The sequence below is a fragment of the uncultured Turicibacter sp. genome (assembly GCF_938044715.1).
In the GTDB taxonomy this organism is placed as follows: domain Bacteria; phylum Bacillota_I; class Bacilli_A; order MOL361; family Turicibacteraceae; genus Turicibacter; species Turicibacter sanguinis.
The window spans coordinates 1-55,696 of sequence record NZ_CALIOS010000016.1 but is presented as its reverse complement, the minus strand read 5'-3'; the positions used below and the strand labels follow the sequence as shown (position 1 = coordinate 55,696).

The window sequence follows — 55,696 nt, the reverse complement described above, 5'->3', positions numbered from 1 at the left end:
ACGTGAATTCAAAATTATGGGTTGATGAGGAGTGGGTAGATTATTTAATCCCACAAAACTATTGGTCGTTTCACGATCCCTTATCTCCTTTTGGTGAAGTGGCGAATTGGTGGAATGAGGTGGTTAAATCCTCAAGAACACAACTATACATGGGAATTGGTCTTTATTTATACCTAGAAGATAACCAAAATCCTTCTTGGCAAGAGGCTCGAGAAGTAAGCAATCAAATCAAATATACAAGAGTATTATCAAATGTAGAAGGATTTGCTCTTTTTACCTATCGTAATTTGGTTATGAGACCTCAGTCTAATGTAGCCGGTCAACAAGTTTTAAATGTAGCACTTGAGTACCTGAGTTTGGATGTATTGAAATATAAAAGTTTAATCCCACCTAGAACCTGGTTACAAACTAAAGCAATTCATCCTGTTAGTGGATTGCAAGTTCGACGTTGTGAAGACGATAACTGTTTAGTATTTTATGATCAGCTAGATAATGACAGTCAGTATTATGTTATTTATCGTTGTGAAGGGGCAGTGGAAAATTTTGATTTTAATGAGGCTGCCAATATCTTAGACGTTATCGGACGGAATTATGGAGAGGCGATGCAACACTATACGGATATTGAGATTGATGAAAATCAAACTTATACTTATGCCGTCACGGCTCTTTCTCAAGCCCAAGTCCAATCGCTAGCAGTAGCTTATGTATTCATGCCCTAAATAAAAAAATCATTTACTCCTTAGTAAATGATTTTTTTGTTTTTTATTAGAATAAAGTATTATTCAGACGCGCAATAACGTAAGCAACCATTGAGATTAATGGAGCCACAACAAACGATAAAGCTAAAATTAATAATAAGATTTTTGTCCCCATTTTGTTTAAATTATGCTTTGCTTTTTTCGCCATATAAAATTCACCTCTAAGACAAAGTTTGCTATAATGTTTAATGTAACTTAATCTATTATAATATAAATAAGTAGAAAAAGAAAGAGGATTTACCGTGGGAGAACCGATATTTAGAATTATATTCCATATTGACTTAAACGCTTTCTTTGCCTCGTGTGAAGCCATCCTACATCCAGAGTTGAATCAACAACCACTAGTGATTACAGGTGAGAAACAGTCAAAGCGAGGGATTGTCGTGACAGCAAATTATGAAGCGAGAAAATATGGGATTCATAGCGCGATGCCCTTGATGCAGGCCAAGAAAAAATGTCCTCATTTAGTGGTGGCACCTGTTCGCTTTGATCTATATCGTAAAATTTCGAAGCAATTTATTCAAATTTTACAGGAATACTCTCCGTTAGTTGAAAAAGCCTCGATTGATGAGGCTTATGTTGATGTGACGCATCACTATCAAAATATGCATCCGTTAGTGCTGGCTCAGCACATTCAAGCACGAATAGCAAAAGATTTACAAATTGGATGTAGTATCGGAGTGGCGCCCAATAAATTTTTAGCCAAAATGGCATCAGATATGAAAAAGCCAAATGGGATTACCGTCCTACGAAAACGCGATTTACAGACGATGCTTTGGCCCATGTCCATTGAAGAAATGTTTGGGATTGGCAAAGCATCGGCACCCAAATTAAGACAATTTGGTATTCATAAAATTGGTGATTTAACGACCATTGAAGATGTCGAAAAATTTCAACAACTTTTTGGAAAGCATGCTCTTAAGTGGATTGAAGATGCGAAAGGTGAAGATAAAACACCCATTAATCCAAATAAATATGAGGAATTATCAAGCATTGGTCATTCAACAACTTTTCCAAAAGATTATAGTTTTGAAATCGAATTAAAACAGCAAGCGAAGTTAATGTGCCAAAAAACGGCGAATCGATTAAAACAACATGGTGTTTATGCCAAGACGGTTAGTTTGCAGATAAAAGAAGCGAATTTCAGACAGAGTAGTCGAAGTAAAACGCTCACGATTCCAGTGCAAACCGTCGATGAGCTTTACGCTGTGATTGAGGAGCTATTTGATGAGCATTGGGAGGGTGAGCCTCTGCGGTTGATTGGCGTCAGTACCTCTAATTTAGTGAAGACGAAGAAAGTGACAGAACAGCTTAATTTATTTAATTATCAAAATTTTGCTGAAGAAGAAAAACTAAACCAACTATTGCAAAAAATTAAAACAAAACACGGAGAATCCAGTATTTTTAAAGGGATTAAGAAAGGTGAGAATAAAAAATGATGAACTTAGAAGAAAAACAAGTTAGCACTAAAACTTATTATACAAACCCATTTCTAAAAGTGACTGAAGATGAGGTGATTTTACCAGATCAAAAAGAGGCTAAACGCGTCGTAGTCCATCATCCGGGTGGTGTGAATCTAATTGCGTTAGATGAGGAGAACCGTTTGTTATTAGTCGAACAATATCGCTATCCGGTTGGAAAAACAACACTTGAAACACCAGCGGGAAAAATTGAGCCAGGAGAAGAAACAATCATTACAGCAAGACGTGAACTTGAGGAAGAAACAGGCTATACCTGTGATTGTTTAGAACGTGTCGGACGTTTTGCAACATCACCCGGTTTTTGTAATGAATACATTGAAAATTTCTTTGCTAAAAATATTCAAAAATTAGATCATAAGGTCGCAGGGGATGACGATGAGTTTTTAAACTTATACCGTGTGACAAAAGAAGAAGCCATTCAGTATATTGAATCAGGATTTATTTGTGATTTTAAAACGATTTACGCGATTCAGTATTTAATGATGCATCATATTTGGTAAAAATATCGATTTTTAAAAAATTAGGATAAAAAGGAAAAAAGACGATGAGTTAATTTTATAAAAAAATTAAATAATTTTATGAATTATATCATAAACTTCCCACCCTATTACATAAGTTTGAGTATAAAGGGGGGAAGTGCTCATGGTCGCACACAAAAAACGTCGCAAAAAAACATTTAACTATGTCTTATATGTCATGTATGTCCTACTATTACTCGTCTTAATTGGAGATATCATTGGCTCTTCGCTTTACGTTAAGCTTGAACAAGCTTCACAAACATCTTTAATGTCTTATGTTGGAGACAATATTAGTTCATTCGATCCAAATCAATGGTCATTTAATCAATTGTTTTATAAACAATTTATGTATCAAGGAAGTATGTGGGTACTTGGGTTATCTATTATTGGAATTGTGGTCAATTTGTTTTTAGTCTTTTTAAAAGGCGTGATTGCTGGATTTAATGTGTTTTTTATCTTTCAAACCTTATCTCCACTTTCAGCACTAATCACAAGCTTTTTATGGCTATTGCAATATTTATTGATTTTAGGTGTCACCATTTTAAGTGGGTATTTTAGTATTCGTTTTGTCATCTTACTGTTAAAAATTATTTTTGTGAAAAAAAATAATGCGTTACTTCAAAAGCATTTTCTATATTATTTCTATCAATTAGTCATTGTCATGGTTTTAACCTTGGTAACCTCAGGTTTAACTTATTTCATTCAACCGGTTGTGTACCATCAGTTTGAAAAAGCAGGACAAACAGATGCTTTAGAGGCTAAAGAATCGGCAGATGACTTTTTATCGACTCATGAGGGAGCAACATCTGACGTTTGGTTGCAAATTGATGTAAATTTCGATTCAGAAGTGATATAATAAAGATAGAAATTTAAAAACGTAATACAAGATGGTGAAAAGATGAAGCAACTTTCGCAATATGAAACTTTGATTGTTAAATCAGGATCGAAATTAACAAAGCAACGTAAACAAATACTAAAGACGATTGTGACCCATTCTGATGAGCACTTCTCCGCTGAGTCACTTTATGATTTAGTTAAACACTTAGATGATACGATTGGGATTGCGACTGTGTATCGCACATTAGAATTATTCGAAAAATTAAAAATTGTTCGTAATGTTAAAATTAAAAATGATGGGATTAATTATTATGATTTAATGGAGCTAGGGGAAGAAACTCATTTACATCATCATTTAATTTGTACAAAATGTCAAAAAATTATTGAGATGGCAGATGAACTTGAAAGTTATGAGTCATTTATTAAAGAAAAATATGGATTTGATGTGATTGACCATGACTTAACTTTCTATGGGATTTGTAAAGAGTGCCAATCATCAATTCAATAAAAGACTTCTACCCTCGTGTAGAAGTCTTTTTTAAATAAAGGATAGGGAAATTATGAATAAAAATTATCAGTATTATTTAAATGACTTTTTAGCACATCTATTAATCGATCGTGGGTTGAGTTTAAATACCAAGATTAGTTATGAACGCGACTTAACAGAATACCTTCTTTATTTACAAAATCAATCGGTTCATCAGTTGGACGAGATTAGGCGAGAACATGTGCAACAATATTTGATAACGTTATATGAACGGAACCTAAATACAAAATCAGTTGCAAGACATCTTTCTGCCATTCGTTCATTTCATCAATATTTAATGATTGAGAAAATTTCAAATACGAACCCATGTGAACTCATTGAATCACCCAAATTAAAACGTCACTTACCTGAAATCTTAAGCATTGACGAAGTAGAGCACCTGTTGAGTAGCTTTAATACGAAGACAGTGAATGATATTCGGAATAAGGCAATGGTTGAACTGATGTATGCTTCAGGACTTCGCGTCAGTGAATTACTTCAATTAAAGCTTGATGATGTTCACTTATCGATGATGTTTGTACGATGTGTTGGAAAGGGAGATAAAGAACGTATAGTTCCGATTGGTGAAGTAGCGACTGAATTACTTCAGCTTTATTTAGATACCGCGCGTCCAAAGCTTTTAAAAAAATCGAATGATTGGTTATTTTTGAATCGGTTTGGAGAAGTAATGACGCGACAAGGGTTTTGGAAAATCTTAAAAAAACAAGCGAAAGAAGCGGGAATTGAGAAGGAAATATCACCTCATAAATTACGTCATTCCTTTGCAACTCATTTAATTGAAAATGGAGTTGATTTGAGACTTGTCCAAGAAATGCTGGGTCATTCTGATATTTCAACGACTCAAATTTATACACACATAAGTAAAGAACATCTAAAAGATGTCTATGATTTATACCATCCGAGAAGTCAAAAAGACGATGTTGAAATTTAATCCTTTTTCTCGCCAATTTAAGGAATTTGAACTATAATAAATATAGATGCAAAAAATTAGAATAATAATAAATGACTAGTTTTAGGCAGAAGAAAGGACGTTGTATATGAAATATAATCGTGTATTTTTAGTTATAATGGATTCTGTTGGAGCAGGGGAATTACCTGATGCCAAAGACTATAATGATACAGGAGCTAATACGCTTAAACATATTGCACAAACAGCAAAAGGATTAAACTTACCTCATTTACAATCATTAGGACTTGGAAGTATTACGGAGATTGAGGGCGTGGCTCCGACAACTCCTGCCAAAGGATACTATACAAAATGTGAAGAATTATCAGTTGGAAAAGATACGATGACAGGTCATTGGGAAATAATGGGTCTTAAAGTGACAGAACCATTTCAAACGTTTACAGATACTGGATTTCCAAAAGAGTTAATTGATGAATTAGAAGAGAAAACAGGACGTAAAGTGGTTGGGAATAAATCGGCTTCTGGAACTGAAATTTTAGATGAATTAGGAGAACATCATCTAAAAACAGGCGATCTTATCGTTTATACATCAGCGGATTCTGTTTTACAAATTGCGGCTCATGAAGACGTGATTTCACCAGAAGAGTTATGGAAAATTTGTAAACAAGCACGTGAAATGACGATGAAAGAAGAATGGAAAGTTGGACGTATTATTGCTCGTCCATTTGTTGGAACTAAAAAAGGTGAGTTTAAACGTACACCAAATCGTCATGATTATGCGTTAAAGCCGTTTGGACGTACTGTTTTAAATGAATTAAAAGATGCTAATAAAGAAGTCATTGCAATCGGAAAAATTAATGATATTTACGTCGGAGAAGGAATCACTGAATCCATTTTAACGAAGTCAAATGAAGATGGAATGAATCAATTATTAAACGTGATGAAACGTGATTTTAATGGATTAGCATTCTTGAATTTAGTTGATTTTGATGCCATGTATGGACATCGTCGTGATCCACTTGGATATGCGAAATGTTTAGAAGAATTCGATGTTCAACTAGGTGATGTATTATCACAAATGAAGGAAGATGATTTATTAATCATTTCAGCCGATCATGGGAATGACCCAATTGCAAGCGGAAGTGATCATACACGTGAATATATTCCGGTATTAATGTATTCTCCATCCATGCAAGCGGGTGGGGAGTTACCGATTGGAAAAACGTTTGCAAATATTGGAGCAACAGTTGCTGAAAACTTTGAAGTGGAGTTACCAGCAATCGGAGAAAGTTATTTAGCATCGTTAAACTAAGGAAATTAAAGCTCAAGGACAAGTCCTTGAGTTTTTTATAGGAAGTCGGGGTGAAACCAATTTGGAATCCAAAGATAGACGAGATGAAATTTTAGAGCATTTAAAGCAAGCAGGTCATCCAGTTAAAGGAAGTGAATTGGCTAAAATGTTTGCTGTTAGTCGTCAAGTTATCGTTCAAGATATTGCTTTGATTCGTGCGAAGGGGATTTCAGTCGTGGCAACACCTTCTGGGTATATGATCCAAACTCCTATTACAACAGGTGTATTGAAGACTATCTGTTGTAAACATGGTCAACGTATCGAAGAATTAGAAACTGAGTTAGAATTAATTATTTCGTTTGGTGGAAAAGTATTAGATGTCGTCGTAGAACATCCCATTTATGGAGAAATTCGTGCTGTGTTAAACATAAATTGTTTAATGGACATTAAACAATTTATTAATCAGGTCAAATCTCAAGCCTCTAAGCCACTTTCTTTACTAACTGAGGGGATTCATTATCATACGATTGAAGTAACAGATGAATCCATGTATGAATCCATTATAAATGCCTTAAATCAACATCATTATTTATATTAAGAATCATAGGAGTTCCTATGATTTTTTTTATTCTTTGAAATATTTTAGAGCAATTCGGATACCTTATTAAAGGAGAAGTGAGGGATTAAAAATGCCTGAGCAAAAACGACTTGAATAAAAGACTCAATGAAAAAGTGGTGATTTAATCTTTAAATCATGAAATCTTGTCATCATACGAGCAATTGAAAAAGAAAACGTTTAAAAATGAAAACAAAAATTGTCGAACTATTGAACATTATGTAAAATTTGAGTAAAATAAAAAAATAAACAAGTAAAAAGGTGGCGAGCAATGATGGTTAAACATATTGTGATGTGGAAAATTCAAGGTATTAATGGCCTTTCTAAAGAAGAAGTGGCGGCTAACATTAAATCAGAATTAGAAGCCTTAAATGGACAAATTGAAGGATTACTAAGTTTAGAAGTTGGAATTGACTTTTTACACTCGGATTCATCGTATGATGTGGTCTTATACTCTGAATTAGAGAGTAAAGAGGCATTAGATTTTTATCAATCACATCCTCTTCATGTACAGGTTGCTACAAACACTGTAAAACCAGCTGCTACTTCACGAATTGTTGTGGATTACGAAATTTAATTTTTGAAGGCAGTGAGGATTATTTAACAAGTGAAAGAAATGACGTATCTCTTGTTATTTATCAACTTTTATAATATAATGTCGGAATAAGTAGAGAACTTGATCTGCCATATTAACTAAAGGGAGAGGCTATCTAACATGAAACACAATCACGAGGCGTACAATTTAGTCTTTGGTATTTCAATATATGATATTTTTGGTTTTACATCATCAACATATCGTTCACATGATTCAAACCCAGGACGTGTGAAAGTTTCTTTTGGTGGTGTTTGTCGTAACATTGCTGAGAATATGGCACGTGTAGGTGGAAATACAAAGTTCATTTCTATTTTAGGAAATGATGAAAAAGGGAAGAGTATTCTTGAACATGCAAAATCAATGAATTTTGATATGTCTGATTCATTAGTGGTAGAAGGAGCATCAACTCCAACTTATGTTGCTATTTTAGATGAAAATGGTGAGATGGTGTCAGCTATTGTGGATATCAATATTGATCACCATATGGATGCAGCATTTATTGACTCAAAGGCATCAGTTATTGAAGGCGCAGAATATATGTTTTTTGGAGCAGATAATCCTGAATGTATTGAGTATATTGTTAAAAAATATGCTGGAAAAACAAAGTTCGTTTTAGATCCTGTTTCAGCGGCCAAAGCAAAAAATATTAAACATTTACTACCTTATTTTCATACGGTAAAACCAAATCGTCACGAAGCAGAAGTGTTATGTGACTGTGAAATTAAAACGATAGAAGATGTTCGTCGTGCTGGCGCATATTTTATGGAAGTCGGAGTTGAAAATGTCTTTATCAGTTTAGATGCAGATGGTGTTTACTATTGTAATCAATCTGAAGAGGGGATTATCAAACCGATGGATGTAAAAGTGGTGAACGTAACAGGTGCTGGGGATGCTTTTATCGCGGGTATTGGTTATGCTTATTTAAATCATATGCCGATTGCAGAAGCTGTCCAATTTGCACAAACAATGTCGATTGTGACGATTTCTCATGAGGAAACAATTCATCCTCATTTATGCCATAATTATGTAAAACAACAGATGAATGAATTAACGTGGGACATGATTAAATTTTAACGAAAAGTGCTATCTCTAAGGATTGAGGTAGCACTTTTTTTATATAGAAGTAAGTAAGTCGTATCAAAATTGAAAATTGAAAAAAAATAGGGAGAAAAAAAGACATATTAAAGATCTAACGTTGAACTTGTACTGATACTTGTAGAATGTTGAGGAGATGATTTTTGATAGAAGATTTGAAGTGAGGGATAAAGTAGCTAAAAAGACATAATATGTCGAAAATTGAGATACCGGTTACATAAAGGTTCACCCTTGTTTTCAAAAATGAAAACGATATAATTATTTATGTCAAGATATCGAAAGTTATAATTTGACACGTATTTTTTAATAAAGCCATGAATGACACCGAGAAGGATAACATAGAGGAGGCGTTATTGTCGTGAATAAAGTATGGTGGAAAGAGGCAGTAGCCTATCAAATCTATCCAAGAAGTTTTATGGATTCAAATGGAGATGGGATTGGAGATTTAAAAGGAATCATTCAAAAGCTAGATTACTTAAAAGATTTAGGAATTGATGTATTATGGATTTCTCCGTTTTATAAATCACCGAATGATGATTGTGGTTATGATATTAGTGACTACTGTAATATCATGGATGAATTTGGAACAATGGCCGACTTCGACTTATTATTAAGTGAAGTACATAAACGTGGGATGAAATTGATTGCTGATTTAGTGATTAATCATACGAGTGATGAGCATCCATGGTTTATAGAATCACGTTCTTCATTAGATAATCCAAAACGTGATTGGTATATTTGGCGTGATGGAAAAGACGGTGCTGAGCCAAATAACTGGGAAAGTATTTTTAGTGGGTCAGCATGGGAATACGATGATGAAACAAAACAGTATTATATGCACTTATTTTCAAAGAAACAGCCTGACTTAAACTGGGAAAATGAAGAAGTCCGCCAAGCTTTATATGATATGGTTAATTGGTGGTTAGATAAAGGGATTGATGGATTTAGAGTAGATGCCATTAGTCACATTAAAAAAGAAGAAGGATTAAGTGATCTTCCTAATCCAACAGGGTTAAAATATGTTTCTTCTTTTGAAAAGCATATGAATGTTGAAGGGATTCACCCATTACTTGAAGATTTAAAGAAAAATACATTTGATAAGTATGACATCATGACAGTCGGAGAGGCGAATGGTGTTAAAATTGAAGATGCTGAGCTTTGGGTTGGAGAGCAAGAAGGTAAATTTAATATGGTTTTCCAATTTGAACATTTAGGTTTATGGAAAGATAATGGAGAATCTGGAAAAGATATTATTGGCTTAAAACAAATTTTATCAAAGTGGCAAAAAGGTTTATATAATAAGGGGTGGAATGCTCTTTATATTGAAAATCACGATTTGGCACGTATTGTCTCAACGCTTGGTGATGATGAGTTGTATTGGAAAGAAAGTGCAACGTCACTAGCTGTTATGTATTTCTTAATGCAAGGGACACCGTTTATTTATCAAGGACAAGAAATTGGAATGACGAATGTTCATTTTAAAACGGTTGAGGAATACCAAGATGTTCAAAGTACAGGTCTCTATTATTCTAAATTAGAACAGGGAATGGCACATGAAGATATTATGGAAATTATTTGGGCAACGGCACGTGGAAATTCACGTACACCGATGCAATGGGATGAGACTGTAAATGGTGGATTCTCAAGTGGAACACCGTGGTTAGCTGTTAATCCAAATTACAAAGAGATTAACGTGGCTCAACAATTAGCAGATGAAGAGTCAATCTTAAATTTCTATAAAAAAATGATTCAACTTAAAAAATCACATGATGTGTTTACTTATGGGGAATATGATTTGACTCTAGACAATCACCCGGCAATTTATGCTTATACAAGAACGCTAGATCATGAGCAAGTTTTAATTTTATCAAATTTAACAGATCAAGAAGTGGCGTTTGAATTAGAAGAGATGAACTTAGTATTCGATCAGTTAATGTTATCAAATTACAAAGTTGAAGAACATGAACCGATGATGAAGGGGACATTAAAACCATATGAGGCACGTGTTTACCGTATTAAGGATAAACAGTAGAGGATAATTAGGAGGAAAAAATATGAAAAAACCAGGATTTATGTCATTTGATTTCTGGCAAAAATTTGGGAAAGCATTGATGGTTGTTGTGGCAGTTATGCCTGCAGCAGGAATCATGATTTCAATTGCAAAATTAATTGCAATGTCAGGTGGAGATATTAACTTTATCGCGACGATTGCACGAGTAATGGAAGATATCGGATGGGCGATTATCGGAAATCTTCACATCTTATTTGCCGTTGCAATCGGAGGATCTTGGGCAAAAGAACGTGCAGGAGGAGCTTTCTCGGCATTAATTGCGTTTATTTTAATTAATCGTATTACAGGAGCTATTTTTGGAATATCATCTGATATGTTAGCAGATCCAACAATGACGGTTCAATCATTATTTGGAGCTGAGATGGTTGTTTCAGATTATTTTACTTCTGTGCTTGGAGCACCAGCTCTAAACATGGGAGTGTTCGTAGGAATTATTTCAGGATTCTTAGGTGCTTCTTTATTTAATAAATATTATAACTTTAATAAATTACCACAGGCCTTAGCATTTTTTAATGGTAAGCGATTTGTTCCATTCGTTGTTATTTTAGGTTCAACGATTACAGCACTTATCTTATCGATTGTTTGGCCATTTGCTCAAGGAGCTTTAAATTCATTTGGACAATGGATTGCGACGTCTCAAGATACAGCCCCAATTATTGCCCCATTTATTTATGGAGCAGGAGAGCGCTTATTATTGCCATTTGGTTTACATCATATGTTAACGATTCCAATGAACTACACAGAATTAGGTGGAGTTTATGAAGTTTTAACAGGTCCAAATGCTGGATCAATTGTTGCGGGACAAGAATCATTATGGTTAGCATGGGTAACAGATTTAAATAATTTAAATGCAGCCGGAGATAGCGTTGCTTATAATCAATTATTAGAGTCGGTGACGCCAGCTCGCTTCAAAGCAGGACAAGTGATCTTATCAACAGCTTCATTAATGGGAGCTGCCCTAGCGATGTATCGTAATGTTGACACTGATAAAAAAGCAGCTTATCGCTCAATGTTCTTATCGGCAGCTTTAGCAACCTTCTTAACAGGAGTTTCAGAACCATTAGAATTTATGTTCATGTTTATCTCACCTGTGTTATACTTAATTTATGCGGTTTTAGCTGGATTAGCGTTTGCTTTATCTGATTTGATTAACTTACGTATTCATGCTTTCGGATTTATTGAGTTCTTAACGCGTATTCCAATGATGGTCAATGCAGGATTAACGATGGATATCATCAACTTTATCTTAGCTTGTTTAGCATTCTTTGGATTAAACTTTGGTATTTTCAATTTTGCCATTAAAAAATTCAACATTGCAACACCAGGACGTTTAGGAAACTATAATGATGATGATGAGACATCTCAGGCAAGTGTTACGACAGCGGCTGGTAGCTCACAAGCTAATGAAATTATTAACTTATTAGGTGGGGCTGAAAATATTGTAGATGTTGATGCTTGTATGACGCGTTTACGTGTAACTGTTAAAGATCCAGATCATGTTTCAGAACAAGCAGGATGGAAAGCCTCTGGAGCACTTGGGTTAATCATTAAAGATAATGGAATTCAGGCCATTTATGGACCGAAAGCTGACGTGTTAAAATCAGAAATTCAAGATATTTTAGGTCTATAGGAGAATAGCACGATGAAATTACTAACTTTAAACTGTCATGCTTGGCAAGAAGAAAATCAAGTTGAAAAAATTAAATATTTAGCACAAGTCATCAAAGAGAAACAATATGATGTGATTGCTTTACAAGAAGTGAGTCAATTAATCAATCCAAACGATGAAAATAAAGTGAAGGCAGATAACTATGCTGTGGTTTTATTGAGTGAATTAATGAAACTCGGAATAACGGATTATCAATTTATCTGGGACTTTTCACACATTGGATTCGATGTATATGAAGAAGGATTAGCTATTTTAACACGTTATCACATTGAAAGAGCTCATTCATTCGTTGTCACACAAGCAAATGATGTGACAAATTATCGAACTCGTCGTATTGTTGCCATTGATTTTATATCTAATAATCAACCTGTGAGTGTATATTCTTGTCATTTAGGATGGTTCCATGATACAGAGGAACCATTTACTGGACAAGTCGATGAGTTAGTTTCTAGATTAAACAAAGAACGTTTAAATATTGTAGTCGGTGACTTTAATAATGATGCCAATTTATCTGGTGAAGGATATGATTATTTATTGAGTAAAGGCTTACTTGATACCTATCATCTTGCCTTAAAAAAAGATGAAGGAACAACAGTTGCAGGGAAAATTGATGGTTGGGAAGAGAATAAAAAAGGGTTACGTATAGACTTAGTCTTAAGTGATAAGCCTGTGAATGTTTTATCTTCTCATGTTATTTTTAACGGAAGTCATAAAGATATCGTATCGGATCATTTTGGTGTTGAAGTTGAATTAAATATTTAAAAAGCGAAGCTTAGGCTTCGCTTTTTTTATTTTTTAGAGAAAATTGAAACATTTAAGATGGTTTTAAGGTTTTTATTTTATAATCAATCTTGTTAAAAACATCACAGATGAAGGAGGGGATAAAATGGCCATTACATCATTTAAACGATACGAAAAAAAGTTTATGTTAACTCAAGAGCAATTTAATCACTTGATGCCTAAATTAAAAGAATATATGAATGAAGATGAGCATAGTCAAGATGGTGGAACGTATCATATTTATAATATTTATTATGATAATGAAACACATGATGTGATCAGACATTCGATTTCAAAACCTTATTATAAAGAAAAATTAAGATTAAGAAGCTATCATGTGGTTCATCAACAAGAGGAAACTGTTTTTTTAGAATTAAAGAAAAAGATTGATGGTGTCGTAAATAAACGGCGAGTGGTTTTAAGTTTAGCTGAGAGTCAAGCTTTTTTAGAGCACGGAATCCGGCCTATGACGAAAAATTACATGGGAGAACAAGTATTAAACGAAATTGAATACTATCTCAAACAAAATCCTGTTCAACCAAAAGTTTATATTGCTTATGAACGATTTGCGTTATTTGGGAAGGATGATCGTTCCATCCGTATTACATTTGACTTTAATATTGTTTCAAGGCGTCATGATTTAAGTTTGCAAAAAGATAATTACGGAGAGAAAATACTAAAAGAGGGGATGTACTTGATGGAAGTTAAAATCTCAGATGCCATTCCGATTTGGTTGACACAAATTTTATCCGAATTATCAATTTATAACTCAAGTTTTTCAAAATATGGAAACGAATATCAAAAATATATAAAAGAAATAAATAATAGAAAAGGAAGTGTTCAAGTATGTTACAATCCATCTTATCGACAACAGGAGAATCCTTTACCCTTGTTAACGCCTTAATTATTATGTTAGCTTCAATTGTTTTAGGACTAGTTATCAGTTCAGTCTATTTATTTACACACCGAAAAGAAACCACACAACAAAGTTTTGTTATTACGCTTGTCATGTTACCAATTGTTATTTCTGTTATCATTTTACTGATTGGCAACAACGTTGCAAGAGCATTTAGTTTGGCTGGAGCCTTTTCTATTATTCGCTTTAGAAGTGCTCCAGGAGATGCGAAAGACATGTCTTATATCTTCTTTACCCTTGCAGTAGGATTAGCGTGTGGGATGGGGTATATTGGTTATGCGGCCCTCATTACAGTTGTGTTGTGTTTGTTAATGATGCTGTTATCTGTCTTCCAGTTTGGAAGATCTAAAACGACTCAATTGCAATTAAAAATAACGGTTCCTGAGCATTTAAACTATCAAGATTTATTTGATGAGGTATTAGAGAATTACACGACATCATATCGCTTAGAACGCGTCAGAACGCGTGAATTTGGAGCCTTATTTGAAGTGAGTTATCGAATTCAATTAAAGGATGTAAGTAAACAAAAAGAATTTTTAGATTTAATTCGTTGTCGTAATGGTAACTTGAATGTTTCTTTAATTCTTTGTGATTTTGGAACGGATAGCTATTAAAAAAAGGTGAGGGAGATAATCTCCTTCACCTTTTTTAGTTAGTTGATGGGTCGAATAGATAGACGTTTAAATTTTGACGTCGATTATCCAGTGGATTTTTATTTAAGTGAGCGACACGATATCCTTTTTGACAATCTGTTAAGAATGAGTCTAAATAGATTCGTCCTGCTGGCGTATGAGCAATGGCATAGGGTTGACCGTTTGAACGCTTTTGACAAATCCACGTATAATCAGATGTAATCACACGATCAAAGTCTTCGGCCGAAATTAAAGCTTTAGCTTCTACATTTCCATAACGATCTTTTAAAAACACCGCGATTACATCATTTTCTAATATTTCGTATTCATTAGGTTGAAATCGGTTGTAAATTTCTAAATTCGTTTTACGGTTATCTAAGACATCACCATTTAAATGACGAATAGGAGCATTTGGGCTTGTTCCTAAAATAACAGATTGTAACGAATATTTTTTATACTTTAATTTTCCTTTGACCATTTCTTCTGTTACAGCTTGAGCCAAATATTGATTGAAATCTTTATTCCACTCCGCAAACCAGTTTCCAAAGTGTTTAACTTTGTCTAAATCTTCTAAATCAAATAGGGCAGTTAATTCCTTTCCTTTTTTATTTAGAATAGTCATTTTGATAACTTCATTTTCAATATTGAATTGATTAGGAACTGTCTTGTAATCTTGAAACATAATTTTTCACCTTATTCTAGTTAGTCTTTTTGAATTATAACAAAAGATTGCAAAGAATACTACTAAATTTCAAAAGAAAAAAGGAGTGAGTAATCTCAGCTCCTTTTTTTATATCATTATTTTGCTAATGCTTCTTCGATTTCTGGAAGGTAAGAACCAACTTTGATTGATACTCCAGTTACAGCATCAGTGTGTCCATCTTCATCAGATAATGTTACTTTTGATAAATCGAAGTTATTAGCAACGATGAATTCTTGTAATAAATCCATTTGCTCATGGAATTGTAATTCTCCACCCATTACATAAGTTCCAGCTTCAGAAGCTTCACGTTTAGAAGATCCATCTGCTTGGATTACATCAACAGTTAAGTCAACAGGATTTCCGTTTTCGAAAGTTACTGCTACTACATCTGATCCTTCTTCACCTTTGAATTCAACAGTTTTTACACCTGTAAATTCATTGTTTTCAATGCTCGTCATTAATTCTTGAACTAATTCTAAGTAACGACCAGCTTTGAATGATACACCTGTAATAGAATCAGTGTGTCCATCTTCATCAGTTAAGTTGATTGCAGTTACATCAAAGTTATTTTCAGCTAAGAATGCTTCTACAGCATCGATTTGCTCATGCCATTGTAAAGCTCCTTCTTCTTGGCTCATTACATATTCACCAGAAGCAGCTAATTCGCTTTTTAATGTTCCATCTTCTAAAATAACATCGATGTTTACTGAAGTTGGTTGTCCATTTTCATAAGTCATTGATACTGTTACAACATCAGTTTTTTCTCCAGTTGTATCGTATAAAGCTTCTAACGTATACGTCTCAACTTTTTGAGCTTCTACTTCTGCCTCTTCAGTTGTTTCTTCAACTGCTGGAGTTTCAGTTGTTGTTTCTTCAACTGCTGGAGTTTCTGGAATTGTTTGTACTGGTGCTTCATTTGAACAAGCTCCTAAGAATAATACTGCTGATGCTAATGCGATTAAAAGTTTACCTTTTAACATGTCTTTTACCCCCTATAGGTTATGTTTCTGAAATACAAGGTATATTCTAGCAATATATAAAAAATTACACAAGTCTTTTTTTGTGTTTTTTTGAACAATATGAGTCGAAATTATTTTTTTTATGAATATTATATCCATTTTATAGTAAAAAAACTAAAAATTATTAAATAAATATGGGATTTATTGTATTATAATCGTTTTTCTTTGTTAATAATTTAGAAATATCATGTAAAACGTAAATCAGTCATAAAGTGAGTACGAAAAAATCTGACTCATCAGAGGTAGATTTTATGAATTAATAAAAAGTATCCTTATTATATGTGTTAACTAAAAATAAAGAGCTATAAGTAAAGGTAGGTGGGGGGGGATTTACTAAAAGAATTGAAATTCAAATGGATTGCATTTTTTGACAAATATAATAATATATCATGATATGATAGGTGTATAAAACGTTATCATAAGGGGGATTGTCATGAGAAATTATTATCTTGTCTTAGAGTTGTTACCGGTTTGTGGGTTTATCTACGCACATTATTGTGAGAAACATCATTCTAATTATCCAAATACATCGAAGGGGTATCCAAACAAGCGGATTAAAAAGAGCAGACAAGGGTGGGAAGTTGGAAATCAAATAATGGCACAAGCAATTAAATCAGTCACCACCATCATGATTTTATTAAATGTCATCTTCTTTTTTATGAATGTCTTAAATTATGGTTTTGCAACTCTATTAAATCTGTTAATGATTGGAATTGGAATTTATACAGGAGAAAAACAATTACGTGTTTGTATCAATGAAAAAGGAATCGTGATGGCGACACCAAAAGTGAAAGTTAAACGATATTTACTGCCTAAATTGACAAGAAAATGATGAAAACTGTAATCGTTTACGGATAAGCAATTGCTTATTAAAAAGTAATTATATGGTAAAATAGCAACGTAGAAACGATTCAATTAAGAGGGGAATGACGTTTGTGACAAAATTAGATCGTAAATGGTGGAAGGAAGCCGTTGGATATCAAATCTACCCAAAAAGTTTTTGTGATTCAAATGGGGACGGAATTGGAGATATTAATGGAATCACAAGTAAGTTAGATTATTTAAATGAACTTGGAGTTAATTTACTTTGGCTTTGTCCAATTTATAAATCACCAATGGATGATAATGGATATGATGTTTCAGATTACTATGATATTGCAAAAGAATTTGGAACAATGGAAGATTTTAAAACATTATTGTCTGAAGCTAAAAAACGTGAGATAAAAATCGTGATGGACTTAGTGCTTAACCATACAAGTGATGAGCACCCTTGGTTTATTGAAGCAAGACAATCAACAGATAATCCTTATCGCGATTATTATATTTGGCAAAAAGGAAAGATAAATGAAGCGGGAGAAGAGATTGAGCCGACAAATTGGGCTTCATTTTTCACTCCATCATGTTGGGAAAAAGATGAACAAACAGGCGAATATTTTATGCATATTTTCTCTAAGAAAATGCCGGATTTAAATTGGGCGAATGAAAATATGCGAAAAAAACTGTTTGAAATGGTGAAATGGTGGTTAGATCTTGGGATTGACGGATTCCGTGTCGATGCTGTTGCCCACATTGACCGCGATTTTACGTTTACTGATTCAACCCTTAAAGGAAATGGAAAGTATGTTGAAGATTGGTCTAAATTTTCAAATCTTCCAAAAGTTCATGATTATTTAAAAGAATTAAACCGTGAGGTCTTATCTAAATATGATATTTTTACGGTAGGAGAAGTTGGCGGAGGGGCCGATGTCCTAGAAGCGTTAAAATATGCAGGTGAAGATTCAAATGAATTAAACATGGTATTCACGTTTGATCATTGTTGGTTGAATAGTGGGTTTGATTCTTTAGATGAAAAGTGGAATGGGAATACGGACTTAGTTGAATTGAAAAAAGTCTTTAAAAAATGGCAAACCGGTCTTTATTCAAAAGCATGGAATCCATTATATTGGCTAAACCATGATCATCCACGTGTCATGTCACAATATGGAGATCCGACTCATTATCATAAAGAATCAGGTAAAATGTTAGCGACCTCTTTATTGATGATGTGGGGAACACCATTTTTATACAATGGTGAAGAAATTGGGATGACTAATGCCAACTATACTAACTTTGAAGACTATCGTGATGTCTCAACGATTGAAAAAATTAACCGTTTGTTGCAAGACGGTTATCCAGAAGATCTCATTCGTCGATATATTGGGGTTACTTCACGCGATAATGCTAGAACACCAATGCAATGGAATTCAAGCGAAAATGCTGGGTTTACAAGTGGAGAACCTTGGATTAAAGTCAACTCAAATTATGCTACAATAAATGTTGAGGCACAATTAAACGATGAGGATTCTATTTTTAATCACTATAAAAAATTGATTCATTTGCGCCGACATAGTGAGTATAAAGATGTCATTGTTTATGGAGATTATGAACTTTTAAGTGAAAATCATCCAAATGTTTATGCCTATACACGAACACTAGATCATCAAAAATTATTAATTGTCTCAAATTTTTTTGCAAAACCAGCAATCGCTTGTTTAAAGCAATTAAGGGCAAAACAAATCATCTTATCTAACTATGAAGATTCATCTCTTTCATTAGATTGCTTAATGTTAAGACCCTTTGAATCAATTGTGTTTGAATTAGAGTAATCAAAGTGCTACTTACTTTATCTTTTCTTAAGATCAAGTAAGTAGCTTTTTTCAATGCATAAGATATCCTAATCACGCATCAAACAAGATTAAAGCTCTCATTACTATTCAATCTTACTGAATCAAAAAGTTGAGAAGTGATCAGCCAATCATTGGCAGGGAATACGATAGAAAACGGGACTTAGAGGACTGTGTATTTATTTTTTTAAATATGTGATAATTGTATAAAAAACGAAAACACTTTCAATTAACTCGAAATTTAAGCGAATTTTTGTTAGAATAATAGAGAGGTTTGGTAAAAAGGGGAAATGGAAAATGGCTGAAAAAAAAGTAGACTTAAAAACAATGACGCGAAAAGAAAAAAAAGATTATATTTGGTATTACTATAAAAGCCACATGATGATGGGGTTATTTGCAGTGGTATTAGTCGGAAGTTTAATTTACGATGTCATGACAAAAGATAAAATTATTTTTTCACTGACTTTGTTTGGAGAAGCAGAGTCGGGCGTGCAAATCGAAGAAATTCAACAAGATTTAACACAATTAGTGGCGCCAGAAGCAACAAAGAAAGAAAAAGTATTGGTTCAATTTTATGGGTTGAATGAAGTGGAGACATCATTTGATGAGATGACCGATTTATATCAACAAAAGATGATCTCACAAATCGCAGCTCAAGAATTAGATTTAGTCATTATGGGGGAGAGTGATTTTGGCTTTTATGCAGAGGAGAAGATGTTTGAAGCTTTAAATGAAATATCAGGGATTGATTGGAATTTAGTTGAGGAAACACAACTAATCAAAGATGAACAAACTGATTTAGTTTATGGTATTAAAATGGCTGGAAGCCAACTTTTAAATCGTATTAATTATGACACGAATGGAAAAGTATTGGCTTTAATTAATAATTCACTCAATAAGGAAATGGCGGTGGATGTCATTAATCAATTATTGTCTGAATAAGAAAGAGAAGGAAGAGAATGGATTGGCTACAACTCCTTTTATTTGGATTCATCTTATTGTATTTATTAATGAAAGTAATTCAAACTAAGTCACTCAAAACAACAATGATTTTAATCACGGGTGTTTTGGTGATAGGTTGTAAGTTATTTTTACAGCAACTCGATTCGATGCTCTTGCGCCAACTGTTGGCAAGTTTAACATTCATTTTATGTTTAATTAGTGGGTGGCTGATTATAAAAAGACCTCAATGACTGGATGGGATTGAGGTTTTTTTATACGACAAGGACAAAACAACGTGCTCGTTTTTTTGAATTTCATAATTTATAGTAGGATTAAAAAATCCGAGGCCCAAAAGAAAGGTCGTATCGTCCATAATGAAGCAATGGTTAGAGTTTTTAAAGTTAAGAATTCATAATTACGGTTTTTGGATTTCTATCTTTTCATTAGTTGTTCTTGTTTTACAAACATTCGAGATTCCGATATTCCCTCATTATGATTTGATTGTCAACATTATTTTATTGCTCCTATTAGTCTTCGGGATTATCAATAATCCAACCACGACTAATAAATGGTTTGGAGATGATAAAAAAGAACATGAAATGCTAAATCAAATAGAGGATACTTTAAAAGAACTTAAAAATGAGGATCAAGAAAAGAATGATAGCTTTTAGTCTTTAAACTTTAGGCGAAAGCATATATGTTTCCATCATTTGTGAATAAGATACAGTAGAGCAGAGATTGTAGTAAAAGTTAAAGTAGGATAAGAACTTGTGATTTGATATCTCTAATTCGAGGTGAGGGAAAATGCTTAATCGAGGTAAAGATGGTTGGAATAAAGGCATGCTTCAAAAAGAAACAAAAACATCCTCTAGTGTCAGAAATACAAAAAAAACGCCTCTTCAACAGTTTGATGTTGCGGCTTTCTTTGAAGAAAATCTTTATGACATCATTGATTTAGAAGAAAATCGTTCCGGTGTTAAAGAATTCGAAGATGCTGTAAAGAAAGAAGAGTAAAATGAGTGAACTTCCACGGTTAGTCAATAGTAAAGATATTTCAAGAGGAAAAATCTTTTATGTTGCATTGCCTTATACACAAGGAAGACCATTTAGATTCATCGAAAAAGATGAACAACATTCAAAAATGTATCGAATTATCGAGAAAGAGGATGGCTTTCAAGGGAAATCTGAACCCCAAACAGGGAAACGACGATCAGAAAGCCTTGAAATTGTAACAGGAATCAAGTTAAGACCATGTATTGTGATTCAAAAAGATCAGTACAATCATAATGAAAAATACCCATTTGTTGTCATATTACCCATTGCGACACTCTCTGAAGATCATAAAAAAAAACCTATCTTTAAACGATTAATTGAACGTAATGATTTAGATCAATTTTATTATTTAGGAAATGATTGTTACATTACGGTTAATGATCCAAAAAGAGTTTATAAAAATACGCTCTTTTATGTAGAAGGTCATCTCAAAATTGATGAAAAAGAAATTGACATGGATGAGTTAATGATGCGCTTTGCAGAGTGTTTTGATGTGAAAAAGATTAGATAACATAGGGAAGAATGAGGAAAAGTAGAGGGTGAAAGCCTTCTACTTTTTGTATCTAGGGGTTCAAATCAAGTTTGCATAATTGAAAACTTTGACTTTTCCCTACTAGAGATGGTGACTTTTTTAAGAGTAGGGGAGTATTCGGACGATTTTACTCCCCCTTTGGTGAGATGCTTCCTTTAGAGGATTCATCCTAAAAAGTTTTATGAATTGAGACTGATTCAAGGACTGTAGATGTTCTGATGTTTTGCGTTCAAAGCAATTGTCAACTTCTAGGCAAACCTATGATGATTTCTATTTAGACGGATTAAAATAATCATAAAATTAATTTAATCACAGAGAAATCTCATGCACTTCTTCGATTTTCAGGTATAATAAAGTTATTTTAAGAAATAGGAGTTGAGTAACGTGTCAAAAGTGAAAACAAATGCAATCCGTTTACTTGATCAAAAAAAGATTTCGTATGAATTGTTAACTTATGAGGTCGATGATCAACTCGATGGAATCACGGTAGCGACTAAAATTAACTATCCAGTAGAAGTTGTTTATAAAACGTTGGTGACGAGAGGGAATAGTAAAAATATTTATGTTTTTGTGATTCCTGTAGCCACTGAACTGGATTTAAAAAAAGCGGCAAAAGTTGTGGCGGAAAAAAAACTTGAGATGATAGCAGTCAGTGAAATTAACGGATTAACGGGCTATATTCGAGGGGGATGTTCACCGGTAGGGATGAAAAAAGTTTACCCGACTGTGATTGATGTCACTGCACAACAGTTAGACTATTTTATTGTGAGTGGTGGGAAAATTGGATTACAAATGAAATTAAATCCAAAAGACTTAGAAAAAGTGATTACGCTTCGTTTTGAAAAGGTCACGATAGAGAAGGGAGACATCATGTGTTAATTTTATTAATTATTCTTAATCTCATCAGCTTTACATTAATGTATGTCGATAAACAAAAAGCAATCAAAGGAGAGTGGCGAATCAGCGAGAAAACTTTATTCTTGAGTGCCGCTTGCTTTGGGGCTTATGGAATGTGGTTAGGCATGAATCAATTTCACCATAAGACCAAACATGTAAATTTCAGAGTATTTATTCCACTATTAATGATCATTGAAAGTGTCATCTTGTTTGTAGTGTATACGAAAGGGTGGTTTTAAAAAAGTTTTTGATGAAAATTTACTTTCATTTTTTAAAAAGTAGAAGGACATAATTCATTTCATACATCATTAAATATAAGTACTGTATTTTTTTAGAAGGCGTGGTCTTTCAATGTGTCTCTAAAGAAACCTATGAGATGAAACGTGTGTCGAACTCTTGTTAGAGACCCGATAAGGCTGTCTGTGTAGTCAGCAGTTGGATGTGTTTCATCAAGCAAGTGTCAAGCATTTGATAGAGAATGATCCCATCAATGATTTTAGGAAGAAATAAGTAGCAGACTAGGGCTTTTTTACCTAGTCTTTTTTTAAGCTATAGTTTAATAATGGGTGGATTTAAGAAAAAAGAAATAAATCTGTTTATTTCTTTTTTTCTTAAATTTGATGATGAACTGACTTCATTAAAGATTACATCGATTTTGTTTTGAGTTGTAAAGTCGACTTTTTTCTTTGTTTCATCATGAAAAGAGGAGTTTAAACATATGATTTAATAAATGAGAGGATAAGGAGAGAGAGGTATGTTAAAAGAGTTAAATCAAATAAAAAATCAGCGTTATGGATATGTTCGTGTTAAATTGTTGATTGATTATTGGGAACATCTCTCGCAAATTAAATCGGTTGAAGTAGGAACCATAATTTATAAGGGGCAGCAGTTAGAGTATGGTATGCTTGCCAAAGGATGGAATCATCATGGAACTTATATTCAATTGCTGTATATTTTGAATTCCCCAAAAGATGAATACCACTTTTTAATTGGAAATGTGAAGGGTCCTGTAGAGGAGTATGAGGATTACCGATTAAAGATTGATGATGTAGTACCAATGAATGAATCTTTAATCGAGTATATTATTGATTTGAATCGATTATTATGAGGGATTTTTTTAAAATTAAACGTTAGTTTTCTACGTGTCATACCTTTAAAAATTTTTACAGAAGAACGTCATTAAAAACAGATTGATTTGAAGGCTGTTATGATGGGGTTCTTTTTTTACTGTATTTTAAATAAGTATAGATGATAAAAAATCATTGATACGATTAGTTAGTATGGATAAATTTTTAATTTTAAAGGTAGATCAGCATTCTTATAAAGCAGAGATCTTTTAATCTACTCAGTGAAAGTTTTAGATTAATCATCTGTTTTTCATTCTCATTTAATAAGAATCAGAACGCAGGAAATGAGTTCTGATAGCTTTTTTATGGTGGCAAAGTTTTATTTTCTCTAGATCAGAGCAGGGAGCCTCACAAGTTTTTATTCTCTTTTTAATGGGTTAACCCCTGAATGATAAGATACCGTCGGACTAAAAGTTTTATAACTGTGACTCATTCTAAACATGCAGGTTCCCTATTGTTTTGCTTGTAAAAACTATTCTCTCTCAACTGCTTGGTAAAAAGGTCTCTATTTAGAGAGAGTAGAAATGAGGTTTATTTTTGAAGGAGAATGGGATGAATTTATTTTTTTAGATGCATTGTTTTTTTGAAATAAGGAGATCACACTAACGCAAAATGAAGAGAAATTCATATTTTATATTATACGAGATTCCATAAGAGGAAGTGCTTAAACGTGAACGAAAATCACATCGATAAACGGTCAACGAATTTAAAATGTAAACCACCTTATATTGATCCCTCAAATCCTGATAGTATCCCAAAATATATTGATCGACTCCCTATTCCCAAAAAAGCAGCACGTGAAATTTGTACTGAAACATATGATGCATACCGTATCACTATGAAGGAAGCGTTTCATACCTTCCATTCCTATTTTCCTAAAACGAAAGTTTGGGGATATAATGGAAAATATCCGGGTCCAACCATCGAGGCATTTAAAGATAGAATGACTTATATACGCTGGGAAAATAAATTGCCTGAAAAACATATCCTTCCCTATGATTACATGCTTCATGGGACCATAGATACACCTGAAGTTAAAACAGTTGTTCATGTTCATGGTGCTCATGTAGAGCCTGAAAGTGATGGCCATCCGGAAGCCTGGTTTACTCAAGATTATGCGCTTAGAGGACCACACTTCACTAAGAGGGTATATCAATATACCAATCATCAACCTTCTACAATGTTGTGGTATCATGATCATGCCATGGGAAGTACGAGATTAAATGTATATGCTGGCTTGGCAGGATTATATCTGATTAGAGATGAATTAGAAGAAAGGTTAAATTTACCGAAAGGTGCGTTTGAAATTCCAATTATCATCCAAGATAAATCGTTTAATCCAGATGGATCATTGTTATATCCTGAACCATTGATTAATCCAGATCCACCTGCTCCCATTACTGGATTTTTAGGTAATACTATTGTAGTTAATGGAAAGATTTGGCCATGTTTAGAAGTAGAGCCTCGTAAATATCGTTTGAGATTTCTGAATGCATCTAATGAAAGAAATTATGATTTAAGCTTTTCTAATGATGCCTCTTTTTATCAAATAGGAACTGATGGAGGATTTATAAAAGAAACGAATGAAATCAAATCTTTTAAAATTTTCCCTGCTGAAAGAATCGATACCATTGTAGATTTTTCAGACTATAAAGGTAAAACGATTATTTTAAAAAATAACGGAGATGACGTAGATTCCAATACGGCCGTTATTATGCAATTTAAAGTTTCCTCTAAACGTTCAAAACCCGATACTAGTGAGATTCCAACGAGACTTAATCCTTATGACCATTTAACTGTAACAGATGCTGTTACTACTCGAACTTTAAGACTTGGAGCGAAGACTGATTCAAATGGAAATTTGATGCTTGATCCGGATGGGAGACTGATACTTGTTTTAAATAATCGAATGTGGCATGAACCAACGACTGAGATTGTTAAAAGTGACACAATAGAAGTTTGGAATATAATTAATCCAACACCAGTTACACATCCGATTCATATCCACTTAGTTCAATTTCAAATATTATCTAGAACGTCGATTGAAACAGGAGAAGAACTTCCAATTCACTCGTATGAACAAGGATTTAAAGATACGGTTGAAGTACCTTCTGGAACCATTACAAGTGTTACGATGCATTTTACTGGATTTACGGGTGAATACGTCTGGCATTGTCATTTGTTAGAACATGAAGATCACGATATGATGAGACCTTTACGTGTTATCGAAGGGAGCTTACCCAGTAGAGAAAATCCTATAGTATAACGTAGGGGTTCACATGATTTGTCCTATTGATTCATTTAACGATGATTTACTAAAAGATAAATTCAAAACTAATGGTTTAAAGAGAATAAGAAAACAAGCAAATGATCGACTGAAGTCCGAAATGATTTCAGTCATTTTTTTTCTCTACTACTATTGATGAGAAATTAGGGACTCATCACTTAGGTATATAAAGCCAATTTAAATTTTAAACCTTAAGAGATTATGATAGGACGATCTCAATGTCATTAGGATATTTTTTTATTGTGGAGTTATATAAGATTGAGTAAAATGAATGAAGGTAATTCAAAAGGTAGGGGAGTTTTTATGCATTATGTCTATATTGTAGAATGTTCTGATCAAACTTTATATACGGGGTATGCAAAAGATGTCTTTAAAAGATTACATGAACATAATCATACAAAAGCAGGCGCAAAATACACTCGAAGTCGACGTCCAGTAGAGCTAAGATATATCGAAAACTTTAATTCTCGATCTGAGGCGTGTAAAAGGGAAAGTGAAATTAAAAGGTTAAAACGTGAAGAAAAATTAGAATTAATCAAAGAGTATATGGAAAAGGAGTCAATAAATTCATATTGACAAGCGTCATCTTTTTATTTATACTATAACTAATAATCATTACTATTATAAATATTGGATAGATTTGTTTAATTCACAAATATAAGTTATAAGTATCTAAAATAGATGACAAAGTTAGGTGATAATTATGAAGTATTCAAAACAGCGAGAAATGATCTTTAATTGTATTAAAGAAAATCCTATGCATTTAACGGCAGATGCCATTTATGAAATGTTAAAAAAAGATAATCCAAATTTAAGTCTTGGAACGGTTTATCGTAATCTTTCTCAATTAGCTGAGCATAATATGATTCAAAAGGTAAGTATCGCAGGGTATCCGGATCGTTTTGATGGAACGCTACAAGATCACTTTCACTTTTTATGTTTAGAGTGTGGCGATATTCAAGATATTTTTATTGATGAATTATTTGATGTGGCAAAGGTAGTAGAAAACCAGGAAAATGTTCAAGTTCAATCATTTGATATGTCATTTAAAGGAATTTGTAGTAAATGTAAGGGACATAAAGTTAATTAAGGATAAAAAATTCGTCAGACTCGTGACGAATTTTTTTGTTTTTGGATAGAAAATGATAACCAGTCATATCAAAAATGGATAAATTCAACTAAGATATGGATTTTTTTTAGCTCTTTTTATAGATTTAAATCTAACGCTTGAGTGAAGATATTTTTCAAGGTATATTGTAATTGTGAAACGTAATTTCAAATTAAAACGCGTTTAAATGGAAATCAAATGTTGATCATAATGGACGAGTAAAAGATTAGCATTTGATTCTTTTATCGCTAACTTTGTAACCGTTAACATTAGGGGAGGGGATTGAATTGAGTAGTAAGATAACCAGTATCATGCAAACACATTCAAGTGGATTTACAAAATCTGAAATCAAAATATGTCACTACATCAATTCACATCGAGAATCTGTGATGTATCTATCGATTACGGAATTAGCGGAATTAATCGGGGTCGGAGAGGCAACCATTCTACGCTTCTGTCGTAAGATAGGTTACAAAGGGTATCAAGATTTTAAGTTAGCTATGGCAAAAGAACCTGCTTTAAATTCCATTGAAAATCACGAACTATCATATATTGATAAACTCTACGAAATGATGATTAAATCATTAGAGAATACTAAACATTTATTGGATGATCTGGAAATTAAACATGGATGTGCTCTCATCGAACAGACGAACAATGTTTATGTATATGGTGTTGGATCTTCAGGGCTTAGTGCTCGGGAAGCCAGTAGCAAATTTTTAAGGGTTGGGAAACATATCGAGGCTATTACAGACTCACATTTTCAGGCCATTAATAGTGCAACCTTAAGCCAAGAAGATGTTGTCATTGCTATTACGATAACAGGTAGTACAATCGATTTATTAGACTCTGTCAAAATTGCAAAGGAAAGAGGCTGTAAAATTATTGCAATTACAAGCTATATTAAATCTCCCATTACTAAATATGCAGATGTTGTCTTACTTACTTCAGGAAAAGAAAATCCGTTAGAAGGTGGATCGTTATCCGCGAAAATGTCACAGTTATTTATGATTGAACTATTGTGCATCGGATATATGATAAATAATGCAAAAGTCTCAGAAGAAATGAAAAACTTAACGGCAGGCGCAGTGGCAAATAAATTAAATTAGTGGGTTGATTACTTAAATTAGGTTAGTCCAGCGATAACTTATTATCGTTGTGTTTAACAATAGATACCTATAGGGGGAATAGTCATGTTAAAGAAACGATTTTTATCGATGGTAACGTTATTAGCGCTTGGGACGCTAACCGTTGCTTGTGCACCAAAACTTGAACAACCAACGACAGATACATCAAATACCTCAACCGAGAGTACAAAACCAGAAACCTCGACCGAAACACCTAAAAATGAGGTAACAACCATTACGTTTTGGAATTTTCCAAACTTTGCAACCATTGATGACACCGTAGGAAAATACGAAGAAGAAATGATTGCAGCTTTTGAAGCTAAAAATCCAGACATTAAAGTCAATTTAGAAATCATTTCATTTAATGATGGACCAGCGAAAATTAATACAGCGATTGAAACCAATACTGCACCAGATGTTGTCTATGATGCACCAGGTCGTATTATTACTTGGGGAAATAACGGTGTTTTAGCCCCATTAAATGACATGTTTACAGAGGAGTTTAAAAATGATTTAGATCCAATGCTTTTAGATGCTGTACAAGGTCAAGATGATAATTATTATATGTATCCAATTAATACATCACCTTTTATGATGGCATTTAATAAAACGATGCTTGAAGAACTTGGGTTACTTGAGTTGTTACCATTAGATAATGAAACACGTGCCTGGACGGTTGCAGAGTATGAAACATTATTATCAGCATTAAAAGATGCTGGAAAAATTCCAGCGATTTTCTATGCAAAAAGTTCAGCGGGGGATCAAGGAACTCGTGCCTTCATTTCTAATCTTTATAACTCATGGATTACAAATGATGATTTAACAGCTTACCGTATCAATGATGAAGGTGGAGTTAAAGCCTTACAGTGGACGGTAGATGCGATTAAAAACGGATATTTAGTAAATGGTAGTGCGATGACATCAAGTGATGCGATTGACGAATTCGTAGCTGGACGTGCAGCAAGCACCATTTTATTCTCACCAGGATTACTAAATAACAATAAAGAGAAAATGGATTTTGAAGTCGTATTCGTTCCTTATCCAAATGAAAGTGGAGAACCCTCACTTGAATACTTAATTGGTGGTCCTTGTGTATTTAATAGTGGAGACAGTGCACGTATCGAGGCCGCAAAACGTTTTGTTGATTTCATGGCTAATGATGAAGAATGGGGTGTTAAAAATATTAAAGCGACTGGAACATTTGCCGCTCGAAAATCAATGACAGGATTATATGACGATGCAGAGTTACAGTACAATGCCTTAATGACGTCATATTACGGGACTTACTACAATACCATTAGTGGATATGATGAAATGAGAACTTTATGGTTCCCAGCTCTTCAAGACGCAATTAACGGTGGAGATGTTCAATCTGCTCTGGATCATTTCGCAGAACAGGCGAATACCACAATAAAATAAAAAAATGACGTAGCCTAAATTTAGGCTACGTCTAATTAAATCAAGAACGAGAGTTGTTCAAAAATAATAGGGGGGAAGTCATGGCGAGTATTAGTCAAAAACCACTTATGCCATCAGTCTCACAGACTAAAAATCAAAAACGTACCCTTTCACCTAAGATGCGTGAAACAATTGTTGGGTATTTGTTTTTATTACCGGCTTTAATCTTCTTTGGAATATTTGTTTTATTTCCAATTATTCAAGGCATTTATATTAGTTTTTATGATTATACGATGAGTACCTTCAATTTTATAGGGCTTCAAAACTACATCGACCTGATGTCAGATCAAGTGTTTACTAAATCACTTTGGAATACTGTTCTCTTAGTTATTGGAACGGTACCATTTATCATTGTATTTTCAATTTTTGTTTCAAATGCTATCTATGAACGCTCAGCCTTTACAAGATCATTTTTTAGGGGAGTCTTTTACTTACCAGTGGTCACAGGGATTGTAAGTGTTACGGTTGTTTGGCAATGGATTTTTCATCCTTTACATGGGATTTTGAATTATTTATTACAAAATATGGGGGTCATTGATAGTCCAATTTCATGGCTCGGAGATGCAAGATTTGCTTTAATTTCAGTGATGGTCGTTTTATTAACAACTTCTGTTGGACAGCCAATTATCTTGTATGTGGCATCACTTGGAAATATCCCGAAAGATTATAGTGAAGCAGCGCAGATTGATGGAGCAAATAATTGGCAGATTTTTAGACATATTAAATGGCCGCTATTAATGCCAACGACCTTATATATTGTCGTGATATCAACCATTAACTCTTTCCAATGTTTCTCTTTAATTCAACTTTTAACAGCTGGAGGACCAAACTATTCAACTTCAACCGTGATGTATCTTGTTTATGAACGCTCATTTGTTTTAAATAAATATGGGTATGCTTCGGCAATGGGAGTTATTTTAGCGATCGTCATTGGGGTGTTCTCAATCATCCAATACAAGTTCTTTGGGAAAGATGTTGAATATTAAGAGATAGGAGGGGATTAATTTGTCAACGAAACAAAATACTGAAAAGAAATTAAGTAAAAAGAAGAAAATAACGGTTGGATCAGTCATGACGCTCATCATTTTAACCTTGTTAGCCATCTTTTTTATCTTTCCATTTTATTGGATTATAACAGGAGCATTTAAGTTACAAGATGTAGCTGTGGCACTTCCACCCGAATGGTTTCCAACAAATCCAACACTTGATAACTGGGTCAAATTATTTAAAAATCCAGCAGGATCATGGTTCCTTAATAGTGTCTATCTTTCATTTTTTACGATGATTTTAGTTTGTGTGACATCTACTTTAGCTGGATATGTTCTGGGGAAAAAGAATTTTTATGGTTCTAAACTCATGTTTGCTATATTCATTGGAGCGATGGCACTTCCAAAACAAGTTATCTTAATTCCACTTGTTCGTATTGTCTCAGCTTGGGGATTTGGCGATACGCTAAGTGCTGTGATTTTACCAGCAGTGGGATGGCCATTTGGGATTTTTTTAATGAAACAATTTTCTCAAACCGTCCCAAATGAGTTATTAGAATCGGCGAAAATAGATGGATGTAGTGAATGGGGAATCTTCACCAAAATTGTATTACCGCTTGTTAAACCAGGGGTGGCGGCTTTAGCTATCTTTACCTTTATTTCATCTTGGAATGATTATTTCTTACAGTTAATTTTCTTAAATTCACGCTCTAATTTATCATTACCACTTGGGGTTGCAACAATGCAACAAGAATTCTCATCAAATTATGGCGTTATTATGGCAGGTGCTGCTTTAGCATCACTTCCAATGGTTATTATCTTTGTGTTCTTTCAAAAATACTTTACACAAGGAATTACAATGGGAGCTGTTAAAGGGTAAACAAAAAAAGACGTTTTGGAATGATCCAGACGTCTTTTTTTTTGTTTGCTAAAATCTGTTTATTGGTTTTCAAATGTTCTTAATCATCTACCATGTCTGTCAGATCATTTAATGGTTTATTAAACGTTTTATGATAGAAAATAATAAAGCACGTAAAAGTTGTTAGTGCTGCAATAATATCTGCAATTGGTTCGGCTAAGAATACAGCATCTAATGGTGAAATAAAAGAAGCAGTGGTTGCAGGTAAGATGAAAATGAGGGGAACTAATAAAATCATCTTACGAAGTAAGGCTAAAACAAGTGAAATTTTAGCTTGTCCAAGTGCTAAAAACGTTTGTTGACATGCTGATTGAGCCCCAAAGATAAAGATACCTGCAAAGAAAATACGGATGCTATGAGAGGTGATTTCAACCAACTCCGGCTTATCGTTAAAAATATTAACAAAAATGTGTGGTGCTAATTCTAAAGAGACACACATCACGGTTGTATAGACTAAACAAACCGTTAATAATAACTTGAATGTTTTTTTGACACGATCAAATTGATTGGCACCGAAATTATATGAAATAATCGGTTGTGCACCAGAAGCAAGCCCCATTAAGGGTAAGAAAATGATTTGATTGATACTACTAATAATGGTCATCGCACTGACTGCTAAATCGCCACCAAATCGTGATAGTTGATTATTTAAAGAAATTAAGACAAGACTTTCTGTTGCCTGCATAATAAATGGCGAAACACCGAGCGCTAAAATAGGGAGAATCACGTTCAATTCAGGTTTAAGGTAACGTTTTTGAATCTTTAAAATACTTTGCTTACCAAAAAGGAATTTTAAAACCCAAATAGCAGAAACAAATTGTGACGTAATGGTTGCAATCGCAGCCCCTTTAACGCCTAAGTTAAGACCGAAAATAAAGATAGGGTCTAGTACGATATTAAAAATAGCCCCGACTAAGACCGTTAGCATACCAATTTTAGCAAATCCTTGAGTATTAATAAATGGATTCATTCCAAGCGCGATTTGAACGAAAATGGTTCCTAGTAAATAAATGGTTAAATAATCATTCGCGTATCCTAATGTTTGAGGACTGGCCCCAAAAGCAAGAAGAATGGGTTCTTTAAAAATTAATAAAAGTGTCATTAATAAGACCGAAATAATCATTAGCGTCGATAAACTATTACTTATGATTTTCTCTGCGCCATCATGATCTTGTTTCCCCATTTTAATGGCCGCTAGTGGGGCACCTCCCATCCCGATGAGTGCACTAGTAGCAGAGATTAACATGATAATTGGAAATGCTACACCAACACCAGCCATTGCTAAATCTCCATCTTGAATACGTCCGATAAAAATTCGATCGACGATGTTATATAAAACATTAACTAATTGTGCTATGATAGCAGGTGTTGCAAGCTTTAATAATAATCGACCAATAGGATCTTTTCCTAAATCAGTAGATTGAGTTGACATCAAATCCCTCCAATAGTAGTTCTATTTTTATCCTCAACATATAATGATACTATACTTTAAATGGAGTGGGAACCTTAATTTTGTCGAAATATTTAAAATTTGAATAGGACTAAAATTAATGATTGATTAATAAATCATAGATGACATAGAATAAATTATAGGTAAAATCAGAAAAAATGAAAAAGGAGTTTAGCAATGAGTGGAAAGAAAAGATGGATGATTGGATTAGGTGGCGTATTTACACTTCTTGGAGGCTATACGATTTACAAATTTAGTCAACCTCCCAAAAATAGACCTAAGGACTATCAACGACAAGATAAAAATCGTCAATTAGTAGCATGTCTTGGAGACAGTAATACCCAAGGAACGATGGCGTATAATTTTGTTAATGAATTAGCAACCTCTATGGGGGAAGAAGGATATGACTTTATTAATGCAGGGGTAAATGGAGATTTAGTTTATAATGTTTTAAATCGATTAGATGAGGTTATCATCTGTGATCCTGACTATATCATTATATTAATCGGGACCAATGATATTTTAGCTCAGTTAAATAAACCTAATGAAATCAAATTTGAACTAAAAAAACATCTGCCTATGAAACCAAATGAAGCCTGGTTTATTTCTAATTTAACGGCGGTGATTTCTAAGCTTAAAGCCAATACTCGTGCTAAAATAGCCATCTTATCACTACCATTAATAAGTGAAGATACAGATTCGTTTGCATTTAAACAGGCGATAGAGTATAGTCAACAAATTCAAAAAATTGCTCAATTAGAGCAGATTACTTACCTTCCTTTGAATGAATGGCAATTAAAGTTTTTAGAAGAGAATCGTGAGTCGAAGCGTAAAAAGGTTAAAACATCCCCCTTTGCGTTTTTTATGCCTTCTTTTAAACATATCTCCGCATTGTATTCCTTCAGATTATCTATTTTAAACATTATGTATTAAGAAAATCTTGGGAAGAAATATCACAGGAAGCGGGACTTATTTTAACAGTCGATACGGTTCATCAAAATAAAATTGCGGCTTCTATGATTGAACAATTGATTCGCTCATTCTTAGAAACAGAAGAATAGATCAAAAAGATACCCATTTTGTGGTATCTTTTTTTATAAGAGGATATAGAAGGATTGAATCATTAAATCTTTTTATTTAAATTTTTAATAAATTTAATAAATTAGTTCTATAATCGAATTTCATTTCATAATCATTAATGAAAACAAAATGAAAGCAGGTGACGGTCATCAAACCTTTGGCGAAAGAAGCAAATCATAATCATCAACGTAACATTAATGTAAAAACAGGTTTAACAGAAGAACAAGTACTCGAACAACGAAAGCAGTATGGAACAAATGAATTTTCAAAGCCAAGCGAGCGAGGACTATTAAAAGAGTTTCTAGACATTTTTAAAGAGCCCTTAATGGTCATTTTATTTATTGCAAGTGGAATGAGCTTTTTAGTGGGAGAGTACAAAGACGGTGTTGGAATCTGCATGGCAGTTGTCCTAGGGATTCTAATTGGGAAGATTACAGAAGGTAAATCTAAAAAAGCAGCTGCAACACTTGAAAAAATGACAGATGATGTTGTGGTTAAGGTCATGAGATCTGGGAAAAAACAACAAATTCATAAATCAGAGGTTGTCCCGAACGATATCGTCTTTTTAGAAACAGGTGATTTAGTTCCGGCAGATGGAATCATTTTAGAAGCAGCTGAATTGAAACTTAGAGAGGATATGCTAACTGGGGAATCTGATCAGGTTTCAAAACAAAAAGATAGTATTGTTTATGGAGGGACCTTAGTAGGAAATGGTAATGGTCTAATGCTTGTCACCAAAATAGGTGATGAAACAGAAATGGGATCAATTGCAAAAGATTTAGATCAAACTGAACAAATGACGCCATTACAAATAAAATTAGGAATACTAGGTCAAAAAATATCATCCATATCGTCTGGTGTAGCTGGAATGTTATTTGTGTATATGATTATTCAGATTTTTAAAGATAGTCATATTCAAATTAATTTTTCTAGTTGGGATGCATTTGTCCATTCTTTACATGATATTTATATTGTATTTCCAAGTATTAAAACAGCTTTTATTGTTTGTGTGGGGTTAATTGTAGCAGCTGTTCCTGAAGGATTGCCAACGATGATCAATATCACATTAGCAATTACCATGAATCAAATGGCTAAGATTAATGTTCTCATTCGAAAAAAAGAAGCATGCGAAACAATCGGATCTGTCAGTGTGATTTGTAGCGATAAAACAGGAACATTAACTGAAAATAAAATGAAAGTTGGAAAGTTAGTCTTAGAAGGTCGTGAAGTTGACTTAGATTCAGCTAGTGAATATCCCTTACTAGTCAGAAGTTGTTTGCTAAATAGTAGTGCGGATGTTGAATTCAATGGGACGCATCATAACTATATTGGAAATCCAACAGAAGGTGCATTGATTTCAATGATTAATAATCCATCTTACTCTCGATTCCGAGAGGAAGCAAAAGTGGTGCGACAAATTCCATTTGCTTCAGTTAATAAATATATGTTAACTGCCATTGAAACTAAAGAAGGATATGAAGTTCTTTCTAAAGGAGCACCGGAAGTGATTTTAAATCAAAGTGCATATGAGTTAGTGAATGGACAAAAAAGAGTATTATCTAGTGCGCGAATCAAGGCGATTTCGGATTCAATCAAGACTTATCAATCGCAGGCTATGCGTGTCATTGCCTTTGCTTATTTGGAGACTCCATCTAAGGATCTTGTCATGAATACGGATCGTTGGAATCAAAAGTTAATTTTTTATGGATTTGTCGGAATTACAGATCCTCTACGAGCAGGTGTAAAAGAATCAATTGAAAGTGCAAGAGCTGCTCGTATTGAAACAAAGATTTTAACCGGAGATAATATCAACACGGCTGTTGCTATTGGAAATGAACTTGGAATTATCACAAAAGATAAGCGTGTTGTAGAAGCAAGTTATATTGATAGTTTAAGTGATGCCGAGCTTCGTAAAGAAATCAAAGATATTGCGATCGTTGCACGTTCAATGCCTAATACAAAGATGAGGATTGTTAGTGCTCTTCAAAAAAATGGAGAAGTCGTTGCGGTTACCGGAGATGGAATTAATGATGCACCGGCACTCACGAAAGCAGATGTAGGGATCGCAATGGGAATTGCAGGGACTGAAGTGAGTCGTAATGCGGCTGATATTATTTTAACAGATGATAGTTTTAATACGATTGTTGAAGCCATTAAGTGGGGGCGTGGAATCTATAATAACTTCCAACGGTATTTACAATTTACTCTAACGGTTAATGTGATTGCCTTTTTATTAACGATTATCAGTCAGTTGTTAGATCAACCCTTACCTTTTACAACGATTCATCTTCTTTGGGTGAATATTATTATGGATGGTCCACCAGCCTTAGCGCTTGGATTAGAGCCTATCCGTCAGACGGTCATGAGACGTAAGCCAACTTCGAAAAATGCGTCGATTATTAATCGTTTTATGGTTCAAACGATTATTGGTAATAGTATTTTTATGATTTTGGTGTTGCTTGCCCAGTTACAATTTAACTTCCTTGGTGCGGATGTGACCCATGTTACACGAGGAGCAAGTGAATCACAAACCGTTATTTTTAGTTTATTTGTAAGTTTAGTCTTATTTAATGCTCTGAATTGTCGTGAGTTTGGTCTTGTCAGTATCATTCCAAACTTCTGTAAAAATAAGACAGCCCTTAAAATTTTAGGTGCGACATTCGCTATCCAAATTTTAGTGACCCAATTAGCAAGTGGCTTCTTTAATACGGTGCCGTTAAGCTTTATAATGTGGATCAAAATTATTTTATTAGGATCAAGCGTTGTTTTATTTAGTGAGATAGTCAAATGTGTTTTACGTCTCATCAACTTAAAACGTAAGAAAAAACGTCAGGAGCAAAAAGTAATTCAGAATGTCACAGCATCTTAAAGATGTAAAAAAGAATCATTGAGTTTAGGACCCAATGATTCTTTTTTTTCATTCTTTAGTTATCGAAACGTTTCAAAAGGTTAACCGGTTTCAGAGGGTTTACTCTTCAAAAGAAAGGCTTAGTTATGATATACTTCCTTTGTAACCGCTTAAGTTGAGGTGAGGAGGAGTTAAAATGGAATTAACATATAAATTTGGACGTGGAAATTGGCGCACTATTGAAGAAGGTCAAGAACGCGAATGGTTAATGGGAAATGGGATCGGAGGATATAGTGGACAAACGATTGTCAACAGTGGTTTTCGTTCATTTCATGCCTATTTAGTCGCATCTTTAAATCCACCCGTTGAACGTTATGCAGTTTTTACACGTACCCAAGAACAAGTGATTTTAAATGGAAAAGAATACGATTTAACGGCACAAACGTACGTTAATGAAAATAAAAATGGGCAACATTATTTAAATCGTTTTACGTTTGATAGTGTTCCAACCTACTATTATCAAGTCGAAGATGTAGAGTTAAGCAAAACCATTGCGATGGAGTATGGACATAATACAGTTGCTGTTTGTTATGAAGTCAAAACAGGTGGGCAAAAAGCAACCCTAAATATTGTGCCATTATTTAATTTCCGTGGAGCAGGGGCGACATCTGAACGTCAGGAATTAAACTTTGAGATGAATTTAGCTGATCAAGTCTTAACATTAGTACCTGCAGGTTTTGAGGAAATGAGTATTAAATTCTTTGCCTCAAAGGGGACTTATATCGATCGAAAATTACGTCCAACGAGTATGGCAACGCCAAATTATTTAATTGAAGAAAATCATTACTATGAGTTTGATAATCGAAATGGAAGTCGAGGCCTCGATAATCATTATACGCCATATGATTTAGTGGTAGAGCTAGAGCCTCATACAACGACTAAGTTTTATTTGAAGTGTACGGTTGAAGAATTAGATGAACGAGATGGGTTTGAGATTGTGAAAAACTATCGTGAACGTGCGAATCAGTTAATGGATCAATCTGGATATGAGGATGCACTCGCGTTAAATTTAGTAAAAGCAGCTGACCATTTTGTGGTGAAACGTGAAAGTACAGGATTAAAAACCATTTTAGCTGGCTTCCCTTGGTTTACAGACTGGGGACGTGATACGATGATTGCATTTGAAGGGTTGACATTATGTACAAAACGTTTTGAAGAAGCACGAGAAATTTTGGAGTCATTCGTACGCTATTTAAAAGATGGTCTTGTTCCAAATGTCTTCCCGGATAAGGGAAGTGAGCCAGGATATAATACAGTCGATGCCTCTTTATGGTATATTCATGCGGTTTATCAATATTTAGCGTATACCGGGCAAGAATCAGATTACCATTTCGTTGAATCGGTATTATTTGAAAAAATGAAAGAAATTATTAAAGCGTATCGCGAAGGAACAGCATTCTCAATTGGAATGGATGAGGATGGATTGATTCATGCTGGAGATGGATTAGATCAGGTGACATGGATGGATGTTCGTGTGGGAGATTTCGTTGTGACACCACGCCATGGTAAACCAGTAGAAATTAATGCACTTTGGTATAATGCCTTATGCATTATGTCTGAATTATCGTTAAAATTTGGTCAAGTGAACAATGAGTATGAAGAATTAGCAGTGCGTGTCAAAGAGTCCTTTAACGCTCGTTTTTGGAATGAAGAAACACAGTGCTTAAATGATGTAGTGGATATCGATGATGCCAAGGTCAGACCAAATCAAATTTACGCGGTTTCATTACCGTTCACGATGTTAAGTGAAGAAAAGGAATTAAAGGTGGTAGAGAAAGTTTACCAAGAATTATATGCCACATATGGCTTACGATCTTTATCATTTAAAGACCCTGAATACAAAAGACAATATATCGGAAAACTCCTAACTCGTGATTGTGCGTATCACATGGGAACAACATGGGGATTTTTAATTGGAGGATTTATTTCGGCTTATTGTAAAGTGCACCGTCATGATAAAGCAGCTATTAGGAGTGCAAAAATGATGTGTGAAGTGTTTGAGGATCATTTACATGATGGTTGTATTAACGGAATCGCTGAAATATTTGATGGTGAGTTTGCAGCAACCAGTCGAGGATGTTTTACACAGGCTTGGAGTGTTGGGGAAGTATTAAGAGCTTACACCGTTGATGTTTTACCGTATTTAGATTAAGTATAAAAAAAGGAAAGTGAACGCGGCTTAATAGGGTTCACTTTCCTTTTTTATTATTTTAAAAGGTTACTTTTTGATTAATTTTATAAACGTTGCCATCAATTTGGATATATAGTTGATAGGTTCCTGATAAACCTTCGGCATTGATGTAGTTCGTAACGGATAGTAAATCACCGTCGTTAACGTCTGAAGCATTAAATAAGTCAATGCACATAGCAGAATAGCTTGTTTTTGAGACACGAATATCATAAACTCGTTGATCGCCAAGTTTTGATAAAATCAGTTTAACTTTTTGCCCTTCTTTGAATTGCGCGTTAAAAATTAAACGATCAGATTCTTGATTAAAGGTTAAATGATAATCATTGGCTGGTAATTCTTTTGCTTTCCATAAGCCGTTAATATCGAGTTTTAGGGTTGGGGTTTGTCCAAGGGTTCCAAGACGTGTTCCAGGCTCTAGATTATAGTTGAATCCTGATGAATAAAGCGACATTTTTTGTACGCGATAAAATTGGGTCGGGAAGTCAAGTGTTGTAATGACCTGATTTTTTAAAACTTCAACTGTTTTAGCTTCTAGTTTGGCTTCAGGGTTGAAATAGGCTGGTTGATTCATTGGCACTCCATTCACAGAACCCATTCCACCTGAATGAATGAGATAATGATTTTCTCCTAAATAATCAACTTCTGAAATATAAGGCGAGTAAAAACTTGAACCTAATTCTTTTCCATATTCATAAATTTGCTCGATTGTCATCTCATCTGTATTGAGTCGATAGATCACGCCACGAGAATAGTTGTCCTTGGCTTCAACATAATCGAGTGGATTTTTTGAACGATTATTTCCATTATCAAAAATAAAGAGGTCTCCGTTTGGTAACACTTTGGCAGAATGTTGTGACCACTGCCATTCAAAATTTTCACCGATTGGCGTAAAGAAATAACGTTGCATCTCTTCAGGCCAATTCGTGGAATCTCCAATAATCCAGTTTAAATCTCCTGTCTCATAGTCTATGCTGATGACAGCATCTTGATGGCGTCCAGATAAAATGATAGCATCTGTCAGATGATCATAATAAACGGAGTTGTTATGGAACCAATCGTGTTCGGTCCAATTTTCACTTTTTCCGGCGTCAGTCGGTAGAACAGAGGAAAGATCCCATTCTTTTATTACTTCACCGCTTTGACGATTGATTTCGATGACATAATCTTCAACAACAGTTTTAGAAGGGTTATTCCCAGCCACGATAAAGTTTCCGTTATCTAATTCATAAACATCATGATGATATCCGCCAGGAAAGACGTATTCATGATAAACTTTACCTAACAGGTCCATTTCCATTAATCCCGCCATATAATAAGGGGCATTTACGGTACGATTGGAACTTAAAATAAGATTTCCATTTTTTAATCGGTTAATCTCCCAGACATTAGCCGTCGTTAAGTACCAACGAACATCGCCATTTAAATCATACGCTGCTGTATAACCAGCACTAGCAGGGGTATAGAAAAATAAATCTGAAGTGGCCTGATTGGCATCATAAGTCACACTTGTAGGCAAAATAAAGTCATCTGGTAAGGGATCTGTCTGAATGTCAAGTGTAGTAGAACTTCCGTCAGATAACGTTAAAGTGACATGATTTAACGTATCAGGATAAAGCCCATAGATTGGTACTAAGTGATTGGTTGCTGCAGGGAGAGTTGTCTTAAATGTTGTGAATTCATCTTTTCCTTCAATCCTAACCTCAACAGCTTGAGATTGTGAGGTCGCAAAAGCTACAAGTGCTGTTAATGGTGAATTTTGATACGGATTAATCTTTATAAAAGGATTTTCAAACGTATAATTTCCAATTTCAATTTCTGTTTGTAAATCTTGATCGATTTGGTTTTGTTGCGTGATTAAATCAAGACTTTGTGGAACGGTTAACATCTGAGAAGAAGATTTTAGATTAATGTATAGCACACATCCAAGCAGGATAATTAAAAGGGTAGCAATGACTAGCCATATTTTTTTCATTGTGTTCTCCTTTCGGTCATTTGAACAGGTCTTGAAATGACATTTTTTTATGTAATGCTTTTATCATAAAATGACTGTAGATGAAAGTCAATAATAACCATTTATAACAGAAAATTTATACAACTTTACCATTATTATAAACACTTTAAAGGATGTTTAGTCCTATATTAACTAAAAAAGCCATCTAGAGAAGACTAGATGGCGCTTTTTTATTTTATAATATGAATAAATTGACGGTCATCAACTGTAACATGTTGATGTTTCTTAAAGTAATCGATAATAATTTCAGTCATTTCAATTTGGATTTCTTTGATAATTGGACAATCACGGAAGAATTCATAACCTCCAACACCACTTGAACGATAGTTGTTCATCACGAGTGAGAACGTATCCGTCGGGTTGACTTCTTGGCCTTTCACGATCATGTTAACGACTCGTTCACCGACAGGTTTAGTTAAATCAAATGTATACTCCACATTTGAGAAGAAATCATAGTTGTAGTGAGCCACTTTAGGTTGAAGGAAACGTTTAGATACAGATAGTTCTCCATTTGTATAATCAATATAGGAAGCGCAGACTTCTAATGCTTGCTTTAAAACTTTTCCACTAACTTCACGGACAACTAATGTATTCGGGTAGACATAAGTTGAAACAATGTCGCGAACGGTAACACTTTTGTTAAATCCTTTAACAGCGTTGGCAAAAGAAGTACAAGCTAAATCACATTCTGCCACTTCGAGTTGAATTTGGTTAATAAAGTTAGCAAGTAATGAACCATTAATCGCCATATCAAGACGATCACTTGGTTGTAATTCTACATTTAAATAACCGACCGGACAATCTAGCCACTCTTGAACACGATTTTCGAGTGGTAATAGGGTATCATACATGACTTGATCAGGATGATTTTCAAATGCATTTAATGAAGAGGTTACGCTCGTCACATGATGATCATCTGTTTGAACATGAACTTCAGCATATTTTGTTGCATTGTGTGGAGTTTGGATGATATGAGTCCCAAATAACGTTTGATTTTGTAGTGGGATATGTTGATGTCCTGTTAGTAAGACATTAAAATCTAATTCTTTACAAACTTTATAGGCTATATTTTCAGAAGATGTACTTAATTGTTCATGTGTTGATAAATCGTATTCAAATCCACCATGATAAATTCCAATTAAAACATCAACTTGAGGTTTTAACTCATCGTGAACTTGTTTAATTGAAGTAAAGGTATCACGCACTTCGAAATTTGTTAAATTATACTCTTTTTCCCAAATAGGAATAAAGTCAGTTGTAAATCCGATAATCCCAACTTTTAAACCGTTTTCCATTGTTTTTATGTCGTAACCTTGAATAGGCAGCTGATTTGTTTTATCTAGGACATTTGTACATAAACATTTCGCATTTAAATAATCGAGATATGATTTTAGATAGTCATAGCCATAATTAAATTCATGATTTCCTAGTGTAATATAATCATATCCTCCTGCATTCATCACCTCAGCAATGGGATGTTTAATTAATTTCTCACTACTTAAAAAAGTGGTAAAAGGAGAGCCTTGAATGGTATCACCACCATCAATGATTAGTGTATTTCCATCCTTTTGATAAGACGCAATAATATTTAGCATCCCCATCGGCTTGATTGTTGTATCCGTATAATCTGTTGGATAAACATATCCATGTAAATCGGAAGTAAAATAGATTTTTAATTCTTTCATTATAACACCTCATACAAATTATAACACAAAATTCGACATCAATCTGCCCGTGCTATCATTATTGTGCGATAAAAGTATTAAAACATGAAGTGAATTTGCAAAATAAATGAATTTTAAAAAAGGAACCACCATTTTTTTATGTGAATTTAATAATAGAATATGATAAAATAATAAAAAAACAAAAAGGAAGATCAATCATGGCCGAAAATATATTAAAATTTAAGGATTGGAATGATCTAGAGGGAACAGAATTACTTCAATTATTGGAGCAATCAGTTGATTTAGATGAAGAGCTTTATGAGCTGATGATGAAAAAAGTACCATATTTGTTAAAACAGACAAAAATGGTACACAAACAAACTTATAAAACAACAAAAATTTCAATGAAATTAAGTAAACAGACAAAGAAGTATTATTTAAAAGTTTCGAAATCAATTTTGAAATTAATTAAAAATTCAGAAGTTTCAAATGAGCTAAAGGTTGAATTAATTGAGTTGTTAAAAGAAATCACTCTCAAAATTGAGAAATGTGATGAACGAGATAAACACTTTTTAACTCAACAACAGGTTAAAACATTTGGTTATAGTACACTAGCCTTAGCTGGATTGGTAGCGATTTATGGGGTAAAGGCTATCAAAAAAGATTAAAAACTCATCAAAAACAGAGGCGATTCCACTTAGTGAAATTGACTCTGTTTTTTTTAGTGATAACCTAACTTTGTTGATAAAATGAATCTATCATATCATGTTTTAGAGATATAAGGAATAGAGTAGTATTAACAAACCTTACAGGAGGGGAGAGGGATGGCTAGTAACGTTCAATATCAAAGACAATTATTTTTTCAAGTTCATTGCGGAGTTAATCTCCTTTGTTTTGCGATTACATTAATGTGTGTGGTGGCTTTAAAATTTAGCATTGGGTTGTTACAATTATTTGCTTTAATTTTGCCACTCGTTGGGATTGCTTCTTTTTTTGTGAATGATAGTGTGAGTAAAGGTCGAAAAGTTGTAAAGGAATGTTATTGTTTTGGGAGTATGGCTAGTCTTATTTCACTTTTGCTTGTTTCACAACTTTTATTTCAATTTAGTGTAGCGGGATGGATTTGGGAATTAGCATATTTTATTGTAACAGCGGCCGCTGTCATTGCAATCGGTTATTTTATCCTCATGGCAGATTCGTTACTCTTAAGTAAAACCTTAACGCCTATTTCAATTGTTGCAGGATTAATCATTGGACTACTAGTGGCAATTGTTATCTATAAATTTTTCATTTGTTATTTTTTTACACCCGGATTTTTGATTTTTTGGAGCTATACCTTTTGGATTATAGATCTCATTTTAACGGTATTAGTTTGTCTAGATTTGCGAATTATTTTATTTAAAGGAAGATAAGTTAGATTAATAGAAAAGAGGCTTTATATGTTACAACCTTATATAGAAGGTGAATTAGTTTATTTGAGTGAATTTAAAAAAGAAGAATTACCTTTGTTACTAGAACTTTATGAAGATGAAGAGTTTATGGAGGACTTTGGCTATATTGAGGGAGTTGTCCAAACATATGAGTCACTTTACACATGGTATGAAGAACTAAAATTATCTGAAGATGAAATCTTTTATTCCGTTTATGAAAAAAAAACTCAGGAATGGATTGGATTTATTAGTTTAATGGATATAAATGAAGGTGAACGAGAAGGATGGCTTGTAATTGGATTAACCCAAATCAAAAGGGGGAAAGGATTTGGGAAAGAGGCAATGTTTTATTTAATTAATGAAGCCTTTCATCAAGGATTAACAACAATTCGACTCAGTGTGTTAAGTCATAATGAACGTGCCATTAGGTTATATAAAAAACTAGGATTTAAATTGGAAATGATTTATCCAAAAGAACAGTTCCCCAATTTTTTTCAAGTAGATATTATAGAACTGAGTCTTGAGGAGACAGAGTTTAATAGCAGATAAGAAGAAGGGGGAAGTGGCGTGAGAAATCAGTTGAAAAATTCAAATTGGTTGGAATTTGAACAAGCCTTTCCTGAGTATTATGCCTCACTAGGGAAAATTCACTTCGATTCCTGTCAAATTAATGGCTCACGTATTGGAAGTTTGCAATTAGTCACGACGGAACAAGAGGTGCTTCAATATATAGAGCCGATTGCTTTACATGGATACGAGTACTTGACAATGGGGCTTGTGATTCGAGGAAATGATGTTGAGGCATTTCATTATCAAGTTAATTTTTTAAATATTGAAAAACAAAGCATCAAAAAAATTAGGCAAAATATTGTTTCTGAAATAACACCAGAGTTTAAAATAATTACGGTCACGTGTAAAATCCCAGCCCATGCTCATTTAGCTAAAGTTAGTTGGGAGATAACGGGATGTGCAACAGGGATCACGTTATATAAACCAAGTGTGACATTAAAATAAAAAAAACTCAGCGTTAAAGCTGAGTTTTTTCATTTTGATCTATTTTTGTCATTGAGAATCCAGTGGCTGCTAAAATAAGTGAAAACAGTGGACTTAATAAGTTAAAGAATGCAAATGGTAAGAAAGCAATAGGGTTCAAGCCAAGCGTTGCCATCATGTAGGATCCACAAGTTGTCCATGGGATAAGTGGAGAAGTCACGGTCGCACCATCTTCAAGAGCGCGTGATAAGTTTTTCGGCGCTAATCCACGTTTTGGATATTCATTTTTATACATACGACCTGGCATCACAAGTGCTAAATATTGATCACCTGTTACAATATTTGTGAAAATACAAGTAAAAATCGTAGCGAATACAAGTCCGAATGTCCCTTTTGCATATTTTAAAATGGTTGAGGCAATGGTTTCAAGCATTCCTGTTTTTTCTAAAACGCCACCAAATGATAAGGCGCAAAGGATTAAGGAAACGGTCCATAACATACTATCTAAACCACCACGTGTTAATAAATCATCAACAGCGGTGACTCCGGTTTGAGAGTAATAGCCATAGTGCATAGCTGTCATGATGTCTCCCACATTTGCCCCTTGGAAGATCATCGCAAACACCCCACCAAGTAACGTACCAGTTAATAAGGCAGGAATCGCAGGCACTTTTAAAATAACCATCGCAATGACAGCAACAGGTGCTAGTAATAAGATAGGTGATAATGTGTGGAAATTTCCAATTAAGGTGTTTTGTATAATGTCGATTTGACCAGTATCTAGTGATTGTCCAGCATATTTTAATCCAAGGACCGTGTAAAGTATGATTGAAATAACATACGCAGGAACTGTCGTATACATCATATGTTTGATGTGTTCAAATAACGTCGCACCAGCCATGGCAGGTGCTAAGTTAGTCGTATCAGATAAAGGGGACATTTTATCTCCAAAGTAGGCCCCAGAAATGATGGCCCCAGCAATAATAGGTGAAGGAATTCCAAGTGTTTGTCCAATTCCTAATAATGCAATCCCGACTGTTCCAGCTGTTGTCCAAGAAGAACCCGTTGCCACGGATACGATAGAACAAATTAATAAGGTAGCAACTAAGAAAATACCAGGTGATAAAATGTTGAGTCCCCAATAAATCATTGAAGGGACAACCCCTCCTAAAATCCATGTTCCAATTAAAGTTCCAACAATGAGCAAAATTAAAACAGCTTGTAAGGCCATTGTAATGGTTTGGATAATCCCCTCTTCAAGCTCACTCCATTTATACCCCAAACGAAGTACTCCAATTAAGGCTGCGACTCCAGTGGCTAAAATTAATGGAATCTGTGGATCGACATTAAACTTTAATAAAGCTAATGCCAACATGATGACTAAAAAAACAATAGGAATTAGAGCTTCAAATAGCGTCGCTTTTCTAGGTTGTTTCATCTTTATTTCTCCTTCTTATGAGTGTTATGTTTGTTCTCAGTTTTGTTGTTTTGAAGTCCCCAATGAATCATTCTAAATTAGTTTCATTGTGAGCATAAAATCAATTGTCACAACGAGTCGAAAAAACACATTTTTTTGCCGACATTCAATATATCATTTTATATCTTAAACTGCAAATAAATCATGAAGTTTATAAAATGTAATTTTTGGAAAATAATACTTTTACTTCAAAAATATTAGGATATATTTGGATAATTTTAAAGGGTAGTTCTTTTTATAAGTTTCTCTAAAATTATTTTAATTATTCCAAAAAATATAAAATAAATATATTATAAGGTTGATAAAAATGGAAATTTATGATATGTTAAAGAAGTACTTAATAGTTCTTTTTGTTTGTTTCACAGTATATCAGATTGGATTGCGTTTCTGGGGGTTTTTTAACTACAGGGTAAAAAGGTGTGGGGTTACAAAATAGTATTAAGTCACTAATCTTTATTTTTATTCGGAGGTATTTATTATGAATACAGGTACAGTTAAATGGTTTAATGCAGAAAAAGGATTTGGATTCATTTCAGTTGAAGGTGGAGAAGACGTATTCGTTCATTACTCTGCAATCACTGGTGAAGGATTTAAAACATTAGAAGAAGGACAAAAAGTGTCTTTTGATATCGTTGAAGGAAACCGTGGAGCTCAAGCTTCTAACGTAGTAAAATTATAATTCTATTTCAAAATAAGACATGAATGAGCTAGTAGCCATGGGTTACTAGTTTTTTCTTGTTCGTTAAAAGGCTAGAAAGTAAAGGAATGACTAGGGTCAGGGTTTCATCATAAAGAAGAAGGTGAAGAAAGTGGAGAAAAGACTTGATTTAACAAAGGGTCATATTATTGGAACGCTTGTAAAGTTAGCTTTACCCATAATGGGAACCTCATTTATTCAAATGGCGTATAATCTGACCGACATGATCTGGATTGGTCGTGTCGGAAGTAGTGCAGTAGCGGCTGTTGGAACGGCCGGATTTTTTACCTGGTTAGCGATGGCATTTATTATGATTTCAAAAATTGGAGCTGAAATTAAGGTCTCACAAACAATAGGTGCTCATTTATACGAAGAAACAAAAGGTTATGTTCGAAGTGCTATACAAATTAATCTCATTTTAGCTGTTTTATATATGATGGTTCTGTTCTTCTTTAAAGAACCTTTAATTGGCTTCTTTAACTTAGGCGATGAGGAAATTATTCAAATGTCCTATACTTATTTAGAGGTTATGATTATTGGAATGATTTTTTATTTTATCAACCCTGTTTTTACAGCTATCTTTAACGGATCAGGCGATAGTAAAACGCCATTTATGATCAATACCATTGGATTAATCTTCAATATTGTTTTTGATCCAATTTTAATTTTAGGATTTGGACCTATTCCGGCGCTGGGTGTTTTAGGAGCTGCCATTGCAACGGTGTGTGCTCAAATAGTGGTTAGCTTATGTTTCTTAGTTATTATTTTACGCAGTAAAGCAGCCTACTTAAAAGTGAACTTATTTGAAAAGTTTGATATAAAATTCATTAAAATCATCTGTAAAATCGGCTTTCCAGGAGCGCTTCAAAGTGGATTGTTCACGTGTATTTCAATGGTGCTTGGTCGATTGGTAGCCGCTTATGGAGCTGTTCCAATTGCTGTTCAAAAAGTTGGATCTCAAATCGAATCGATTTCTTGGATGACTGCAGGAGGATTTTCAACGGCGCTCGGTGCCTTTGTTGGACAAAATTATGGAGCAAAACAATTTGATCGAATTCAAAAAGGCTATCAAACGACAATGCTTTTAGCACTAGGTCTTGGTGTTTTTGCAACCGTTCTTCTTGTCTTCTTTGGGGAACCGATCTTTTCATTTTTCTTACCAGAAGCAGAGGCTATTGAACAGGGAAAAATGTACTTAAAAATCTTAGGGTATTCGCAATTATTTATGTGTATTGAGATTACGACACAAGGATTATTTAATGGATTAGGTCGTACGTACATTCCATCCATTGTCGGAATTATCTTAACCGGTGCACGTATTCCACTCGCCTATGTGATAGGACAACCTCATGTACTAGGAATTGATGGGGTTTGGTGGGCGATTACACTAAGTAGTGTCGTCAAGGGTCTCGTACTGGCAGGTATTTATTTCTATCTTTCAAAACGTCAGCGTCTTTATTTAAAACAAGCCCCATCAACTCTTGAAGGAGAAGGTGAACGAAGTTCTCAGGAATTAAAATTAAAGATAGAATAAACCAAAAAGGCGTCCGATACGGATGCCTTTTTTATATGAGAAGCCAAACAACGATGATATACAACGATTGAAATATTTGATAAAATAGATAAGTTCAGATTAGTTTTGTAAAACTGTAAAATTTTTGAACTATCAGTGGAGAAGGCCTTTTCAAGAGCAGGTTAGTCATTCTCTAGTAGCTAAGAAGGGGATAACCTATGAGCTAAGTGAACCACATAGTGTAGGGAGCCTGTTGTGTTCTTTGTCAGGGATTCTTTGCATGAGTTACTCCACTTTTAGTGAAGTAAGCTTTGGACGATAGGATACCTTAGGTTCAAAAAAGCTTAAATCCTCAGATAGATTCATGAGTGTGAAATAGAGTTCAGTTTCAATCAAGTAGAAAAAGAAGTAAAAAGGTAGAAAGGGGAATGGTGATGAAAATATTAGTAACTGAAATGTTTTTGAGCCATATCCCTCGTGGTAAAGAAACATTTGTGTTGCAAAAAATGAGTCAATTCGTGAAAGATTATGTAGAATATAAGTTTAACATGTCTGCGATGCGTGGAGGCGTGTCTGTGCGTGAAATTAAACATAATCGCAATGGGTTGCGTATTTTTAAGCTTCGAATTAATAAAGGTGATCGGATCTTGTTTACCTTTGATACAAATCGTGTTCGAAGTGAGTACCGACAAGCCATTTTGTTTTTAGATTATTGTCATCATGATGATCAGGCAATGCGAGGACGACAAATTGGAATCAAAGAAGATAGGATTGAGGTTGTATCTTCTGAAGAAGATGTAGTCGATGCCTACATTGATCAACAATATGAAAATTTTGATTATGATCCTAATGTCATCATTACCAGAGTCATAAACGTCGAAACGATGAATCAGTTACTTGACGATCGAGATGAAAAGGCGATTTATTATTTAAATGATGAACAGTTTCAATGTCTGGCGCCAACTGAGTCGCCAACGTTTTTATTCGGAAGTGCCGGAAGTGGAAAAACCACGATTAATATTCATAAAGCGTATTTACTTGCCTTGCAACCGATTCGTTTAGCTTATTTCACGTATTCTTCTTATTTAGTTGAAGATGCAGTTAAATTATTCAAAAAAATTGTGGAAGATTCTGATGAGGTGAAAGCGGATGATATTTTAAAACGGGTTCAATTTCTTCACTACAATCACTTTGTTTCCACAGAGGTTCGAGCGTATCAAATGATGACATACGAAGCATTTCGCTTATGGGCAATTGAACGCCAACCGATGCTAATTAAACAAATCGGATTAGATGTTTATGATTTGTGGAAAGAAATTCGGGGCATCATTAAAGGAATGATTCCAAAAGAATGGATTCGTTATGCCATCCCTATTTCTGATTTTCCATATCCGTCAGAGGTCATGGAAGTGATGTTGAAAAAAGGCTTAGCTCATGTTGAAAATGACGTGTTAATCTTACATGCTGATGCCTTATATGAAGCAAAAAAACATTATTTAGATCGCTATACCCTACAAGCGATTATGCTTATGCATCAACTGCTTGATGAGTATTTATTCACACATAAAATGATTGAAAAAGAGATCTATCTTTCACTTGATGAGCAGTATTGTGTGTACGAACGAAAACAACGTGAACTGTTGTATGAGTTAGCGGTGCGTTATCAGTTCTTTTTAGATGATGAGAAAAAAGTGGATGAGAACGATCTATCAAGAGCGCTGCTTCAAAAAATAATCAAAAAAGAAGTGAATTTATTTGATTATGTCATTGCTGATGAAATTCAAGATTTGACGGAGATTCAAATTTATTGTTTGATTCGCTTGTCACGAAATCGTAATCAACTGTTATTTAGTGGAGATATTAATCAAACCATTCGACCTACTTATTTTCATACAGGACGCGTTGAAAGCATTATGAAAACATCGAATACCCATTTAGGTTTTTTGAAACATCAACTGGTGAAAAATTATCGTAGCACAAAAGAGGTCGTAGATTTAGCGAATAAAGTCGTGGATCTTCGGATCAAGCGCTTAGGATTAAATAAAAAAAATGATTATCATGAAATTGCTATCCGTGGTCTTTCACATGCGGTTTATTATTTACAGAGCACGAATCCTCAAAATGTCATTAAGCTCATTGAGACGGGCTTAAATCGACATTATGTTGCGATCGTCGTGCCAGATGAAGCTGAAAAACGGAATTTAGAGCGTTTAACCCAAGTGAAAGGGGCCGTCTTTACGGTTGAAGAAATTAAAGGAATCGAAAAAGATTACATCATTTGTTATAATGTGATGTCTAAGTTTAAATCGCTTTGGGAAACCATCTTAAATACCGATGTGATGCATCAAAATCAATACCGCTATTACTTTAATTTATTGTATGTTGCGATTACAAGGGCTCGTCAGCACTTATGTTTTGTAGAAGAGGACATGCCGCCGTCATTATTTGAGTATCTGAGTGATGAACTCTTAATTTTTTCTGAGTTTGATGAATCGGCTTTAAAACTAAGTCAAATTTCAAGTGATAATCAGTTCTATAAAGAAGCAACATTATACGAACGTCGCGAATTATATGAACAGGCTATTACCGAGTACGAGCTATCGAAATTAGAGGTGGCGAAACATGATATTAAACGGTGTCAGGCTTTGATGAAAAATAGAGAAGGGCAGCATATTGAAGCGGGAATCGAGCTCTTAAAATTAAAAGAATTTGAACAGGCGGCAAACTGTTTTAGACAGGGGCAAGATGTGCTCCGCTATTTACAGGCATTGGTTTATCAAGATTGTCCGTTTGAAAAAATACAAGAAGAATTATTAACCTTTGGCATTGAAGACGTGATTAGTTATGTCTATTTACAACCAACGCGAGTCTCGTGGCTTCGCCGTTTTAATAAGTTATATGCCATTCATTTAACTAAGCGAACACAAGTCATCGATCACCTAATGGAATGTATTGATGAAATGAAAGGGTGAGGGAAATGGACGTCGAATTTTTAGATTTAATTAAAACGTTTGAGAAAACGTTAAAACGAATTGAAGTGTTAGATCATAAAGTGACATCATTTAAAGAAGTATTGGAAACATTAAAATCAAATTTAGATGAACTCGTTGAAATGGTCATGCTTGAAGAAATTGTGGAGTTGTCACAAAACGGGACGCAAAAAATTAAAGCCTTAAATCATGAAATGAACCAGTTGATGAGTGCTTATTCATCAGTGGCACAACTTCAAAAACTAAGTGAGGAAGAAGCCAACAGATTTCAAAAGCTAGAGCAAGGAGTGGCAGAACTGAAACACCTAATCCAAAGAAAAGCGCCTCAAATGTCTTCAAGACTACTTGAACTGGCAGATGAGATTTATTATGTGGATGAGGAGTCAAATCTTTGCTGTGAATCAAACATCATCAATCAAACACTAATCACAACAGGTGTTAAAAGCATTGCTCAACATCAAGATTTATTATTTGTTAGTTGTGAACAGGAGTTAGTGGTGATGAAAGACAAACAGCTTTTAGTCAGTTTTCCGATTCAATGTGAGAGTTTTTTTGTAGAAGGCTATCTCATTTACTTCTTAGACCATCAAATGTTAAAACAGTGTCATCTGTTAACACAAGAAGTCACGGTGATTGAAGAGGACGTGCTATTCATGATGCCACAACATGACAAAATCTTGATTAAAACCACGTCGGGATTAAAAAGACTAGCCTATTAAAAAAGAGCTCGATTGAGCTCTTTTTAATTTCCTCCAGTAGGGATAAAGGGGAGTAAACGACTTGCTACATTTTGCATGGTTAAGGTTTGTAAATAAACTGTTCCGGGTCCTGTTAATTTGGTTAAGAAGAGACCTTCTCCTCCAAAGAAAATATTTTTAAATCCTTTAACGGTTTCAATTTCATACTTGACCTGACGATCAAATCCAACGACATTGCCTGTGTCAACTTTAATGACTTCACCGGGTTTTAATTCACGTTTGACCACGCTTCCAGCGACTTCTAAAAAGACTTTTCCATGACCGGATAATCGCTGTAAAATAAAACCTTCGCCACCAAATAAACCAGCCGATACACGTCTAGTCCACTCGACACTTAAATTAACGCCAGGTTCACCGACTAAAAATGAACTTTTTTGACAAATCCAATCTTGTCCTGGAACTAAATCAAGTTCAATGATTTTACCAGGAAACGTTGAAGCAAAGACGATTTCTTGGTTTGGAAGGCTTGAGGTATAGGTTGCCATGAATAAAGATTCACCCGAAAACATGCGGCCAATCCCTTTCATTAAGCCTCCCTTAATGTTAGTATTCATTGTAATCCCATTGTCCATCCAAGCCATACCACCTGTTTTAGTTATTTTATAACGCCAATGACTAAACGAAAGTAATATCGTGTATTACCAATGATTCACGACGTCCTGTGGTTAAATAACTCAACTTTGAAACTTCAATTTTTTTAACGTAATCATGCAATAAAGCTATTTTATCACAACGTTCTAGGTTATTCCATGTAGCGGGAAAGTCATCACATTCAAAATTGAATATTTTAGGAACAGCTACATCTTGTAGAGTATTAATTTCATTTTCTAGTTCTTCTTCTTTTTGTTTAAATTCGTTTGAACGCTCCTTAAATTCTTCAAGTGATATTAAGTCGTTTTCAAAAGCTATGTAGCATTTTTTTCGTTTATTCTTAAGTTGATTTAATTCCTTTATTAATTTTTCTTTATTATTGGCTTTAGCAAATGAAACATTAATATCAAATGCTCCTTCTTTAACGGACTTAAGTGTTGATACCATTTTTTCTACAAAAGCTTTTTCTAGTTCTTCTTCATTAAACATAGAACATCTGCATTTTGTTCGATTATACTTATGGGAGCACCGATAAGATAGGGTAGTGTTTTTTGATGCAGAACCGCTCGCCGATCCACAAATAGCATTACCACATAATCCGCATACAAGGAAACCAGTAAAAATTCTTCGATTTTTTTTCTGACGTGGAGTAGCCACTTCTTTCTTATTCCTGTAGACTTCTTGTACTTTATCGAATAAATCTTGGTCAATGATTTGGGGATAAGCATTTGGAATTACATGTTTAGTTCCATCTTTGAAACGTGTGATAGATTCTCCAAGATATGAGCGACGTTTAATCATACGTAGAATTTGAGTATTGCCAAAATTCATAAATTCTTTCGGATAATTATCGAAAATATAACTAGAGATGGAATTAGATCCATGACCTTGTGCATACATATTAAAAACAATTTTTACGACTTCTGCTTCTTCTTCGTTAACAGATACTTTTCCTGTTTTATTATCGTAATTATAACCAAAGGGTACGGTTCCAACAATTTTTCCTGATAATGCTGCTTGTTTTACTCCAAGGCATACACGTTCTTGAATTGTTTCTCGTTCCCATTGAGCGACTGCGCCCATCATGGTTAAAGTAAGTCGTCCATTTGCTGTTGTATTATCAAATGATTCATTTAGACTGATTAATTTTAGATTATTTTGATCCATATAGTCTACTATATTTTGTAAGTCACGAACACTTCGAGTTAAGCGGTCTAATTTATGAATGGCAATTCCATCAAATTCATTATTCTTCAATCTATCAAGTAGTATTTTTATATATGGTCGATTTAAATCTTTTGCACTATAACCTTCATCAGTAAAGACTTCGTACTCATAGTCATTTAATTTTGCATATTGTGTTAATTTATCTACTTGAATTTCAATTGAATATCCATTTAATTGTTCTTCAGTAGAAACACGAGCGTATAAAGCTAGTTTCATTTCATCACCTTATTCATACTTTATTAGTTAAAAACACACCTTTTGGTGTGCTTTTTATTTAATTTTTCTTTGATTTTGAATGCATTCCATTTCCTCACTTTGTATGTGTCCACATTAAAGTTTAATCTGTATATATTGGGATGTGAGTTAGTTCTGAAATTCTTTTCAAAGCTTCAATCTTTCCATTCTGATTTAATTTTTGAAAAGATTTAATTAATTGATCTTCTAACCCTAATTTTTTAGAAACTTTTTGCTCTAATTGTATGGGAGCATCTTTTTTTACTAACCATACAGGGTTAACATCTAGCGCTTTAGCGATAGACTCTAAAATAGGTAGTTTGTATTGACATATAGTTCCATTTTCATATCGTTGGATAGTAGAGGGAGCTACGCCGACATCAGAAGCTACATCTTGAAGCGTCAATTTAAGTGCGGATCTACGTGATTTTATTCTATGCCCAATTTCTTTATTAGTTAGATTATTTTTGTTAGTCACTGGATCACCTCTTTTCTGTGCATGACTTTATTATACAATAACTCCCTAACTTTGCACAGTGCAAATAATGTTTTTGCAAAAATATATTTTTTTTGCGCTGTGCTATTGAAAAAAGAATTGCATGGTGTTAATATATAGTTAAAAATTGCATAGTGCAAAAAGGAGAGATGAATTTGGTAAATACACAAAAATTAAAGGCGAGATTAGTCGAATACGGAAAAACACAAAAGGATATCGCATTAGCGTTAGAATTAGCACCGTCTACAGTGAGTCAGAAAATTAATAACATTAGAGTGATGAATTTGCAGGAGGCAGATACAATTGCTACTATGTTGGATATTGACACTCATATGTATGGAGAATATTTTTTTGCTTAATTAATTGCGTAGTGCAAAAAAAGGAGGTAAGTATGACAAAAGTAACAAATTGTACAGTAGAAAAAGCAGTTGGTTTCTTTGAAGCAGCTCGTA

53 protein-coding genes and 1 pseudogene are annotated in these 55,696 nt (G+C 34.0%); 44 read left to right on the top strand and 10 right to left on the bottom strand.

Translation table 11 applies throughout. The features are described 5' to 3' along the window. A pseudogene (locus tag QWC74_RS01760) lies at positions 1-719 on the top strand (hypothetical protein); the annotation flags it as partial. Between the two features lie 46 nt (positions 720-765). On the opposite strand, the gene QWC74_RS01755 reads toward QWC74_RS01760, so the two are convergent. Continuing rightward, on the bottom strand, positions 766-906 hold the full coding sequence (locus tag QWC74_RS01755; protein ID WP_288993855.1) for a hypothetical protein: 141 nt from the start codon (positions 904-906) through the stop codon (positions 766-768). A gap of 94 nt (positions 907-1,000) precedes the next feature. Here QWC74_RS01755 and QWC74_RS01750 point away from each other — a divergent pair, with 94 nt between their 5' ends. From QWC74_RS01750 to QWC74_RS01685, 14 genes are all read left to right on the top strand, one after another. Next, on the top strand, positions 1,001-2,197 hold the full coding sequence (locus QWC74_RS01750; RefSeq protein WP_006785576.1) for a DNA polymerase IV: 1,197 nt from the start codon (positions 1,001-1,003) through the stop codon (positions 2,195-2,197). Beyond that, entirely contained in the window at positions 2,194-2,739 is a 546-nt protein-coding gene (locus QWC74_RS01745; RefSeq protein WP_006785577.1) for an NUDIX hydrolase, read from the top strand. The genes QWC74_RS01750 and QWC74_RS01745 overlap by 4 nt, the downstream gene beginning before the upstream one ends. 142 nt (positions 2,740-2,881) lie before the next feature. After that, complete coding sequence (locus QWC74_RS01740) at positions 2,882-3,613, top strand: stage II sporulation protein M (protein ID WP_006785578.1); 732 nt, start codon at positions 2,882-2,884, stop codon at positions 3,611-3,613. Positions 3,614-3,655: 42 nt separating this feature from the next. Further along, complete coding sequence (locus QWC74_RS01735) at positions 3,656-4,102, top strand: Fur family transcriptional regulator (RefSeq protein WP_006785579.1); 447 nt, start codon at positions 3,656-3,658, stop codon at positions 4,100-4,102. 52 nt (positions 4,103-4,154) lie between these two features. After that, on the top strand, positions 4,155-5,072 hold the full coding sequence (gene xerD, locus QWC74_RS01730) for a site-specific tyrosine recombinase XerD (protein WP_006785580.1): 918 nt from the start codon (positions 4,155-4,157) through the stop codon (positions 5,070-5,072). Between the two features lie 106 nt (positions 5,073-5,178). Continuing rightward, positions 5,179-6,360 carry a phosphopentomutase gene (deoB, locus tag QWC74_RS01725; protein ID WP_006785581.1) on the top strand — a complete coding sequence of 394 codons (1,182 nt, stop codon included), beginning with the start codon at positions 5,179-5,181 and terminating at the stop codon, positions 6,358-6,360. A gap of 61 nt (positions 6,361-6,421) precedes the next feature. Continuing rightward, positions 6,422-6,937, top strand: a complete 516-nt coding sequence (locus QWC74_RS01720) for a transcription repressor NadR (protein WP_006785582.1) — start codon at positions 6,422-6,424, stop codon at positions 6,935-6,937. 289 nt (positions 6,938-7,226) lie between these two features. Beyond that, positions 7,227-7,532, top strand: a complete 306-nt coding sequence (locus QWC74_RS01715; RefSeq protein WP_006785583.1) for a Dabb family protein — start codon at positions 7,227-7,229, stop codon at positions 7,530-7,532. A gap of 138 nt (positions 7,533-7,670) precedes the next feature. Next, the gene (locus QWC74_RS01710) at positions 7,671-8,624 is read left to right on the top strand and encodes a carbohydrate kinase family protein (protein WP_006785584.1); all 954 of its coding nucleotides are present in this window, start codon (positions 7,671-7,673) and stop codon (positions 8,622-8,624) included. Positions 8,625-9,003: 379 nt separating this feature from the next. After that, on the top strand, positions 9,004-10,677 hold the full coding sequence (locus QWC74_RS01705; RefSeq protein WP_006785585.1) for an alpha-glucosidase: 1,674 nt from the start codon (positions 9,004-9,006) through the stop codon (positions 10,675-10,677). 22 nt (positions 10,678-10,699) lie between these two features. Continuing rightward, on the top strand, positions 10,700-12,346 hold the full coding sequence (locus QWC74_RS01700) for a PTS transporter subunit IIBC (protein ID WP_006785586.1): 1,647 nt from the start codon (positions 10,700-10,702) through the stop codon (positions 12,344-12,346). A 12-nt stretch (positions 12,347-12,358) separates the two neighbouring features. Beyond that, positions 12,359-13,147, top strand: a complete 789-nt coding sequence (locus QWC74_RS01695) for an endonuclease/exonuclease/phosphatase family protein (protein WP_006785587.1) — start codon at positions 12,359-12,361, stop codon at positions 13,145-13,147. Between the two features lie 124 nt (positions 13,148-13,271). Continuing rightward, positions 13,272-14,069 carry a polyphosphate polymerase domain-containing protein gene (locus QWC74_RS01690; protein ID WP_006785588.1) on the top strand — a complete coding sequence of 266 codons (798 nt, stop codon included), beginning with the start codon at positions 13,272-13,274 and terminating at the stop codon, positions 14,067-14,069. Then, a complete protein-coding gene (locus QWC74_RS01685; RefSeq protein ID WP_039930735.1) occupies positions 14,012-14,695 on the top strand; it encodes a DUF4956 domain-containing protein in 684 nt (227 codons plus the stop codon). Before QWC74_RS01690 ends, QWC74_RS01685 begins: the two co-directional genes overlap by 58 nt. Positions 14,696-14,729: 34 nt before the next feature. On the opposite strand, the gene QWC74_RS01680 is transcribed toward QWC74_RS01685, so the two are convergent. Then, a complete protein-coding gene (locus QWC74_RS01680) occupies positions 14,730-15,395 on the bottom strand; it encodes a hypothetical protein (RefSeq protein WP_006785590.1) in 666 nt (221 codons plus the stop codon). 116 nt (positions 15,396-15,511) lie between these two features. Continuing rightward, complete coding sequence (locus tag QWC74_RS01675; protein WP_006785591.1) at positions 15,512-16,396, bottom strand: hypothetical protein; 885 nt, start codon at positions 16,394-16,396, stop codon at positions 15,512-15,514. A 472-nt stretch (positions 16,397-16,868) separates the two neighbouring features. Between QWC74_RS01675 and QWC74_RS01670 the strand changes: the two genes are divergently transcribed. From QWC74_RS01670 to QWC74_RS01590, 17 genes are all read left to right on the top strand, one after another. After that, positions 16,869-17,267 carry a hypothetical protein gene (locus QWC74_RS01670; protein WP_006785592.1) on the top strand — a complete coding sequence of 133 codons (399 nt, stop codon included), beginning with the start codon at positions 16,869-16,871 and terminating at the stop codon, positions 17,265-17,267. A gap of 103 nt (positions 17,268-17,370) precedes the next feature. Further along, positions 17,371-19,080, top strand: coding sequence for an alpha-glucosidase (locus QWC74_RS01665; RefSeq protein ID WP_006785593.1), 1,710 nt, complete (start codon positions 17,371-17,373; stop codon positions 19,078-19,080). Between the two features lie 315 nt (positions 19,081-19,395). Further along, a complete protein-coding gene (locus tag QWC74_RS01660) occupies positions 19,396-20,040 on the top strand; it encodes a hypothetical protein (RefSeq protein WP_006785594.1) in 645 nt (214 codons plus the stop codon). A gap of 17 nt (positions 20,041-20,057) precedes the next feature. Next, complete coding sequence (locus QWC74_RS01655; protein ID WP_006785595.1) at positions 20,058-20,291, top strand: hypothetical protein; 234 nt, start codon at positions 20,058-20,060, stop codon at positions 20,289-20,291. Positions 20,292-20,414: 123 nt separating this feature from the next. Next, positions 20,415-20,711 (top strand): hypothetical protein, encoded by a 297-nt coding sequence (locus QWC74_RS01650; protein ID WP_006785596.1) that lies wholly within the window; start codon positions 20,415-20,417, stop codon positions 20,709-20,711. A gap of 133 nt (positions 20,712-20,844) precedes the next feature. After that, the gene (locus QWC74_RS01645; protein WP_006785597.1) at positions 20,845-21,054 is read left to right on the top strand and encodes a hypothetical protein; all 210 of its coding nucleotides are present in this window, start codon (positions 20,845-20,847) and stop codon (positions 21,052-21,054) included. Position 21,055: 1 nt separating this feature from the next. After that, positions 21,056-21,604 carry a type II toxin-antitoxin system PemK/MazF family toxin gene (locus tag QWC74_RS01640; RefSeq protein WP_006785598.1) on the top strand — a complete coding sequence of 183 codons (549 nt, stop codon included), beginning with the start codon at positions 21,056-21,058 and terminating at the stop codon, positions 21,602-21,604. A 405-nt stretch (positions 21,605-22,009) separates the two neighbouring features. Then, positions 22,010-22,504, top strand: coding sequence for a Cys-tRNA(Pro) deacylase (gene ybaK / locus QWC74_RS01635; protein WP_006785599.1), 495 nt, complete (start codon positions 22,010-22,012; stop codon positions 22,502-22,504). Then, a complete protein-coding gene (locus tag QWC74_RS01630; protein WP_006785600.1) occupies positions 22,498-22,761 on the top strand; it encodes a DUF1294 domain-containing protein in 264 nt (87 codons plus the stop codon). The genes ybaK and QWC74_RS01630 overlap by 7 nt, the downstream gene beginning before the upstream one ends. Before the next feature lie 515 nt (positions 22,762-23,276). Then, the gene (locus tag QWC74_RS01625; protein WP_006785601.1) at positions 23,277-23,630 is read left to right on the top strand and encodes a hypothetical protein; all 354 of its coding nucleotides are present in this window, start codon (positions 23,277-23,279) and stop codon (positions 23,628-23,630) included. Between the two features lie 689 nt (positions 23,631-24,319). Further along, complete coding sequence (locus QWC74_RS01620; protein WP_006785602.1) at positions 24,320-25,915, top strand: multicopper oxidase family protein; 1,596 nt, start codon at positions 24,320-24,322, stop codon at positions 25,913-25,915. A gap of 324 nt (positions 25,916-26,239) precedes the next feature. Further along, positions 26,240-26,512 carry a GIY-YIG nuclease family protein gene (locus QWC74_RS01615; protein WP_006785603.1) on the top strand — a complete coding sequence of 91 codons (273 nt, stop codon included), beginning with the start codon at positions 26,240-26,242 and terminating at the stop codon, positions 26,510-26,512. A 127-nt stretch (positions 26,513-26,639) separates the two neighbouring features. Next, positions 26,640-27,026, top strand: a complete 387-nt coding sequence (locus QWC74_RS01610) for a Fur family transcriptional regulator (RefSeq protein WP_006785604.1) — start codon at positions 26,640-26,642, stop codon at positions 27,024-27,026. A gap of 305 nt (positions 27,027-27,331) precedes the next feature. Next, positions 27,332-28,153: a MurR/RpiR family transcriptional regulator gene (locus QWC74_RS01605; protein ID WP_006785605.1), complete on the top strand. Its 822-nt coding sequence runs from the start codon at positions 27,332-27,334 to the stop codon at positions 28,151-28,153. 84 nt (positions 28,154-28,237) lie between these two features. Beyond that, the gene (locus tag QWC74_RS01600) at positions 28,238-29,590 is read left to right on the top strand and encodes an extracellular solute-binding protein (RefSeq protein ID WP_006785606.1); all 1,353 of its coding nucleotides are present in this window, start codon (positions 28,238-28,240) and stop codon (positions 29,588-29,590) included. A 107-nt stretch (positions 29,591-29,697) separates the two neighbouring features. After that, positions 29,698-30,615: a carbohydrate ABC transporter permease gene (locus tag QWC74_RS01595; protein WP_155230754.1), complete on the top strand. Its 918-nt coding sequence runs from the start codon at positions 29,698-29,700 to the stop codon at positions 30,613-30,615. Positions 30,616-30,634: 19 nt separating this feature from the next. Continuing rightward, positions 30,635-31,495: a carbohydrate ABC transporter permease gene (locus tag QWC74_RS01590; protein ID WP_009606441.1), complete on the top strand. Its 861-nt coding sequence runs from the start codon at positions 30,635-30,637 to the stop codon at positions 31,493-31,495. 79 nt (positions 31,496-31,574) lie between these two features. On the opposite strand, the gene QWC74_RS01585 is transcribed toward QWC74_RS01590, so the two are convergent. Beyond that, positions 31,575-32,966 carry an MATE family efflux transporter gene (locus tag QWC74_RS01585; protein WP_006785609.1) on the bottom strand — a complete coding sequence of 464 codons (1,392 nt, stop codon included), beginning with the start codon at positions 32,964-32,966 and terminating at the stop codon, positions 31,575-31,577. 195 nt (positions 32,967-33,161) lie between these two features. On the opposite strand from QWC74_RS01585, the gene QWC74_RS01580 reads away from it, so the two are divergent. The 3 genes from QWC74_RS01580 to QWC74_RS01570 all read left to right on the top strand — a co-directional run bounded on the left by QWC74_RS01580 (position 33,162) and on the right by QWC74_RS01570 (position 39,124). Beyond that, positions 33,162-33,917 (top strand): SGNH/GDSL hydrolase family protein, encoded by a 756-nt coding sequence (locus tag QWC74_RS01580; protein WP_288993848.1) that lies wholly within the window; start codon positions 33,162-33,164, stop codon positions 33,915-33,917. Positions 33,918-34,221: 304 nt separating this feature from the next. Further along, entirely contained in the window at positions 34,222-36,933 is a 2,712-nt protein-coding gene (locus tag QWC74_RS01575; protein ID WP_155222936.1) for a calcium-translocating P-type ATPase, PMCA-type, read from the top strand. A gap of 175 nt (positions 36,934-37,108) precedes the next feature. Further along, the gene (locus tag QWC74_RS01570) at positions 37,109-39,124 is read left to right on the top strand and encodes an amylo-alpha-1,6-glucosidase (RefSeq protein ID WP_055164754.1); all 2,016 of its coding nucleotides are present in this window, start codon (positions 37,109-37,111) and stop codon (positions 39,122-39,124) included. 58 nt (positions 39,125-39,182) lie between these two features. On the opposite strand, the gene QWC74_RS01565 is transcribed toward QWC74_RS01570, so the two are convergent. Then, positions 39,183-41,135, bottom strand: a complete 1,953-nt coding sequence (locus tag QWC74_RS01565) for an aryl-sulfate sulfotransferase (RefSeq protein WP_155222937.1) — start codon at positions 41,133-41,135, stop codon at positions 39,183-39,185. Between the two features lie 209 nt (positions 41,136-41,344). After that, a complete protein-coding gene (locus tag QWC74_RS01560; protein WP_006785616.1) occupies positions 41,345-42,859 on the bottom strand; it encodes a bifunctional UDP-sugar hydrolase/5'-nucleotidase in 1,515 nt (504 codons plus the stop codon). 197 nt (positions 42,860-43,056) lie between these two features. Here QWC74_RS01560 and QWC74_RS01555 point away from each other — a divergent pair, with 197 nt between their 5' ends. From QWC74_RS01555 to QWC74_RS01540, 4 genes are all read left to right on the top strand, one after another. Continuing rightward, a complete protein-coding gene (locus QWC74_RS01555) occupies positions 43,057-43,506 on the top strand; it encodes a hypothetical protein (protein WP_006785617.1) in 450 nt (149 codons plus the stop codon). A gap of 156 nt (positions 43,507-43,662) precedes the next feature. Continuing rightward, a complete protein-coding gene (locus QWC74_RS01550; protein WP_006785618.1) occupies positions 43,663-44,250 on the top strand; it encodes a hypothetical protein in 588 nt (195 codons plus the stop codon). 27 nt (positions 44,251-44,277) lie between these two features. Then, positions 44,278-44,817 (top strand): GNAT family N-acetyltransferase, encoded by a 540-nt coding sequence (locus QWC74_RS01545; RefSeq protein WP_006785619.1) that lies wholly within the window; start codon positions 44,278-44,280, stop codon positions 44,815-44,817. An 18-nt stretch (positions 44,818-44,835) separates the two neighbouring features. Continuing rightward, positions 44,836-45,282 (top strand): hypothetical protein, encoded by a 447-nt coding sequence (locus tag QWC74_RS01540; protein WP_006785620.1) that lies wholly within the window; start codon positions 44,836-44,838, stop codon positions 45,280-45,282. A gap of 13 nt (positions 45,283-45,295) precedes the next feature. Here the strand turns inward: QWC74_RS01540 and nhaC are convergent, their stop codons facing one another. Next, the gene (nhaC, locus tag QWC74_RS01535; RefSeq protein WP_006785621.1) at positions 45,296-46,699 is read right to left on the bottom strand and encodes a Na+/H+ antiporter NhaC; all 1,404 of its coding nucleotides are present in this window, start codon (positions 46,697-46,699) and stop codon (positions 45,296-45,298) included. A gap of 517 nt (positions 46,700-47,216) precedes the next feature. Here nhaC and QWC74_RS01530 point away from each other — a divergent pair. The 4 genes from QWC74_RS01530 to QWC74_RS01515 all read left to right on the top strand — a co-directional run bounded on the left by QWC74_RS01530 (position 47,217) and on the right by QWC74_RS01515 (position 52,657). Further along, the gene (locus QWC74_RS01530; RefSeq protein ID WP_006785622.1) at positions 47,217-47,417 is read left to right on the top strand and encodes a cold-shock protein; all 201 of its coding nucleotides are present in this window, start codon (positions 47,217-47,219) and stop codon (positions 47,415-47,417) included. Between the two features lie 130 nt (positions 47,418-47,547). Next, positions 47,548-48,969: an MATE family efflux transporter gene (locus QWC74_RS01525; RefSeq protein ID WP_006785623.1), complete on the top strand. Its 1,422-nt coding sequence runs from the start codon at positions 47,548-47,550 to the stop codon at positions 48,967-48,969. 413 nt (positions 48,970-49,382) lie between these two features. Next, complete coding sequence (locus QWC74_RS01520; RefSeq protein ID WP_006785624.1) at positions 49,383-51,920, top strand: UvrD-helicase domain-containing protein; 2,538 nt, start codon at positions 49,383-49,385, stop codon at positions 51,918-51,920. A 5-nt stretch (positions 51,921-51,925) separates the two neighbouring features. Continuing rightward, positions 51,926-52,657 (top strand): hypothetical protein, encoded by a 732-nt coding sequence (locus QWC74_RS01515; RefSeq protein WP_006785625.1) that lies wholly within the window; start codon positions 51,926-51,928, stop codon positions 52,655-52,657. 23 nt (positions 52,658-52,680) lie between these two features. Here QWC74_RS01515 and QWC74_RS01510 read toward each other — a convergent pair whose 3' ends face one another. The 3 genes from QWC74_RS01510 to QWC74_RS01500 all read right to left on the bottom strand — a co-directional run bounded on the left by QWC74_RS01510 (position 52,681) and on the right by QWC74_RS01500 (position 55,226). After that, positions 52,681-53,295: a TIGR00266 family protein gene (locus QWC74_RS01510; RefSeq protein ID WP_262957767.1), complete on the bottom strand. Its 615-nt coding sequence runs from the start codon at positions 53,293-53,295 to the stop codon at positions 52,681-52,683. Between the two features lie 16 nt (positions 53,296-53,311). After that, positions 53,312-54,730, bottom strand: coding sequence for a recombinase family protein (locus QWC74_RS01505; protein ID WP_155222938.1), 1,419 nt, complete (start codon positions 54,728-54,730; stop codon positions 53,312-53,314). Positions 54,731-54,851: 121 nt separating this feature from the next. Next, positions 54,852-55,226 carry a helix-turn-helix domain-containing protein gene (locus QWC74_RS01500; protein WP_155222939.1) on the bottom strand — a complete coding sequence of 125 codons (375 nt, stop codon included), beginning with the start codon at positions 55,224-55,226 and terminating at the stop codon, positions 54,852-54,854. Between the two features lie 173 nt (positions 55,227-55,399). Between QWC74_RS01500 and QWC74_RS01495 the strand changes: the two genes are divergently transcribed. Continuing rightward, on the top strand, positions 55,400-55,603 hold the full coding sequence (locus QWC74_RS01495; protein WP_155222940.1) for a helix-turn-helix transcriptional regulator: 204 nt from the start codon (positions 55,400-55,402) through the stop codon (positions 55,601-55,603). The last annotated feature ends 93 nt before the right edge of the window (positions 55,604-55,696 follow it).

Bases quoted from the DNA above. Each gene is read 5' to 3' on its own strand.
- QWC74_RS01710 (WP_006785584.1), top strand. From the start codon at position 7,671: ATGAAACACAATCACGAGGCGTACAATTTAGTCTTTGGTATTTCAATA.
- QWC74_RS01745 (WP_006785577.1), top strand. From the start codon at position 2,194: ATGATGAACTTAGAAGAAAAACAAGTTAGCACTAAAACTTATTATACA.
- QWC74_RS01735 (WP_006785579.1), top strand. From the start codon at position 3,656: ATGAAGCAACTTTCGCAATATGAAACTTTGATTGTTAAATCAGGATCG.
- QWC74_RS01740 (WP_006785578.1), top strand. From the start codon at position 2,882: ATGGTCGCACACAAAAAACGTCGCAAAAAAACATTTAACTATGTCTTA.
- QWC74_RS01685 (WP_039930735.1), top strand. From the start codon at position 14,012: ATGTTACAATCCATCTTATCGACAACAGGAGAATCCTTTACCCTTGTT.
- QWC74_RS01615 (WP_006785603.1), top strand. From the start codon at position 26,240: ATGCATTATGTCTATATTGTAGAATGTTCTGATCAAACTTTATATACG.
- QWC74_RS01670 (WP_006785592.1), top strand. From the start codon at position 16,869: ATGAGAAATTATTATCTTGTCTTAGAGTTGTTACCGGTTTGTGGGTTT.
- QWC74_RS01680 (WP_006785590.1), bottom strand. From the start codon at position 15,395: ATGTTTCAAGATTACAAGACAGTTCCTAATCAATTCAATATTGAAAAT.
- deoB (WP_006785581.1), top strand. From the start codon at position 5,179: ATGAAATATAATCGTGTATTTTTAGTTATAATGGATTCTGTTGGAGCA.
- QWC74_RS01545 (WP_006785619.1), top strand. From the start codon at position 44,278: ATGTTACAACCTTATATAGAAGGTGAATTAGTTTATTTGAGTGAATTT.
- QWC74_RS01625 (WP_006785601.1), top strand. From the start codon at position 23,277: ATGTTAAAAGAGTTAAATCAAATAAAAAATCAGCGTTATGGATATGTT.
- QWC74_RS01560 (WP_006785616.1), bottom strand. From the start codon at position 42,859: ATGAAAGAATTAAAAATCTATTTTACTTCCGATTTACATGGATATGTT.
- QWC74_RS01520 (WP_006785624.1), top strand. From the start codon at position 49,383: ATGAAAATATTAGTAACTGAAATGTTTTTGAGCCATATCCCTCGTGGT.
- QWC74_RS01600 (WP_006785606.1), top strand. From the start codon at position 28,238: ATGTTAAAGAAACGATTTTTATCGATGGTAACGTTATTAGCGCTTGGG.
- QWC74_RS01640 (WP_006785598.1), top strand. From the start codon at position 21,056: ATGAGTGAACTTCCACGGTTAGTCAATAGTAAAGATATTTCAAGAGGA.
- QWC74_RS01655 (WP_006785595.1), top strand. From the start codon at position 20,058: ATGGATTGGCTACAACTCCTTTTATTTGGATTCATCTTATTGTATTTA.
- QWC74_RS01690 (WP_006785588.1), top strand. From the start codon at position 13,272: ATGGCCATTACATCATTTAAACGATACGAAAAAAAGTTTATGTTAACT.
- QWC74_RS01695 (WP_006785587.1), top strand. From the start codon at position 12,359: ATGAAATTACTAACTTTAAACTGTCATGCTTGGCAAGAAGAAAATCAA.
- QWC74_RS01565 (WP_155222937.1), bottom strand. From the start codon at position 41,135: ATGAAAAAAATATGGCTAGTCATTGCTACCCTTTTAATTATCCTGCTT.
- QWC74_RS01585 (WP_006785609.1), bottom strand. From the start codon at position 32,966: ATGTCAACTCAATCTACTGATTTAGGAAAAGATCCTATTGGTCGATTA.
- nhaC (WP_006785621.1), bottom strand. From the start codon at position 46,699: ATGAAACAACCTAGAAAAGCGACGCTATTTGAAGCTCTAATTCCTATT.
- QWC74_RS01530 (WP_006785622.1), top strand. From the start codon at position 47,217: ATGAATACAGGTACAGTTAAATGGTTTAATGCAGAAAAAGGATTTGGA.
- QWC74_RS01645 (WP_006785597.1), top strand. From the start codon at position 20,845: ATGCTTAATCGAGGTAAAGATGGTTGGAATAAAGGCATGCTTCAAAAA.
- QWC74_RS01555 (WP_006785617.1), top strand. From the start codon at position 43,057: ATGGCCGAAAATATATTAAAATTTAAGGATTGGAATGATCTAGAGGGA.
- QWC74_RS01660 (WP_006785594.1), top strand. From the start codon at position 19,396: ATGGCTGAAAAAAAAGTAGACTTAAAAACAATGACGCGAAAAGAAAAA.
- QWC74_RS01595 (WP_155230754.1), top strand. From the start codon at position 29,698: ATGCCATCAGTCTCACAGACTAAAAATCAAAAACGTACCCTTTCACCT.
- QWC74_RS01610 (WP_006785604.1), top strand. From the start codon at position 26,640: ATGAAGTATTCAAAACAGCGAGAAATGATCTTTAATTGTATTAAAGAA.
- QWC74_RS01700 (WP_006785586.1), top strand. From the start codon at position 10,700: ATGAAAAAACCAGGATTTATGTCATTTGATTTCTGGCAAAAATTTGGG.
- QWC74_RS01505 (WP_155222938.1), bottom strand. From the start codon at position 54,730: ATGAAACTAGCTTTATACGCTCGTGTTTCTACTGAAGAACAATTAAAT.
- QWC74_RS01550 (WP_006785618.1), top strand. From the start codon at position 43,663: ATGGCTAGTAACGTTCAATATCAAAGACAATTATTTTTTCAAGTTCAT.
- xerD (WP_006785580.1), top strand. From the start codon at position 4,155: ATGAATAAAAATTATCAGTATTATTTAAATGACTTTTTAGCACATCTA.
- QWC74_RS01515 (WP_006785625.1), top strand. From the start codon at position 51,926: ATGGACGTCGAATTTTTAGATTTAATTAAAACGTTTGAGAAAACGTTA.
- QWC74_RS01755 (WP_288993855.1), bottom strand. From the start codon at position 906: ATGGCGAAAAAAGCAAAGCATAATTTAAACAAAATGGGGACAAAAATC.
- QWC74_RS01650 (WP_006785596.1), top strand. From the start codon at position 20,415: ATGAAGCAATGGTTAGAGTTTTTAAAGTTAAGAATTCATAATTACGGT.
- QWC74_RS01580 (WP_288993848.1), top strand. From the start codon at position 33,162: ATGAGTGGAAAGAAAAGATGGATGATTGGATTAGGTGGCGTATTTACA.
- QWC74_RS01715 (WP_006785583.1), top strand. From the start codon at position 7,227: ATGATGGTTAAACATATTGTGATGTGGAAAATTCAAGGTATTAATGGC.
- QWC74_RS01570 (WP_055164754.1), top strand. From the start codon at position 37,109: ATGGAATTAACATATAAATTTGGACGTGGAAATTGGCGCACTATTGAA.
- QWC74_RS01675 (WP_006785591.1), bottom strand. From the start codon at position 16,396: ATGTTAAAAGGTAAACTTTTAATCGCATTAGCATCAGCAGTATTATTC.